Annotated in this window: 57 protein-coding genes, 2 tRNA genes and 1 pseudogene (1 of these 60 running past the window's edge); 8 read left to right on the forward strand and 52 right to left on the reverse strand. The window is 29.3% G+C overall.

What is annotated here, in order from left to right; genetic code table 11:
- Positions 1 to 318: 318 nt before the first annotated feature.
- The 3 genes from ARA56_RS07880 to ARA56_RS07890 all read left to right on the forward strand — a co-directional run bounded on the left by ARA56_RS07880 (position 319) and on the right by ARA56_RS07890 (position 2738).
- Positions 319 to 1122 carry a helix-turn-helix domain-containing protein gene (locus ARA56_RS07880; RefSeq protein ID WP_002334816.1) on the forward strand — a complete coding sequence of 268 codons (804 nt, stop codon included), beginning with the start codon at positions 319 to 321 and terminating at the stop codon, positions 1120 to 1122.
- A 28-nt stretch (positions 1123 to 1150) separates the two neighbouring features.
- A complete protein-coding gene (locus ARA56_RS07885; RefSeq protein WP_001071501.1) occupies positions 1151 to 1696 on the forward strand; it encodes a P-loop nucleotide/nucleoside kinase family protein in 546 nt (181 codons plus the stop codon).
- 175 nt (positions 1697 to 1871) lie between these two features.
- Complete coding sequence (locus ARA56_RS07890) at positions 1872 to 2738, forward strand: aminoglycoside 6-adenylyltransferase AadE (protein ID WP_001255868.1); 867 nt, start codon at positions 1872 to 1874, stop codon at positions 2736 to 2738.
- On the opposite strand, the gene ARA56_RS16440 is transcribed toward ARA56_RS07890, so the two are convergent.
- The 6 genes and pseudogenes from ARA56_RS16440 to ARA56_RS07915 form a co-directional block, all read right to left on the reverse strand.
- Positions 2687 to 3097 (reverse strand): hypothetical protein, encoded by a 411-nt coding sequence (locus ARA56_RS16440; protein ID WP_002334817.1) that lies wholly within the window; start codon positions 3095 to 3097, stop codon positions 2687 to 2689. The genes ARA56_RS07890 and ARA56_RS16440 overlap by 52 nt on opposite strands.
- Positions 3098 to 3351: 254 nt before the next feature.
- A pseudogene (locus ARA56_RS07895) lies at positions 3352 to 3465 on the reverse strand (helix-turn-helix transcriptional regulator); the annotation flags it as partial.
- A gap of 744 nt (positions 3466 to 4209) precedes the next feature.
- Complete coding sequence (rlmD, locus tag ARA56_RS07900; protein ID WP_055265481.1) at positions 4210 to 5568, reverse strand: 23S rRNA (uracil(1939)-C(5))-methyltransferase RlmD; 1359 nt, start codon at positions 5566 to 5568, stop codon at positions 4210 to 4212.
- 104 nt (positions 5569 to 5672) lie between these two features.
- Positions 5673 to 6029, reverse strand: a complete 357-nt coding sequence (locus ARA56_RS07905; RefSeq protein ID WP_055265483.1) for an RDD family protein — start codon at positions 6027 to 6029, stop codon at positions 5673 to 5675.
- Positions 6030 to 6071: 42 nt separating this feature from the next.
- Positions 6072 to 6734 (reverse strand): hypothetical protein, encoded by a 663-nt coding sequence (locus tag ARA56_RS07910; RefSeq protein ID WP_055265485.1) that lies wholly within the window; start codon positions 6732 to 6734, stop codon positions 6072 to 6074.
- 159 nt (positions 6735 to 6893) lie between these two features.
- Positions 6894 to 7532: a helix-hairpin-helix domain-containing protein gene (locus ARA56_RS07915; RefSeq protein WP_055265487.1), complete on the reverse strand. Its 639-nt coding sequence runs from the start codon at positions 7530 to 7532 to the stop codon at positions 6894 to 6896.
- Between the two features lie 156 nt (positions 7533 to 7688).
- Here ARA56_RS07915 and ARA56_RS07920 point away from each other — a divergent pair, with 156 nt between their 5' ends.
- A complete protein-coding gene (locus ARA56_RS07920) occupies positions 7689 to 8972 on the forward strand; it encodes a D-alanyl-D-alanine carboxypeptidase family protein (RefSeq protein WP_055265490.1) in 1284 nt (427 codons plus the stop codon).
- Between the two features lie 213 nt (positions 8973 to 9185).
- Here ARA56_RS07920 and ARA56_RS07925 read toward each other — a convergent pair whose 3' ends face one another.
- The 26 genes from ARA56_RS07925 to ARA56_RS08050 all read right to left on the reverse strand — a co-directional run bounded on the left by ARA56_RS07925 (position 9186) and on the right by ARA56_RS08050 (position 33930).
- A complete protein-coding gene (locus tag ARA56_RS07925) occupies positions 9186 to 10082 on the reverse strand; it encodes an RluA family pseudouridine synthase (protein ID WP_055265492.1) in 897 nt (298 codons plus the stop codon).
- Positions 10083 to 10100: 18 nt separating this feature from the next.
- Complete coding sequence (locus ARA56_RS07930; protein ID WP_055265493.1) at positions 10101 to 11435, reverse strand: LCP family protein; 1335 nt, start codon at positions 11433 to 11435, stop codon at positions 10101 to 10103.
- A gap of 23 nt (positions 11436 to 11458) precedes the next feature.
- Positions 11459 to 12034, reverse strand: a complete 576-nt coding sequence (gene yqeK / locus ARA56_RS07935; protein WP_055265495.1) for a bis(5'-nucleosyl)-tetraphosphatase (symmetrical) YqeK — start codon at positions 12032 to 12034, stop codon at positions 11459 to 11461.
- Between the two features lie 2 nt (positions 12035 to 12036).
- The gene (gene nadD / locus ARA56_RS07940; RefSeq protein ID WP_055265497.1) at positions 12037 to 12639 is read right to left on the reverse strand and encodes a nicotinate-nucleotide adenylyltransferase; all 603 of its coding nucleotides are present in this window, start codon (positions 12637 to 12639) and stop codon (positions 12037 to 12039) included.
- 2 nt (positions 12640 to 12641) lie between these two features.
- Positions 12642 to 12947: a ribosome assembly RNA-binding protein YhbY gene (gene yhbY / locus ARA56_RS07945; protein ID WP_055265499.1), complete on the reverse strand. Its 306-nt coding sequence runs from the start codon at positions 12945 to 12947 to the stop codon at positions 12642 to 12644.
- Between the two features lie 14 nt (positions 12948 to 12961).
- A complete protein-coding gene (gene obgE, locus ARA56_RS07950) occupies positions 12962 to 14248 on the reverse strand; it encodes a GTPase ObgE (RefSeq protein WP_055265501.1) in 1287 nt (428 codons plus the stop codon).
- Between the two features lie 250 nt (positions 14249 to 14498).
- Positions 14499 to 14798 carry a 50S ribosomal protein L27 gene (gene rpmA, locus ARA56_RS07955; protein WP_055265503.1) on the reverse strand — a complete coding sequence of 100 codons (300 nt, stop codon included), beginning with the start codon at positions 14796 to 14798 and terminating at the stop codon, positions 14499 to 14501.
- A 4-nt stretch (positions 14799 to 14802) separates the two neighbouring features.
- Positions 14803 to 15177 carry a ribosomal-processing cysteine protease Prp gene (locus ARA56_RS07960; protein ID WP_055265505.1) on the reverse strand — a complete coding sequence of 125 codons (375 nt, stop codon included), beginning with the start codon at positions 15175 to 15177 and terminating at the stop codon, positions 14803 to 14805.
- Between the two features lie 8 nt (positions 15178 to 15185).
- Positions 15186 to 15497, reverse strand: a complete 312-nt coding sequence (gene rplU / locus ARA56_RS07965; protein ID WP_055265507.1) for a 50S ribosomal protein L21 — start codon at positions 15495 to 15497, stop codon at positions 15186 to 15188.
- 141 nt (positions 15498 to 15638) lie between these two features.
- Complete coding sequence (locus tag ARA56_RS07970) at positions 15639 to 17072, reverse strand: Rne/Rng family ribonuclease (RefSeq protein ID WP_055265509.1); 1434 nt, start codon at positions 17070 to 17072, stop codon at positions 15639 to 15641.
- A gap of 11 nt (positions 17073 to 17083) precedes the next feature.
- A complete protein-coding gene (locus tag ARA56_RS07975; protein ID WP_055265511.1) occupies positions 17084 to 17785 on the reverse strand; it encodes a TIGR03936 family radical SAM-associated protein in 702 nt (233 codons plus the stop codon).
- Positions 17769 to 19622, reverse strand: a complete 1854-nt coding sequence (locus tag ARA56_RS07980; RefSeq protein WP_055265513.1) for a TIGR03960 family B12-binding radical SAM protein — start codon at positions 19620 to 19622, stop codon at positions 17769 to 17771. The genes ARA56_RS07975 and ARA56_RS07980 overlap by 17 nt, the downstream gene beginning before the upstream one ends.
- A 209-nt stretch (positions 19623 to 19831) precedes the next feature.
- The gene (locus tag ARA56_RS07985) at positions 19832 to 20698 is read right to left on the reverse strand and encodes a site-2 protease family protein (protein ID WP_055265515.1); all 867 of its coding nucleotides are present in this window, start codon (positions 20696 to 20698) and stop codon (positions 19832 to 19834) included.
- A gap of 45 nt (positions 20699 to 20743) precedes the next feature.
- Positions 20744 to 21160, reverse strand: a complete 417-nt coding sequence (locus ARA56_RS07990; RefSeq protein WP_055265517.1) for a hypothetical protein — start codon at positions 21158 to 21160, stop codon at positions 20744 to 20746.
- A gap of 114 nt (positions 21161 to 21274) precedes the next feature.
- Positions 21275 to 22414, reverse strand: coding sequence for a rod shape-determining protein RodA (gene rodA, locus ARA56_RS07995; RefSeq protein ID WP_055265519.1), 1140 nt, complete (start codon positions 22412 to 22414; stop codon positions 21275 to 21277).
- Positions 22415 to 22650: 236 nt separating this feature from the next.
- Positions 22651 to 22920, reverse strand: a complete 270-nt coding sequence (gene minE / locus ARA56_RS08000) for a cell division topological specificity factor MinE (protein ID WP_055265520.1) — start codon at positions 22918 to 22920, stop codon at positions 22651 to 22653.
- A 15-nt stretch (positions 22921 to 22935) separates the two neighbouring features.
- On the reverse strand, positions 22936 to 23733 hold the full coding sequence (gene minD / locus ARA56_RS08005) for a septum site-determining protein MinD (protein WP_055265522.1): 798 nt from the start codon (positions 23731 to 23733) through the stop codon (positions 22936 to 22938).
- A gap of 16 nt (positions 23734 to 23749) precedes the next feature.
- Positions 23750 to 24394, reverse strand: a complete 645-nt coding sequence (gene minC / locus ARA56_RS08010) for a septum site-determining protein MinC (RefSeq protein WP_055265524.1) — start codon at positions 24392 to 24394, stop codon at positions 23750 to 23752.
- A 192-nt stretch (positions 24395 to 24586) separates the two neighbouring features.
- Positions 24587 to 27538: a penicillin-binding transpeptidase domain-containing protein gene (locus tag ARA56_RS08015; protein ID WP_055265526.1), complete on the reverse strand. Its 2952-nt coding sequence runs from the start codon at positions 27536 to 27538 to the stop codon at positions 24587 to 24589.
- Positions 27535 to 28026, reverse strand: coding sequence for a rod shape-determining protein MreD (mreD, locus tag ARA56_RS08020; protein ID WP_055265528.1), 492 nt, complete (start codon positions 28024 to 28026; stop codon positions 27535 to 27537). The genes ARA56_RS08015 and mreD overlap by 4 nt, the downstream gene beginning before the upstream one ends.
- A gap of 10 nt (positions 28027 to 28036) precedes the next feature.
- Entirely contained in the window at positions 28037 to 28882 is an 846-nt protein-coding gene (gene mreC, locus ARA56_RS08025) for a rod shape-determining protein MreC (protein ID WP_055265530.1), read from the reverse strand.
- Entirely contained in the window at positions 28882 to 29901 is a 1020-nt protein-coding gene (locus tag ARA56_RS08030; protein WP_055265532.1) for a rod shape-determining protein, read from the reverse strand. The genes mreC and ARA56_RS08030 overlap by 1 nt, the downstream gene beginning before the upstream one ends.
- 18 nt (positions 29902 to 29919) lie before the next feature.
- The gene (radC, locus tag ARA56_RS08035; protein WP_055265534.1) at positions 29920 to 30609 is read right to left on the reverse strand and encodes a RadC family protein; all 690 of its coding nucleotides are present in this window, start codon (positions 30607 to 30609) and stop codon (positions 29920 to 29922) included.
- Positions 30610 to 30645: 36 nt separating this feature from the next.
- Complete coding sequence (locus tag ARA56_RS08040) at positions 30646 to 31212, reverse strand: Maf-like protein (protein WP_055265536.1); 567 nt, start codon at positions 31210 to 31212, stop codon at positions 30646 to 30648.
- Between the two features lie 223 nt (positions 31213 to 31435).
- Positions 31436 to 32176 carry an SPOR domain-containing protein gene (locus ARA56_RS08045; protein ID WP_055265538.1) on the reverse strand — a complete coding sequence of 247 codons (741 nt, stop codon included), beginning with the start codon at positions 32174 to 32176 and terminating at the stop codon, positions 31436 to 31438.
- Between the two features lie 302 nt (positions 32177 to 32478).
- A complete protein-coding gene (locus ARA56_RS08050) occupies positions 32479 to 33930 on the reverse strand; it encodes an aminoacyl-histidine dipeptidase (protein WP_055265540.1) in 1452 nt (483 codons plus the stop codon).
- A gap of 126 nt (positions 33931 to 34056) precedes the next feature.
- Between ARA56_RS08050 and pyk the strand changes: the two genes are divergently transcribed.
- Entirely contained in the window at positions 34057 to 35475 is a 1419-nt protein-coding gene (gene pyk / locus ARA56_RS08055; protein ID WP_055265542.1) for a pyruvate kinase, read from the forward strand.
- A 35-nt stretch (positions 35476 to 35510) separates the two neighbouring features.
- Here pyk and rpsA read toward each other — a convergent pair whose 3' ends face one another.
- The 9 genes from rpsA to ARA56_RS08095 all read right to left on the reverse strand — a co-directional run bounded on the left by rpsA (position 35511) and on the right by ARA56_RS08095 (position 45019).
- Positions 35511 to 36659, reverse strand: a complete 1149-nt coding sequence (gene rpsA / locus ARA56_RS08060; protein WP_055265544.1) for a 30S ribosomal protein S1 — start codon at positions 36657 to 36659, stop codon at positions 35511 to 35513.
- Positions 36660 to 36954: 295 nt separating this feature from the next.
- Complete coding sequence (locus ARA56_RS08065; RefSeq protein ID WP_055265546.1) at positions 36955 to 37374, reverse strand: CBS domain-containing protein; 420 nt, start codon at positions 37372 to 37374, stop codon at positions 36955 to 36957.
- A gap of 104 nt (positions 37375 to 37478) precedes the next feature.
- Positions 37479 to 38378, reverse strand: a complete 900-nt coding sequence (locus ARA56_RS08070; RefSeq protein ID WP_055265548.1) for a 3'-5' exonuclease — start codon at positions 38376 to 38378, stop codon at positions 37479 to 37481.
- 12 nt (positions 38379 to 38390) lie between these two features.
- Positions 38391 to 40187 (reverse strand): MutS family DNA mismatch repair protein, encoded by a 1797-nt coding sequence (locus ARA56_RS08075; RefSeq protein ID WP_055265550.1) that lies wholly within the window; start codon positions 40185 to 40187, stop codon positions 38391 to 38393.
- A 53-nt stretch (positions 40188 to 40240) separates the two neighbouring features.
- The gene (locus tag ARA56_RS16660; RefSeq protein ID WP_156334261.1) at positions 40241 to 40390 is read right to left on the reverse strand and encodes a hypothetical protein; all 150 of its coding nucleotides are present in this window, start codon (positions 40388 to 40390) and stop codon (positions 40241 to 40243) included.
- Positions 40391 to 40435: 45 nt separating this feature from the next.
- Positions 40436 to 43141, reverse strand: coding sequence for an AAA family ATPase (locus tag ARA56_RS08080; protein ID WP_055265552.1), 2706 nt, complete (start codon positions 43139 to 43141; stop codon positions 40436 to 40438).
- Positions 43131 to 44261 (reverse strand): metallophosphoesterase family protein, encoded by a 1131-nt coding sequence (locus tag ARA56_RS08085; RefSeq protein ID WP_055265554.1) that lies wholly within the window; start codon positions 44259 to 44261, stop codon positions 43131 to 43133. Before ARA56_RS08085 ends, ARA56_RS08080 begins: the two co-directional genes overlap by 11 nt.
- A gap of 191 nt (positions 44262 to 44452) precedes the next feature.
- Entirely contained in the window at positions 44453 to 44635 is a 183-nt protein-coding gene (locus ARA56_RS08090) for an alpha/beta-type small acid-soluble spore protein (protein ID WP_032117290.1), read from the reverse strand.
- A 138-nt stretch (positions 44636 to 44773) separates the two neighbouring features.
- Positions 44774 to 45019, reverse strand: coding sequence for a hypothetical protein (locus ARA56_RS08095; protein WP_055265556.1), 246 nt, complete (start codon positions 45017 to 45019; stop codon positions 44774 to 44776).
- 149 nt (positions 45020 to 45168) lie between these two features.
- Between ARA56_RS08095 and ARA56_RS08100 the strand changes: the two genes are divergently transcribed.
- The gene (locus ARA56_RS08100; RefSeq protein WP_055265558.1) at positions 45169 to 46077 is read left to right on the forward strand and encodes a phosphatase domain-containing putative toxin; all 909 of its coding nucleotides are present in this window, start codon (positions 45169 to 45171) and stop codon (positions 46075 to 46077) included.
- On the opposite strand, the gene licT is transcribed toward ARA56_RS08100, so the two are convergent.
- From licT to ARA56_RS08155, 11 genes are all read right to left on the reverse strand, one after another.
- A complete protein-coding gene (licT, locus tag ARA56_RS08105; protein WP_055265560.1) occupies positions 46061 to 46909 on the reverse strand; it encodes a BglG family transcription antiterminator LicT in 849 nt (282 codons plus the stop codon). The two genes, ARA56_RS08100 and licT, sit on opposite strands and share 17 nt — an antisense overlap.
- Before the next feature lie 246 nt (positions 46910 to 47155).
- Positions 47156 to 47230, reverse strand: a tRNA-Trp gene (locus ARA56_RS08110).
- 173 nt (positions 47231 to 47403) lie between these two features.
- Positions 47404 to 47718 carry a PTS sugar transporter subunit IIA gene (locus tag ARA56_RS08115; protein WP_032117287.1) on the reverse strand — a complete coding sequence of 105 codons (315 nt, stop codon included), beginning with the start codon at positions 47716 to 47718 and terminating at the stop codon, positions 47404 to 47406.
- 94 nt (positions 47719 to 47812) lie between these two features.
- Positions 47813 to 49144, reverse strand: a complete 1332-nt coding sequence (locus ARA56_RS08120; RefSeq protein WP_055265562.1) for a PTS sugar transporter subunit IIC — start codon at positions 49142 to 49144, stop codon at positions 47813 to 47815.
- 43 nt (positions 49145 to 49187) lie between these two features.
- A complete protein-coding gene (locus ARA56_RS08125; protein WP_055265564.1) occupies positions 49188 to 49493 on the reverse strand; it encodes a PTS sugar transporter subunit IIB in 306 nt (101 codons plus the stop codon).
- 68 nt (positions 49494 to 49561) lie between these two features.
- Positions 49562 to 50998, reverse strand: coding sequence for a glycoside hydrolase family 1 protein (locus ARA56_RS08130; protein WP_055265566.1), 1437 nt, complete (start codon positions 50996 to 50998; stop codon positions 49562 to 49564).
- A 265-nt stretch (positions 50999 to 51263) separates the two neighbouring features.
- Positions 51264 to 52004, reverse strand: a complete 741-nt coding sequence (locus ARA56_RS08135) for a MurR/RpiR family transcriptional regulator (RefSeq protein ID WP_055265569.1) — start codon at positions 52002 to 52004, stop codon at positions 51264 to 51266.
- Positions 52005 to 52204: 200 nt separating this feature from the next.
- Entirely contained in the window at positions 52205 to 53611 is a 1407-nt protein-coding gene (locus ARA56_RS08140; RefSeq protein ID WP_055265573.1) for a GH1 family beta-glucosidase, read from the reverse strand.
- A 91-nt stretch (positions 53612 to 53702) separates the two neighbouring features.
- A complete protein-coding gene (locus ARA56_RS08145) occupies positions 53703 to 53939 on the reverse strand; it encodes a hypothetical protein (RefSeq protein WP_055265575.1) in 237 nt (78 codons plus the stop codon).
- Between the two features lie 201 nt (positions 53940 to 54140).
- Positions 54141 to 56297 (reverse strand): DNA helicase RecQ, encoded by a 2157-nt coding sequence (gene recQ, locus ARA56_RS08150; RefSeq protein ID WP_055265577.1) that lies wholly within the window; start codon positions 56295 to 56297, stop codon positions 54141 to 54143.
- A gap of 196 nt (positions 56298 to 56493) precedes the next feature.
- Positions 56494 to 56568, reverse strand: a tRNA-Trp gene (locus tag ARA56_RS08155).
- Positions 56569 to 56768: 200 nt separating this feature from the next.
- On the opposite strand from ARA56_RS08155, the gene tsaE reads away from it, so the two are divergent.
- Together tsaE and tsaB are read left to right on the forward strand one after the other, a co-directional pair.
- The gene (tsaE, locus tag ARA56_RS08160; RefSeq protein ID WP_055265579.1) at positions 56769 to 57230 is read left to right on the forward strand and encodes a tRNA (adenosine(37)-N6)-threonylcarbamoyltransferase complex ATPase subunit type 1 TsaE; all 462 of its coding nucleotides are present in this window, start codon (positions 56769 to 56771) and stop codon (positions 57228 to 57230) included.
- A protein-coding gene (tsaB, locus tag ARA56_RS08165) for a tRNA (adenosine(37)-N6)-threonylcarbamoyltransferase complex dimerization subunit type 1 TsaB (protein ID WP_055265581.1) crosses the window boundary here: on the forward strand, positions 57227 to 57671 show its 5' portion. 272 nt of this gene lie beyond the right edge of the window; 445 of the gene's 717 nt are visible here — the first part of the coding sequence; its start codon is at positions 57227 to 57229; its stop codon lies beyond the right edge, outside the window. The genes tsaE and tsaB overlap by 4 nt, the downstream gene beginning before the upstream one ends.

A 57671-nucleotide genomic window follows, 5' to 3' on the forward strand; every position in this document is an offset into this window, starting at 1 on the left:
TTTTTAAATATATTGAAGGTTGGTATAACAGAAAAAGGCTACACTCTTCTATTAATTACATGACTCCAGATCAATGTGAATTATTAGCTAGAAGTGCAGCATAAAAAAGTTTGACTTTTTGTGTCCAAAATATTGACATAAGACCAGGTCATTCTGTTTTCAAGGTGCCGTCCATCGATGAACTACCCTAAGTCTACACGAAAAAAATGCAATTCCCGGAATATTGCGAGAATTGCATTTTGATGAAGTTTACACTTTGGAAATTGCATTTTTGCAATCATTCTGTATAATGGAAGTATGCGGAGGAGGTGCGTATCTATGGCTTTACCCGGAACGCCCGGACAGCGGATTTCCGATTTATGCAACGGGAACCACATCACACAAAAGGAACTTGCGGAGAAGATAGGCGTTTCCGCTTCCCAGTTGAGCCGCATTGTCAGCGGCGAAACAAGAACGGTCAGCAGTGATATTCTCATAGGTGTGGCAAAGGAATTTAAGGTATCGACAGACTACATACTGGGCTTGTCTACCGTGAGCGTTCGTAAAAGCTACGATATTTCTGAATTAGGCTTGTCCGAGGGAGCCGTGAGGGGGCTTGTGACGGGTGCTGTTGATGTGCAAATCCTCAACCGCCTGTTGGAACACAGGAATTTTCCTAAGCTGATAGATTTGATACGGATTTATTTTCAGGATACGGCGGCAAAGGGCATAACAGCAAGAAACCAGCTTATCGAGATGGCAACGGCTTCCCTGTCCGACCTGATGAAAGAACACCCGGAACACCGGGCAGAAGCGAAGCAGGATTTACAGCTTTTGAACGCCCAAAAGATAGGGGAACATGAAGCGGAGATTGAAAAAATCAAAAATGTGTTCCTGGCTATCCTGCGGGACATTAAGAAAGACATTGACAACGGGGAACAGCCGGGAGAAGCTGTGACCGCCGCTATGTTCCAAGCCATGCGGGACGCACTGGCGGAACAGAAACAAAAACCACTTTCCATTGACGATGTAACGGCGATGATAGCTGGACAGATCGGACAGCTTACACCGATGGATAAAGAAACTGTTGAAATGTTCCAGCAGTTTGCGAAGAAGATGATTGAGCAGGCAGGAACAAAGTGATAAATTTGAATTGTGAGGGAAAATACAGATGAATCAAGGAAGAATTATTGTGATTACAGGCTCACCGGGGACAGGAAAAACAACAACTGCGTCAATTGTCGCAAAGGAATCAGATATGGATAAATCAGTGCATATGCACACCGATGACTTTTTTCATTACTTAAGCAAAGGCGCAATACCACCACATTTGCCAGAATCCAACGAGCAAAATCTGGTTGTCATTGAAGCCTTTTTAGAAGCTGCAAAGCGATATGCTCGTGGCGGATATGATGTAATTGTAGATGGGATTGTCGGGCCATGGTTTTTGGAGCCATGGAAAGCTCTTGCCCAAGAAGATTACGAGGTACACTATATTGTATTAAGAGCGAGTAAAAAAGAAACTATGAAGCGAGCTGTGGAACGCTCAAAATTAGATAGAAAAACAAATATTGAATTAGTGGAAACAATGTGGGAGCAATTTTCCGGTTTGGGAGTATATGAATCAAATGTCATAGACACAACTACATTCACAATTAAAGATACGGTTTCCGCAATAAAAGAAAGAGTTGCATGTGGGACGTCTTTACTATCTTAGACATTCCCATTTGTCAGGAAGATAGCAAAGCCAGCCGAGCCAGTCAACGGTCAAGATGAACGGCGCATTTCATGCGCCGCCGTTGACAGTCCCGCCCGTCTTTGCTAAAGGGTAATCAAGGCGGGAAAGCCCTAAAATGGCTTCACACCTATTTCAATAATTGGAGGAGATAAAAATGAGATCAGAAAAGGAAGTTTATGATATTGTTTTGAATTTTGCAAAAACAGACAAACGCATTCGCATGGTTACTTTGGAAGGATCTAGAACAAATACAAATATTCCGCCTGATGATTTTCAGGATTTTGATATTACTTTTTTTGTTACGGATATGGACAGCTTCACAAGTGATGATAAATGGCTAGATATATTTGGTGAAAGGTTGATTCTGCAAAAGCCGGAAGATATGGAATTATTTCCAGCTGTAGAAAAGGGATTTTCATATTTAATGCTGTTTACTGATGATGTTAAGATAGATTTAACTTTGCTGCCGCTGGAACTGATAGACGAGTATTTTACATGGGATAAACTGGTAAAGTTACTGTTGGATAAAGACAACCGTATCGTAAAGCCGCCAATACCAACGGATATAGACTACCACTTGCAGAAGCCTACTCAAAGAATGTTTGACGATTGCTGTAATGAATTTTGGAATACTACAACATATGTAGTAAAGGGCTTATGCCGCAAAGAAATTCTTTTTGCTATTGACCATATGAATGATATAGTACGAAAAGAATTGCTTCGCATGATTTCCTGGCTGATTGGTATCAAACAGGGATTTCATTTCAGTTTGGGAAAAAACTATAAATTTATGAAGCAATATGTCCCAGAGGAATTGTGGGAACGACTTATGTCCACTTATAATATGGATTCCTATCCCCATATGTGGGAATCCTTTGAACAATGTATGGCATTGTTCCGGGAGGTTTCGTCAGAAGTGGCATGCCAGTTGGATTACCAGTATCCACTATATGATGAAAAAATCAGTAATTATGTGATTCGGCAAAAGAAAAAATATGGCATTGAAGATGATAACAAATAAAATTTTTTCAATCGAAAAAATTTATTTTGATTATTCAATTTTGAAAAACTGAATACCTCAAAATCAGAAAGAGAGCGGCCAAGCACTTTGAGGGATTGGCCGCCTTGTCCACCCATCCAGCGGGACAGCGGGCGGAGGTCAAGGCCGGGTGTAAACCCGTTCATTTCAGCCTTGACGGTTGCCCGTTGTCCTGCTACTTTTCCGGGAGTGTGGCCACAACTTCGGGACACTTTGTCCACAAGTTGGAGCGTAGGACGAGGAACTGGGGCTTTCATATACGCCCTGTCTGCTGATGAGTCCAGACCTGCGCTTGCGGCTCCACGCCACGCAAGCACAGCCCTGTTTTCCTGCCGCTTCAAATGCCCTTGCCCTCCCCAGCGGCAACGGCATTTTCACGGCAACGCCGGCAGAGCGTATAACACACTACACTTTGCTTCGCAAAGTCGTGTGCCAAATGGGGGCGTTGCCCCCTTTGGAAACCCCCACAAGAAAAGGCGGTACGCTACCCCTCCACGGGGCGCATACCGCCTTTTCTTGTTATCCAGCCCTCCGGCTGTATCGGTTGAGCAAAAGTCCGCGTGGGATTGATGTGGTATCTTTAACTTTGGGAAACTCCACTTTCCCATTTTGAAACTGCTGTTCTCGATACATATAATTGCTCTGCAAGTTGTTCCTGTGTTAAATTTCTCTGTTTTCTAAGCTGTTGTAGCTTTTCATTAAACTCCAAAAATAAATCTCCTTCCCTTGTAATAAGCTAATAAATCTTATTTAAAACTTTCCTAATTTTAATATAACATTTATTCTATAGTCTAAAAAAACGACATCTATTTTGTAGTCTAAACTATCAAGGTACCCTTGTTAGATATTTTTTCACAGGGTACCTTGATACATAATTTTTTAACCAAAATCATTAAAATACTAAAATTATTTAAAACAAAGCTTTTTCAGCACTCTATTTCTCCACTACGTTACGAAATGTAGACTTAACTTCTAAATTCAATCTTCACTATCGTTCGATTTCATTAAGAATTTAATGTCTCTTCGTAATCCTAACTACTGTCTCAGCAGTAGACTGTTTCCAATCAGTGTTCTTATTGTTAGTATGAACATCTTACTTCGTTACTCTCCACAAGATGGGCTTTCTCACTAAGTTCAGCTAACGCTTCACTAAGTGTTCAATGCCTCTTGGACAGTCCTTACATGGACGGTTGTAAAAGTCTTAATATTTTTATGGAACGTATTTCTCCGCTGCGTTACGAAATGCGGACTTAAATTCTAAACTCAATCTTCACTATCGTTCGATTTCATTAAGAATTTAATGTCTCTTTATAAGCCTAACAACCGTTTCAGCAGTAGACTGTTTCCAATCAGTGTTCTTATTATTAGATGGAACGTATTTCTCCACTACGTTACGAAATGCGGACTTAAATTCTAAACTCAATCTTCACTATCGTTCGATTTCATTAAGAATTTAATGTCTCTTCGTAAGCCTAACTACTGTCTCAGCGTGTGGTGTATTTGGGAACATATCTTTTACTGTACTCTTTTCTACAGTATAGCCATGTTCTAGTAATACATCTAAGTTCTCAACCATAGTCTTTGGATTACATGAAACGTAGATTATTTCTGGTGCGTTAAACTTAATTACGTAATCTAAAGCCTTTGGTGAAACCCCGCTTCTTGGTGGGTCTAATATTATTATGTCTGGTTTTACTTTAACCTTTTTAATTGTCTCCGCAACATCTCCTGCTATAAATTCACAGTTATCAAGTCCATTAAGCTTTGCATTTTCTTTTGCAGCTTCAACAGCTTCTTCTATCAGTTCAAGACCTATAACTTTTTTAGCATTTGGTGCAGCTATTTGACCTATAGTTCCTGTTCCACAATAAAGGTCAAATACAACTTTATTTTCTCCATCTCCCATAAATTCTCTTACTAAGCTATAAAGGCTTTCTGCTCCTTTAGAGTTAGTTTGGAAGAATGAGAATGGAGATATCTTAAACTTAAGTCCTAATAAGTTTTCTACTATATAATCTCTTCCAAATAGCACATTAACCTTTTCTGGTATAACTGCATCAGATAATGAATTATTCTCAGTATGTAATACAGAAACTAATTCACCCTTATATTCTAAAGACTTAAGTAATTCTGTATACTCTGTTAAATCAAAATCTATTTGAGTAGTTGTAACTAAGTTAACCATTAGCTCACCTGTATTAGTTGCTTTTCTAATTACAAGATGTCTTAAATACCCTTCTCTCTTCATTACTCTATAGTATGGTAGGTTTTGTTTTCTAAAATATTCTACTGTAGCTGTAAGCACTTTTCTGAAATCTTCATCAATTATCATACAGTGGTCTACTGTTAATACGCCGAAAGATTTACCTTTCATATGCATACCTAAAGTAAGCTCTCCACCCTTTTCCATATCTCCAAAGGTAAATTCCATCTTATTTCTATATTCCCAATGATTTTCGCTACCTTTTACTCCAAGATACATTCCCATTGGTAAATCCTTTGAATCAAAAAGCTCGCATATTTCATGGCTTAATAAATCTAATTGTTTATCATAAGTTAAATTTTGTGAGCTACACCCACCACAAACTCCAAAATGTGGACATGGTGCTGGTATTTCATATTCTGCTTTTTCTAAAACTTCTACAAGCTTTGCTTCAGCATAGTTTTCTCTATTTTTCTTTATAGTTCCCTTAATTACTTGACCAGGGAAAGCCCCTTTCACATAAATCTTTTTCCCCTCTAGTTCCCCAACTCCCATTGATGGAAATTCAATATTATCAATCTTTACTGTTACTTGGCTTCCTCTTCTCATAGTACACTCCTAAAAATTTATTTTTTGTTTAACAAAGGAAAAACCACCTAATAAATTTCGGTGGTGTAAGTTCTTCGTAATAAATCAAAGACTTATAAAATAACTTATCTCAATACTATTTTTTTCCCTACTGTTTTTCCTTGTAATATCTCTTGTGATATTGGATAGTATAATACATTACTAATTATAAATACTATAAGAAACACTTCATCTCTCATAGCTATTTTATAACCTAGTACTCCTAATATTAAATCAAATACAACGAAAAGAATCAACGCTATTCCTACTGCTAATATTTGGTCTAAACATCCTGCTAGAATAACTTTAAAGTAATGTGAAAACTTTCCTTCAACTGTTACTACCTCTTCATATACTTCTTCTTTTGCAACATTTTCAACTTCTTCTTCAGTTAGGATTTGCTCTAGTTCTTTTTCAACTAAATTTTCTTGATCTTTTTCCAAATCTTACTCCTCCAATATTAAGATAAGACAAAAATCATTCCCCTATTTAAACTGATACTCCTTAGTTTGTAAAGTATATAATAAGAAATCATCAGTTATTGATATTGTCTCTCTTACTCCATCTAAATTATTTTCTATTGTAGTTACATTATTATTTCCTGTTATCATGTCGTAGATTTGTTGATTTAGCTCACTATAATCTCTTCCAGTCACTCCTGTAAATGCTTCAGAGAACGTAGAAAAAGAAGTTGCTCCAAAATCAAATGTTCCTTCTTCTTCAATAGCTTTTTTATCTAATATTGATGAAATCTTCATTACAAGTTCACCAGATGCTAAATCTGTACCATATTGCTTAAATCCATAGTACATACTTTCTATTCTGTTTGGTTCTGGATCTTCAATATCTATATTTATATGATTATCATTTATAGATAATCCATTTGTATCTTCTTTTACTTCTTCTGTTATCTCATAATCTAATCCATAAAAAGTAGCTGTTTCTTCTACTCTTGATAATATTTCTTTATTTAATTCAGCAACTTCTTCTCTAGTAAGGTCTTGTGACCATTCTCCTGGAAGTGCCTCTCTAGCCTCAACTTTTATATTTGTAACATCATTATTAGCATTCTCTTTATTATTAGAACACCCTATCATTCCTAATACAAGTACTGTGCTTAATCCTATAGCCACTGTTCTTTTTATCACAATTAATACCCCCTACGATATTCTGTTTATATCAGCATTATTTTTTCCTAAATTTAATTAATTATATCATTTTATATGACTTATTGAAAGGTTTTCCCACGATTTTCATTGTAATTTCACTTTTATTTTGATATTTTTATATCAATTTTTTCAATATTTTTATAAAGTTATCTTTTCTTTTATCTTCTCGAATGTCTTTTCACCTATTCCATCTACATTTTTAATCTCATCAACAGATTTAAATCCACCATTCTTCTCTCTATATTCTATTATACTTTGAGCTTTTACCTCTCCGATACCCGTGATTTTCTTTAGCTCATTTATATCTGCCAGATTAATATTTATTAAACCATTTGATTCTAAAATAACTTCATTGAAAACCGTATTAGCATTTTCATCATTTATATTTGATATTATTACGAGTTCATGATTTTGAAGTTTCTTAGCTCTATTTATATTTGATATATTAGCCTCACCTGTTAATCCACCTGCTTTTTCTATTAAATCCTTAACTATACTTCCTTCTTGCAATTCATAAACATCTGGGCTTAATACCTCTCCTTTAATTTCAACAAATATCATTGGTACATCTAACTTTTCTTCATTAGTCACTAAAGTTTCCATATTATTTATTGAATTATTGCTTATTTGTTCCTCACTATCAACAAATATATTTTGCATATATTTATCTGTAAATACTTTGTTATTATTTTTACCATAAAGAATAATTGATGAAATAAATAAAATTGTTAATACTATTATTATTGCAATTACTCTTTTATCTTTAAATTTATCCATATACTAATTTCTCCTTATAAAGAAATAATATCTAATATTATTAACATATTTATCTAATTTAAACTTTTACATAGCAAAACATAATTTACTGTAGAATAAATTTTTCATTTTTGTTAAAATAATTCTGTAAAATAATTGATACGTGGGGAGAACTATATGAAAAAAACTTTAACAAAGTTCCTACTATTATTGTTTATTTGTACTCTATTTTTTACAAATATTACAATTGAAAATGTACATGCTGTGCCTCTTTTAGAAGCACAAGGTGTTGTTTTAATGGATGGGAAATCAGGGGAAATACTATACTCTCAAAATGCCGATGTTCAATATGAACCTGCATCAATCACTAAAGTTATGACTGCCATAGTAGTATTAGAAAATACTAATTTAGATGACAAAGTTACTATAGGTACAAATCCACCTCTAGTTGACGGATCTGCAATCGGTATAAGAGAAGGGGAAGTTTATACTATTGAAGAGTTATTAATAGCTATGTTATTAGAATCTGCTAATGACTGTGCTGAAGCTCTTGCTGAATTCGTTTCTGGCTCAAATGCTGAATTTGGTAAACTTATGACTGAAAGAGCAAAAGAATTAGGATGCACTAATTCTGTATTTAAAAATCCAAGTGGTTTGCATGAAGAAGGTCATCTTACAACTGCAAACGATATGGCTAAGATTATGAGATTTGCATTAAATTTTGATGATTTTAATAGAATATCAAGAATTATTTCATATCAATATGTTAATCACCCATATTCAGATGGTACTGAAAAATGGGCTACAAATAGAAATAACTGTTACGTAGACTGGTCTCAGTGGTATTACGAAAATTTATATTGTGGTAAAACTGGATGGACACCAGAAGCTAATCATACATATGTAGCTACAGCAGTTAAGGATGATGAGGTATTAGTAGCTTCATTCTTAAATGCTTATAATAAAGATACTCAATATACAAGCGTTGGAGAATTATTTAATTGGGGATTTGATAACTTTAACTCAGTTAAGCTATTTAATAAGGGAGATATTGTTGGTGAATACCAGATTAGTGATAATACTTCTATTCCGCTATTAACCAATAAAGATATATACTATACTCTATCAGCTAATGAAGAACAAAATATTACAACTGCTTTTAATTATGCAGATAAAGATTACTCTGAAAGTTCAATAAAAAAAGGTGATGTACTATTCGATGCAACACTTATTGTTAATGGAGAGAAATATACTACTTTAGAACTTTTAAGTGGTTTAGATAGAGAATATACAACTAAGATTAAAATAGAAAATACAATTAACAAATATGCTTCAAACAAAATAATAATATCTATAATTTTAATATTAATTCTTTCATTGTGTATCTATATATATATTCGTAAAAGAAAACTTAATAAACGAAGAGATTTTATAAGAAAGAAATATAACTTAGATATTTAAAATTATAAGTACTATTTAGATTTAATCTAATATAAATATTTAAATTATAAAAGATAAAAAAATATATTAATAAAAATGCCTTAGATAGATATTTGGTCTATCTAAGGCATTTTTTATGAGTAGTATATTAAATATTTAATTTATAATAATTATCTCGCTTTTGATTATAAAAACTTTTCATGTATTATAGAAACCTATACTATTTAAAAATTCTTATCTCAAAACTTTTAATAAATTATCAATATCATCAGGCAAGTTTGCTCTTAGTGAAAGTTCCTCTTTAGTTCTTGGTGATTTAAAATCTAAGCCATAAGCATGTAATGCCTGTCTTTTCATATATTTATCATCATCTTCATATCCGTATAATGTATCTCCGTATATAGGATGACCAAGTGCCTTTAAATGCACTCTTATCTGGTGAGTTCTTCCTGTTTCTAATAAACATTCAACAACGTCAGCATCTTTTAATCTTTCAACTACCTTATAATGAGTTATACTTCTTTGCCCTCTTTCATCTATAACTCTTCTTATAGCCCCTTCTTCTTCTGGTCTATAAATAGGTAAATCTATAGTACCTTCTTCTTTTTCAAGATGACCATGCACAACAGCTAAATATCTCTTTTCTACATTATTCTCTTGCATCTCTTTTGATAATTCCATATGTGCATATTGATTCTTAGCAACTATTATAAGCCCTGATGTATCCATATCAAGACGGCTTACAAGTCTTACAATACAATCTTGGCCTGTTTCCTTAAAATAATATAATAATCCATTAGCCAAGGTACCTGATTGATATCTTTTAGTAGGATGAACAACCATATTTGGTCTTTTATTTATAACTATTATATCTTTATCCTCATATACAATATCTAAATCTATCTTTTCAGGTTCAATATTTTGACTTTCCTTTTTAGCTAAATTTATAAGTATTTTATCGTTATCTTTTAGTACATAATTCATTTTTACAGGAACATCATTAACAAAGATTCTTTTATCTATAGATGCACCTCTTATAAGTCTTGAAGATAATCCCATGTGAAATTTAAGGAACTCTCTTATCTTCATTCCCTCAAATTCTTTATGCACAACTCTCTCTAAAGTACTCATTATTACCTCCAAATTTATTTAAAATGAATCAAAGTCTTCTCCTAGAATTATTACAGCATCATAGCTACTGTATTCTTCACTATTATTTTTTTGGAAGTTATCAATTCCAGTATCAATTTTTAATTGCTCTTTTAAAGTCTTATCATTACACATTATTATAGATTTAGATCTCTTTTCAGCATTTCCTACTTCAACAGCATAATAACCTATATATTGCATTTCAGTTTTAACACTTCCTGCTAATCCATTTATTCTAGTTCCATTAAGCACTAGTATGTTATAGTCAGCTCTGGATTTATCATCTTCTAAAACTTCACCTGACTTAATAGATGCTAAAAGCTCTCTATTCATACTTGGGTCAACAATTAAAAATGATTCATCATATATTATTTCATCATATCCTTGAAGTGTATTCATTGATATTCCTGAGTTTGTTAAGAACTTTAATCCATAAGATATCATCTTATCTCCTGGCATATTTGTATCTATATTTTCCTTAACAACATCTAAAATCTTAGGTAACTTAAATATAATAGTTGGACTTAAGCATTTTTTTAAAACTTCCTTCATAAATGCTTGTTGATTCCTTATTCTTCCTAAGTCTCCATCAATAAATCCTGTACCATCATTATTTTTTCTCCATCTAAAGAACTCTTCTGCCTTTTTCCCATCTAAATGAACAGTTTCTCCTGCATTAAAGTGAATATGCAAGTCTTGAGCATCATCATCATAATCCATCTGCTGCTCTATATACATATCTACTCCACCAATAGCATCTATAAAGCTTCTAAATGCATTATAATCTATTTCAACCATATAATTTATATTGGTTTCTAAAAGTGATTCAACATGCTTTATAACTTCTTCTTCTCCACCTAATACATAAGCATTGTTTATTTTCCAATAAGGCCTTAGGTTTCCATATTCATCATAAGCATCCACTTGTATTAAAGTATCTCTTGGAATAGATACTATATTTATCTTTTTAGTGTTTGGATTATAATTAAGAACCATCATCGTATCTGTTCTTCTTATAGCCTTATTTTCATCCTGCTCTGCATCTCCTATATCCATACCTAATATAAGAATATTTACAGGTTCATTTTTTCTAGGAGTTATTCCTTCTTGTAAATCATTTTTTCTTAAAGCCAGAATAAATGATATTACTGAAAAGAACATTGTTGTAATTAAAACTAATAATAGCAAAATAAGAACAACTATAGTCAACCTAACTCTAGCTCTTCTTTTTGCTTTTTTTCTTAATTCTTTTTTTCTTTCAAAGTCTTCTCTAGCACTCCTAGTTATAAGCCTCGGATCTTTATTAGGTCTATTTTTATCACCATTACCCGCCATAATAACCCCCTCGTAATATAAAATTATAATTTTACATTGTTATATAATAAGTAATTTCTAGCCTTAAAAGTATTTCCGTCTATTGCCACACCTCTATCAAGTAAAAATTTAATAGTATGAGTTAATGCTTTTATCATAGCTAAATCCAAGTCTTCTCTAGCTACCTTTCTTAATTCATCTAGCCCATTAAATTTTCTTGATGGTTCAATTAAATCTGCTAAATATATGATTTTATCTAAATTGCTCATATTTTCTTTCCCAGTTGTGTGCCATCTCATAGCGCTTAATATTTCATCATCTTCTATTTTGAATACTTTTTTTCCTAATATAGGAGCAACTATAGCATGCCATAACTCAATATTTCTTTCTTCGTCAATAGTTAAGCTTATACCTTCTTCATCAATTAACTTTTTTAAATCAGTTACTTTCATGTTTTTAGCTATATCATGAGATAATGCTGCTATTTCAGCTTTAAACTTATCTTCACCATGTATTTCTGCTAATTCTATAGCTGTATTTACTACTCCAACAGTATGATTATATCTATTTTCAATAAGATTTTCTTTAAGGTATTTATTCATCTCATAGATGCTAATCATTCTTATTCCCCCTCATATAACCTATTATCAACTATATATTTTAAAACTTTATCTGGAAGAAAGAAATCTACTCTCTTTCCTTCTTCCAGTCTTTCTCTTATCATTGAAGATGAAATATCAATATTAGCTACATTTAATAGGATAATATTTGCTTGATACTTTTCTTCTAATTTTCTCTTTTGATGTTCTAATTCTTCTACTGAAAATTGTCCCCTATTAAAAACAACAAAATTACAATTTTGTAGTACTTGGTCTGGATTCCTCCATTTCTCAATATCCATTAGAGAATCTCCACCAGCTATAAAATATAATTGTACATCATCACTCTTTAAGGCTTTTAGAGTTTCATAAGTAAAACTAAGCCCTTGCTTCTCAATTTCATAATCACTAACTATAAAATCTTTATAATCTTCTATGGCAAGCTTAACCATATCAAGCCTAAATGATGAATCTATAATAGAATTTTTCCTTTTATGTGGCGGATTACCTGCTGGCATAAATATTATAGTATCTAAATCTAGCTGTTCTTTAGCCTCATATGCAATATAAAGATGTGCTAAGTGAATAGGATTAAAAGTACCACCCATTATGCCATAGCGCTTCATAATTATTTTCTATTTCCTTGTGGTATTTCTATCTTAGGCTTCTTTTCTGACTTTTTGTATAATACTATCTTACTACCTATAGCTTGAATTCCTTCACAACCTATTCTTCTGCATATTTCATCAGAAGCTTCTCTAGCACCTAATCCACTATTTTCTAAAACTTTTATCTTTATAAGTTCTCTAGCTTCTAAAGCATCTTCTAATTGCTTTAAAAATGCTTCTTCTATACCATTTTTACCTATTTGGAATATAGGGTCCATAGTATTAGCTAACCCTCTTAAATAAGCTCTTTGTTTTCCTGTAATCATATAATAATATCCTCCTATAAGATGTATTCAAATTCAAAGTCGTTTAATCTTACCATATCTCCATCTTCAATTCCCATTTCTCTAAGCTTATCAAGAACACCTTTGTTTCTTAATACTTTATGGAAATATCTTAATGAGTCAGCATCATGAATATTAACTGCACTTAATAATCTATCAACGAATGATCCAGTAACAACATAAGTGTTGTATCCATCATTTTCTTCAATTTCAATTTCGTAAGTGAATCTCTTTTCTTCTTCTACGTATCTTTCTTCTTCTGGTATTTCTAAATCCATTATTGGAATTTCTGTTAACATCTTACCAGCTTCTTTTATAACTTCTTCAACTCCTGATTTAGTTGCTGCAGACATCTTAAACACTTTATCGAATCCTAATTCATTAACTTTTCTCTTAAAGTCTTCAAAAACTTCTTCATCATAAAGCATATCAGCCTTATTAGCTACAACTATTTGTGGTCTATCCCAAAGCTTTACAGAGTATTTCTTAAGTTCTTCATTTATCTTAACGAAGTCTTCAAAAGCATCTCTACCTTCAACTCCTGATATATCTACAACGTGAATTAGAAGTCTTGTTCTTTCTATATGTCTTAAGAAATCTAATCCTAATCCTACACCTTCAGCAGCCCCTTCTATAATTCCTGGGATATCTGCCATAACAAATGAATTTATTCCTTCTGCTTTAACAACTCCAAGATTTGGTTTTAGTGTAGTAAAGTGATAGTTTGCTATCTTTGGTTTTGCAGCAGTTACTGTTGAAAGTAAAGTAGACTTACCTACATTAGGGAATCCTACTAATCCAACGTCAGCAAGTAATTTTAATTCTAAAGTTAAAGTTCTTTCTTCTGCTGGCATACCTGGTTCAGCGAAGTGTGGTGCCTGTCTTGTTGGTGTACAGAACTTACAATTACCTTTACCACCTTTACCTCCTCTTGCAATAACAAATGTATCGTCTTTATGAGAAAGGTCACAAATTACCTTATTAGTTTCAAAATCTCTAACTATAGTTCCCATTGGAACTCTTATGTATAGATCTTCTCCATCTTTACCATAGCATTTTGAACCTTGACCATTACCACCAGATTCAGCAACGAATTTTTTCTTATATTTGAAATCTAAAAGAGTAGTTAATCCAGTATCAACAGTAAAGATAACACTTCCACCTTTACCACCGTCTCCACCATCTGGTCCTCCTAATGGAACATACTTTTCTCTTCTGAAAGTAACTGCTCCATTACCGCCTGCACCTGATTTAACTAATATCTTGGCTCTATCTATAAACATAGTCTATACCTCCTAAGTATCTATAAACATAATAACTCATCTTTTATTATGCCATAACTTACTAATTTTTATAATTAATAATTAATAAATAAGAATTAATAATTACTGATGAAACTTCTATTAAACTTATTAATTTAAATTTAAAAATCCTTAGGATTTTTCATCTTAAATTCTTAACTTTTAATTATTAATTGTTAATTATTTGCGTATATTAATAAAAGCACCCATTGGGTGCTTTTATTTATATAAATTATTCTGCTATTTCTTGAACTTCTACAGGATAAATAGAAACTTTTTTCTTGTCTCTACCCATTCTTTCAAATCTTACGATTCCGTCTTCTTTAGCAAATAGAGTGTCATCTCCACCCTTACCTACGTTAACACCTGGGTGAATCTTAGTTCCTCTTTGTCTAACTAGTATGTTTCCAGCTAAAACGAATTCTCCGTCAGCAGCTTTAACACCAAGTCTCTTAGCTTCAGAGTCTCTACCGTTCTTAGAGCTACCTACCCCTTTCTTGTGGGCAAATAATTGAAGGTTCATTATCATCATCTCGTTACACCTCCTCATTTTTTAAATTTATATATTTATTCCGTTTATTTTTACCAAAACTAGCTTCTAAGGACATCATTAAGCTTTCCATAGACTTTTCAAAAGTCTTAAGTAAAACCTGCCCTTTTTCTATCTCATCATCATTAAGCTCAGACAAATTCAAAGATAAATATCCATCATTTATTTCATACTTTACTGGAAGCTTTAAAACTTCCTCCATGCCTATTACAGCACTTTGAGATAAAACAGAAACTGAATTACATATTAAATCATATGCATCACCAATAGTGTTTTCAATTTCTTCTCTTGATAAAGCATGACCTGATATCTTAAATCCAAGAGATAAATTACCTTTTTGTAAAATAGTAACTTTAATCATAACTTAAATTAAGCTTCGATTTTTTCGATTACTAACTTAGTGTAAGGTTGTCTGTGACCATTCTTTCTTCTGTAGTCCTTCTTAGCCTTGTACTTGAAAACTGTTACTTTCTTAGCCTTACCTTGAGCAACTACTTTAGCCACAACTTTAGCACCTTCAACAACTGGTGTACCAACTTTTAAAGTTTCACCGTTTGATACTGCTAAAACGTCTGTTAATTCAACTGTTGAGTCAACTTCTACATTTAGCTTTTCAACGTATATTACGTCTCCTTCGCTAACTTTGTATTGTTTTCCTCCTGTAGTTAATACTGCGTACATTAAAAACACCTCCTCTATTTACGGATTCGCCAATGTAGGTACAAAGATTTAACTTTGTTTTATTTAAAACCTTACTATGTGCGGTTCACTATGACATTTTATCACAAAATTATTCATCTTGTAAAGAAATTTATATAACTTTTAAACTGTTTTTATTTTGTAACTTTGGTAATTTTCTTTTTGGCTTGAAAATATCAAAGGTTCAAGGTTATACCCCTCAAGATTATCTATAAAATTTAAATAAATTTCTTTATCTAATCCATCTATCCTAGCTAAAAAACCAACTAAATCTTCTTTTACACTTTCTTCGTAGCTTTCATCAAGTTCGATGTAAAAATCACTTATTGAATTTTCTCTATATGCTCTTAAAATCTCATTTTTAATTAAATTCTCTAAGTAGGATAGTTTTAATATATATCCATTAGATTTACACTTTTTACACCCTTCTTCTAAATACTCATATATAGATTTCCCTTTTCTTCTTCTAGAAATCTGTATTAAATCTAATTCAGTAAAAGGATATATTTTTGTATTTCCTTTATCTGATTCTAGAGATTTTTTTAGAGTTTTCATAACGATAGGTCTTTGTTTATCATCTCTCATATCAATGAAATCTACTACTATTATTCCACTTAAATTTCTTAGCTTAATCTGTCTACCAATTTCTTTAGCAGCTTCCATATTAGTTTCAAATATTGTTTTGTTAAAATCTCTAGCTTTTGTATGCTTACCACTATTTACATCTATAACATACATAGCTTCAGTTTTATCTATAACTATATATCCACCACTCGGTAAATTTACTTTCTTATGTCTAAGCTTTAGTATTTCCTTTTCGATTCCATAATAATCAAAAAGACTTATATCTTCTTCATAATATTTTATAGATATATTATCTTTATTCTTTATAAAACCTTCTATAATTTCAATTTGCTCTTTATCATCACAAATTATATTAGTTTTTATATTATCTAATTCCGAAAAAAACCTTACAATTAAATTATTACTATCTATTTTTCCTAAGTGAGTTGAATAGTTTAATTTTCTTTCTAACTCTTCCTTTTTCTTAAAAAGAATCTCTAAATCTTTTAAAATTTCTTCACTTTCTGCCTCTTCTGAGTCAGTTCTAAAAAGAACTTCAACATCTCTTGGTGGCTTTATAAGAGTAGTTAATTTTTGTCTAGCTTCTAATGATGTAATTCTTTTAGAAAGCTTTATACCTTCACTACCTAAAGTTAATACTGCATACTTTCCTGCTATGCTTGGTTTATGAGTTACCTTAGCACCTTTATTACCTATAGGTTCTTTTAAAATTTCAACTAATATATCTTGACCTTTTTTCACGCCAACTCTTTTTAATTCATCACTATAATACATATAGGCTTCTTTTTCTAATCCTATATCAATAAATATTGAATTAATAGAAGGTAGAATATTTTTTATTCTACCTTTATATATTTCACCAATTTGAGGGTCAGTAGAGTGTTCCTCAACTATACACTCTACTAATTCTCCATTTTCTTTTACTGCAATTTTTAAAAAGTCTTCTTCATTAAGAACAAATACTTCTTTCATCTTCCCACTTCCTAAATGCCTTTATATAGTGGAACATACTTATTCTTCTTTAATAAGTACATTTCTTCTCTTCTTATATTAACAAAGGCATCTTTGTTTATTCCATCAACCTTACTCTTAATATAAGTTACTAAAAGATCTGCTGAAAGATTTTCTCTACTACCTGTAGCTATAAGAGTATTTATTATAAGTTCATTATCCTTAACCCAATATTTAAGCTCTTTAATAAGAGGTTTAATATCAGTTTCTTTTTCACCTTTTTTAGTCTTTTTAACTATATTAAATTCTTTTTCATTAAGCATAGAATCCATAGCTTCTGCTATACCTTCTTCACTATTTAACTTAAGTTTTATAGTGTATCTAGCACCATCTAAAAGTGCCATTGTTTGAGGTAATCTCTTTACATTTTCTATTATTTCTATACCTTTAGCACAAATGAATTTAATTGTTGGAGGCGCAAATTCATTTAATGTATTTACTACTTCCTCTTCTTTTAACTCTTTAGTTAAAACTAAATCTAAATATTCTCCATCAGAGTAAACTCCAACTGAAAGTGGTTGTGCTATTGATAACGCCATATGTGGATTAAATCCTTTTGAATATTCTATAGGAAGACCTGATCTTCTTATTATTCTTTGTATAGTTCTCATTAAATCTAAGTGACCTATAAACTTTATATCTTCACCTTTAGTAAACTTAATTACATAACGCACCTTCGAAACACTTCCCTTCCTTAAAGTTTACGTTGATTCCACAACCTGTACATCCTTCTCTACAGTTCTTAGTTAATTCTGCATTCTTAGCTTTTTCATTTTCTCTCTCAAGATACTTTCTATTTACACCGATATCGATGAAGTCCCATGGAAGTACTTCATCATAGCTTTTCTCTCTGTAAACATAGAAATCAGGATCTAAGTTGCAATCAGCCATAGCTTCATCCCAAATCTTCTTGCTAAAGAATTCTGACCATCCATCAAATTTAGCACCTTTTTCAAATGCTTTAATTAACACATCACAAGTTCTTCTATCTCCTCTTGCAAATACTGCTTCCATAAATGAGGTTTCTTGCTCATGGTAATTATAATTAATGCTTCTTGAATTTATAGAATCCTTAACAGCCTTAATTCTTTCAGCAACTATTTCTGGCTTTTCCATTGGAGCCCATTGGAATGGAGTGAATGGCTTTGGAACTAAGATAGATGTACTTACTGTAATCTTTAATCCCTTACTTCTTTTTTCCTTTGGAGTTGCAAAGTAAACATCAGCTATCTTCTCAGCAAGCTCACCAATTCCTCTAGCATCTTCAGTAGTTTCGTATGGAAGTCCTACCATAAAGTATAACTTCATAGTGCTCCATCCTGATTCAAAGGCATTTTTAGCAGCTGCTAAAATTCTATCTTCAGTTAACCCCTTATTTATTATGTCTCTCATTCTTTGAGACCCAGCTTCTGGAGCAAAAGTTAATCCTGTTTTTCTAACCTTTTGGATTTCTTTTATTAAATCAACGTCAAAGGCATCTACTCTTATTGATGGAAGAGCCACACCAACTTTATTATCTTCATGTTCTGCTACAAGTTGAGTTATTAATCTTTGTATATCTGAATAATCACAAGTACTTAATGAAGCTAATGATATCTCTTGATATCCTGTAGCTTTAACAGCTTTTCTAGCTTGCTCTAATAAAGTATTTGTAGTCTTTTCTCTAACTGGTCTATAAATCATACCTGCTTGACAGAATCTACATCCATTAGTACATCCTCTAAATGTTTCTAAAACTATTCTATCGTGAACTATTTCAGTATAAGGAACAATCATTTCCTCTGGGAATGATACAGCATCAAAGTTATTAACTACTCTCTTTTGAACCTTAGCTGGTACATCATCATACTTTGGTTTAAATTCTTTTATAGTTCCATCTTCATTGTATGTAACATCATAAAGTGAAGGAACATAAATACCTCTTATCTTAGATATTTCTCTTAAGAATTCTTTCTTTTGTCCTTTTCCCTTGTACTTCTTGTATACATCAAGTACGTCATTCATCATTTCTTCACCTTCACCAATTTCGAAGAAATCAACGATGTCGTATAATGGTTCTGGATTATATGCACAAGGTCCACCAGCCATAATAATTGGCTCATCTTCGCCTCTTTCAGAAGCTCTTATAGTTATTCCGCTCATATCTAACATGTTTAATATATTTGTATAACTCATTTCATATTGAAGAGTGAACCCTAATATATCAAATTTATCTAATGAATCTTTAGTTTCTAAAGTATAAAGAGGAATATTATTTTCTCTCATTAGAGCTTCCATGTCTGGCCATGGAGCAAAAGTTCTTTCACAATATGTATCTGGTCTTTCATTTATTGTATGATAAAGAATTCTAGTTCCTAAATGGGACATTCCTACTTCATATACATCTGGGAAACAAAAAGCAAATCTTATGTCAACTTCATTTGGATTTTTTATAACTTGGTTTAATTCTCCCCCAACGTATCTAGCAGGCTTTTCAACTTTACATAAAATATCATCGCTTATTTTATTCATAAATACCTCCATTAGCTTAATGGCAAATTATCAATGGCAAATGGCAAATTATAAATTAGTATAGAATCTACACAATAAAATTCTTACTATTTATAAAAAACATAAAGAAACTGTATAAACAGTTTCATATTTTTATTTGCCATTCTCCATTTACCACTTGTCATTTATCAACTGTTAACATTCTAGCATATCCTCTATCTAAAAGTAAACTAACTACTATCGTTCTTATTCTTAACATAATCTTCTAAGGATATGTTTCCATATATTTTCAAAGCTTCAACAAGTTCATCTTCATTTAATACATATATTAATTTCATATCATCATCTAATACATAAAAGCTATTAAATCTATTTTTATCAATATAAGTTAGCAATTTTACTAGGCCTTGTTTGTAATATACTGATATAGTTCTATTCTCAATAAATCCATTTCTTATTATATTACTTCTTTTCTTAAATACATTTCCCATTAAAATATACATGGTTGCTTCTTCTTCTGTACTAGTTATATCAATCATTATTATACCTATAAGAAATAATGATATATTAAATTTCTTTAAAAAAATAGCTGCTGATACTGATATCAAAATAAAAAAAGCAGCTATTGTGTAGCTTATTATAGATATTATTTTCTGTGCCCTCTTATAAGTAATTTTTCTTGAAAGTATTATTTCCATTATCCTAGCTCCATCCAACGGATATGCTGGTAATAAGTTGAAAAAAGCTAAACCAAAATTCAGCTTAAATAAAATCTCAAAAATTTCTTTATTGGTATATTTAAACAATATCGCTGATACTATCATAATAATAATATTAGACATAGCACCTGACATATATATAATTAATTTATCTTTATTTGTAAGTTCTTCTAAATCCATAAGTTCGACTTTTGCTCCATAAATATGGAACTGCAAATTATTAAACTTACTTCCCTTCATTTTTGCAACTAAAATATGACTAAATTCATGAATTAGTATACATATACACGATAAAAGAAATGTTTTATCGATATTAATCAATACCGCTACAAGCAAAAATTCTGAAAGTAATATCTGCTTCCATCTTTTAAATTTCACACTATCAAATCCTTACTATTACTGTCCCTCCTATAATGATTTTACTTAATACGTAAAATCATCATTTATTAATTTTTCTTTAATCCAATCAATAGACTCTAAAAATTTATTTTTTATGGATTCTATCTTTATTTCTTTCGAATTAACATTAGCATTTGCATATGTATACTCTTGTTCTATACCATACTTAAACTTGGTATAGTACTGTCTAATATCATCATTCGTTGAATATTTTCCTCCAAAAGCAAATAAAAATAACATCATTGTTCCTACAAGCTGCATCATTAAGAGATTTGAAATAAAACTTTCATTTTTATTTCTTCTATTTTTTGAATAAACAGTACTACCTCTATATATAGGAATATCTTCATCATAACTAATTTTACTCTTGGAATTGCTTATATTATGCTTTTTCTTGAGTCCTTCATAATATTCTTTATATTGAAAGCTATAATTACTCATCTCTCCTCCTAAAAAAATTGCTTATTTAATTATATTTTTTTTCAACTAAAAATATAACTTATATCATTATTCTATAAATAAAAATAGAACTACTAAAAAGTAGTTCTATTAAATCTAAAAATATAATTTCTTTTTTCTCATACCAATATTTAAAACTAATCCTAATGATAAAATTGTAGTAAGAAGTGAGCTTCCTCCATAACTAACTAAAGGAAGAGTTATTCCGGTAATAGGCATTAAACCTATAGTCATCCCTATATTTTGCCATATAGCAAATAGTAAATATGAAGTCATTCCTATAGCTACTATATTTCCAAACATATCTTTTGAATCTCTTGCTATAGCTATCATCCTACAAATCAATATCCCATAAAGAGCTAGTAAAAATGCTGCTCCTAACAAGCCCCATTGCTCACCAATTTGAGCAAATATAAAATCAGTTTCAACTTCTGGAACATACTGTGATGCATAGCCACCAGCACTATCTTTAGACAATGAATTATGTGTCCCTAAAAAACCTCCAGAACCTATTCCAATTAATGATTGTCTTAAGTGATATCCTTCTTCTGAACTATTAGCCTCTGGATTTTGGAATGATATAATTCTCATCTTTTGATATGGCTGAATTAATCCTGAGTTCCACACAAGAACAATTGCCACTACTAATCCAGTAAGACCACCGATGATTATTCTCTTATCTAATCCACCTGCAAAAAATACTCCTACAACCATAAAGAATAAAACCATCGTCATTCCCATATCTGGTTGAATTACTATTAAAGCTGCCGGTATTATAGCGTAAACAGCTAATATACAGAAGTTTTTAAAATTATTTATATTGCCATCCATATCTTCTAGCTTTTTACCCATCATCATTATTGTTGCTACTTTAGCAAGCTCTGCAGGCTGAAATGATACTATACCTAAATTAATCCATCCTTGTGCACCATTTACCGCCTTACCAATTATTAATACAAGCACTAGTAGCACAATTGATGCCCAATAAAACAATGGTGTAAATCCTTTAATTATACTATAATCTAACGCCATTATTAAATATAATGCAACTAAAGATACCCCGAAAAATAATGACTGTTTAATTACATATGTAGTATTATAAGCATAAGGTTTTGTAGCTAAATATATATTAAGTATCCCAAATAATACAATTGTTACAATTGAAAAAAGCATCCATTTATCAATCTCTTTAAATTTCTTTTTATCCATTTTAAATTGAGATAATGGTATTATCATTTAATTGACCTCCACATTCTCTAGTATTTTTTTATTATATCCTATTTCTACTTTTTTCTCCATAAATATTTATTCTATATTATTCTTTTTAATAAAAATTTAATAAAGATATTCAAATAAGTATATAAAATCATAAAACAATAAAATACATTACTCTAACTTAAATAATAAATATATATTAAAAAAGAAGCCAGGATAACACTGACTTCTAAATTATTATCTATTAATTATTAAACTTATCTACTTTTTAAGTTCCTTATTGGAATATTAGCAACAAGTGCTGGCCCACTATTCCCTTCTTCATCCTCGGCTCTGTTAAAGGATATATCAACATCCTCACCATCTATTTCTATATACTTAGAAATAACCTCTAGTATTTCTTCTCTTATTTTATCTAACATCTCTGGAGCTAATGATCCCCTATCATGTATAAGTATCAATCTTAATCTATCTTTTGCAACTTCTTTTGGTGTAACTTTGTTTGAAAATACCTTTAAAAAATTCATAACCCCTCACTCCTCCTAGCTTCTCTTAAATAACTTCTTAAAAGCTGAGAAGAATCCACTTGATTCAGTACTTAAATCTAATAATTGAACTTCTTCACCCATAATTCTCTTAGAAATATTTCTAAAGGCTTGTCCTGATTTAGACTCTTGGTCTAATACTATTGGCTCACCTTTATTAGTTGATACTGTAATTCCTCTATCGTCAGGCACAACCCCTAAAAGCTTAACCGATAAAGTTTCAATTATATCTGGGACATCAAGCATATCGCCTTTTTTAGTCATTTCATAATTCAATCTATTTACTATTACAGCGTGGTCTTCTAAGCCTTTAGCATCTAACTTTCCAATAACTCTGTCAGCATCTCTAACTGAAGTAATTTCTGGATTAACTACTACTATTGCCTTATCAGCTCCAACAACTGAATTTTCAAATCCTTGCTCAATACCTGCTGGAGAATCTATTAAAACATAATCAAATTCTTCTTTTAAGTTATTTACTATATTTAACATATCATGAGTACTGATATCATCTTTATCTTTAGTTTGAGCTGTAGGTAAAAGACATAGGTTTGGATATCTCTTATCTTTTATTAAAGCTTGTTTTAATCTACATCTATTTTCAATAACATCCATTATCGTATAAACTATTCTATTTTCTAACCCCATAAGTACATCAAGGTTTCTAAGACCGGTATCTCCATCAACCACTACTACTTTTTTACCTAAAGCAGCTAATGCTGTACCTAGGTTTGCTGTAGTTGTAGTCTTTCCTACTCCACCTTTACCTGATGTAATAACTATAGAAACTCCCATTTTTATCCCTCCACATTTAATATATATATTTATTTGGTAAATATGGCTCCACCACTATGGCTCCATCTTTAATTTTTGCAACTTCTGGATAAGAAGGTTTAATCCCATCCTCAGGTGATATAGTTACTATATTACTTATCTGTAGCAATTCAGGTTGCAGAGAAAATGCAGCGACAATTGACTTCTCATTTCCACTAAATCCAGCCCTAACTTGTCCTTTTATGCTTCCTAATACTATTATATTTCCTCCTGCAACGACTTCAGCTCCGCTATTTATGTCGCCTATTATCACAATATTTCCCGGGTAATTAATTAATTGTCCACCTCTTACAGTTTTCTTTATAAATTTTGTTTTCCCTTCATAAATTCCATTAAAAACCTTATTATCTTCCCCTTTTTTTATACTTATGTCTTCAAAAACGCAATCTCTTATACATATTTTATCAAAAAGTTCATCCTTAAGCTTAGCTATTTCTGACTCGGTAACATGTTTAAAATTAGCTGTAAGCTTTACTATGGAATTTCTATAAAATCCTTTTCCTATAGATAAAGTATTTACTAAAGCTTCAATAACTTCATCAAAGGTAGCAAACTTTTCTATATCAATTATCGCGTTTATACCTTCTTTATTACCTCTAACTTGTATTCTGCTATCTTTCATTGGTTACCCTCCACCAATTTAATACAAACTTTTTAAATAAATTATCTTTTAAATTATAGCATATATTTACAATTAATAATATAATGTCTATTAACTATTTTTTACTTTTTTCATAAAAAATCACTTATTTTGTAGTATAATCATACAAAATAAGTGATTTGTAATAAATTTATTATTATATTTTTTTATTTTTTATTCCGCAGTAGCATTTCCCTCTGCTTCACTAGTATTGTCTTTTGGTGCATTTTGCACATACTTAACAAAGCTTTCAGAGTTAGATGCGTATGAAGGATTTAGTTTTAACAACTCATCTTTGAAATATGCTTCATAAATAGCCTTATGAATTGGAGCTCCATCACTACCTTTATTTCCATCATATAATGTACTAAATATAGCAATCTGAGGATCATCCATAGGTGCAAAACTTATATAGTTACCATATGGTTTTCTTCCTTGCTCATCATATTGCTCTTGTGTTCCAAAGTCAGCTGTACCTGTCTTACCACAAACAGCTATTGGGAAGTTTCCTTCACCAAAACATTGATATGCCATACCATTTTCTGAACTAGTATTAACTCTACGCATACCTTCTTTAACCGCTTGTAAATATTCACTCGGTATTTCTAAGTTATCAACAACTTCAGGTTTAAATTCTTGAATAATTTCACCTGTTGGAGAAGTTATCTTATCAACTAACATAACTTTATGTCTTTCTCCTCCATTAGCTAATGTTGCTACATAATTAGCTAATTGCAGTGGAGTAAGGTTATTCATCCCTTGACCAATAGCATCCATTACTATTTGAGCAAAAGAAGTTATTTGCGTTGTTTGTTCACTTATAATATACTCTGCTATAGCATTTGATACTGAATCTACTTGTTCATCTGAATCTACTTTTTTACCTGTTTTCGCTTCATAATCTGTAACTGATTGCTTATATTTATCAGATACTTTCATAAATGTTTTTATCTCTGGAGCCATCAAGTTAGCAACTTCAGTATAATCATTCATCTGTTCATCAGTACCAACTTTTTGAAGAATCTCTTTTATCTTATTTTTTATTGCTTCTTTTGCATTTTTAAGTTCTTCAGAATCATCTTCATTTTTAGATATATCTAACGGAATAAATATATATTGTCCTGAACTTGAAACTCCTTTTTGTAGGGATTCTACTAATGAGTACATAGGTGTATCAATTATTTTATTTTTCCAAGATGTAAAGTTATATGTTTGCCCAAAGCCTTCTTCTATCTCTATTCCAGTGCTAGGGTTAGACGCTTGTGGTGAATTAGGATCAACACCTAATCCAAATTTCCAAACATACTTTGCTAAAGAATCTAATGCTTCAACATCTCTTCCATTTTTATCCCACAATCTGTAACCAGTCTCATAATAGAAGTAGTTTGAAGACTTTTGTAAAGCTAATCTAAGGTCAGTAGGCCCATTAACTTTATGTTGGAAGTTTTCAGCTCCAAATCCATCTCTCTCCCACCAACCTGAAGTATCATTCATACTTTCTGTAGTAGTAATTACTCCCTCCATAAGTCCTGCAATAGATGTTAATGGCTTAAATACTGATCCTGGAGGTATTTTTCCCAAAGTAGCGTAATTAAACATAGGTCTAGGATAAATATCATAAAAATCTTCTCTTAAACCATCTTCATTTAAAGGAAATAACTCATCTAAAGATTTTGTTGCATTTGTTTTCTTGATATGTTCAGTTCCAAACTTAGTCAAATCCGGACTGAAGTACTGCTCATATTTTTCATCACTAAGCTCTCCAGCTATCGCAAAATCATTTGGATCATAATCTGGATAACTAGCCATAGCTAAAACTCTTCCTGTTTTTACTTCAATTGCTATTACAGCACCTCTTGTAGCACTTGGCTGTGTTTGTCTTATTCTTTCTAAAGTATCTTTTAATGCTTCTTGTGCTGCGTATTGTACATCCTTATCTATAGTTAGATGAACATTATTACCTGGATAAGATTCTAGTTGAAATAATGTTTCTGTTTCTCTTCCCTGTGAATTTACTTTTACAGTTGTTCCACCTTTATTACCTTTTAATTGATCTTCAAAAGCAGCCTCTATTCCTGAAGCTCCAACTAAGTCAGTAGATGAATCATATCCCATAAGTTCATATACTGTTTCCTCTGACCCTGTAATAGATGAAACATATCCTAATATATGCGAAGCTAAATTTCCAAAAGGATAGTATCTTACCGGCTCTAAGCTAACATCTACTCCTGGTAAATCACTAAGCTTTTGATATATTATAAATGCAGTATCACGTTTAATATTATTAGCTATAGTAACAGCCTTATATCCTTCATAACTCTGCATTTTAATAGCATCTTTAACAACCATGTAGTTTCTTATTTCTTCTAAAGAATACTCCTTTAATAGTTCTTCAGTTACTCTTTTACCATACTCAACAGATTCTTTCACATAATCTCTATTTTTAGATGTTTGATCTATTGTAGTATCTACAAAACTATTTGCTAAAGCTTTTTTTTCAGCACTTGTATATCCTTCTGGTAGAAGCATTTCATATAGATTATAATTATCGACTAAATAATAAAATGTATCATCTATTGAAATACTTAAAAGAGCATCATTTATAGCATTTAACTGTTCATCTGTAAAATCTCCTTTATGATCTTTATACAAAGTATTTTGTACTAAATCATTAAGACCTCTATCCTTTTTAAATCTTAATTCAACTAATTTTTGTGCTTCAGTATCAGAAGTTTTAAAATTATAATAGAACTTTCCACTAGAATTTATTTTTAATAATAAATCATCTAAAAACTTTTCATTATTTTCTTTTAATATATTAAATATCTTGCTCATTGAAGAATAAAAAGCCTTATCCGCTTCGTCTGTTTGCATATATGTTAATACATAATTTTGCTTGTTGGTAGCTAGTACATTACCATCGCTATCATAAATAATACCTCTTGGAGCCTTTTCCGAAATAAATCTAGTGGACCCGGTATCAGCTTTTTCCTTATAATCTTGATGTTTATATACTTGAAGATATAAAAGCTTGCCAATTATAACACTAAAAATAACGGCCATAATTACATAAAATACAGTATATGTTGACCCTTTTTTCTTCTTATTCGGTTTATTTACTATCATCTAAACCTCCACTCATCTTTCTTCCAAAACTTTTTAGAAGTAGTTAAAACAAATTTATACCCAATTAACATTACTATAGTATTTAATACTGCACTTACTATGGCCATATTAAAATCTACCTTTTTATCGAAAGCTATAAATAATATAGCTATCATTATGATTTTTAATATTGATATAATGAAACACGATATAACAGGAATTAATCTATTGTTTTTTAATATTCCTTCTCCAATCTTTGCCGCTAAAAGACATAAAAGAAAGTTAACCAACAAATTTATCCCAAATCCATTAATAAAAAATAAGTCTTGTAATACCCCACTAACTATTCCAATAAACATGGCATCTTTTTTTCCATTTATTATAGAAAAAGCTATGGCAAATACAAATAATATACTTGGATATCCTTGCATTATACTATAACTTGGAAGTATTGTATTTTCTAATATTAACAAAAATAATGCTATAGCTACTATAACTATTCTTTTCATAAGCTACCTCTTAATCATATTTAACATTTACTTTATCTTTCGGAACTACTATAAATAATTCCTCTAACTTATTAAAATCAACATAAGGTTTAACTAAAGCATTTTTCATGACCATTACATTATCTGTTTCTACAGAAACAACTTCACCAATCCTTATTTCTTTTGGATATATCATACCCAATCCTGATGTTAAAATAACATCACCTTCTTTAATTTCTGAATCTATAGGCAAATTATAAACCTTAACAAGGTCTTCATTTTTATTTTCCTTATATCCTCTTAAAATCCCTGTAGTTTCACGTGTACTATCTACCATTACTGAAACTGCCATATTTTCGTTTAATATAGTCTCAACTATAGAGTAATTACTTTCCGCTTTCGTAACCTTCCCTACAAGTCCTTGATAATTTATTATTATCATATCCTTTTCAACGCCATCGTTAGTTCCTTTATCAATTATATACCCATTAGATACAGTTCCCCCACTATATCCAATTATATTAACACCTATATAATCATAATTATTCTTATTTTCTTTAAAATTTAATACTTCTCTTAATCTTTCATTTTCATCTTTTAAAGCTTTATATTCAATCATTTGATTTTCTAATTCAGAGTTTTTTATCTTAAGTTCTTCATTTTCTTGTTTAACTTTAGAAAAATTCACAAAAAACTCTACAGAACTTTTTAATTTATCATTTGCTTTATAAACAATTTTTTGTAAAGGGCTAACCACTGCTCCTATGCCACTAGATATACTATCAGATCCGTTTTTAACAGAAAAAATAATTATGCCTAAAAATGTAACTGACAGTACTATAATAGTTACTGCCAGTTTGTTCTTAAAAGGTTTCATTATTGACCTCTTTGTGTTTTGCTTAATTCATCGAAGTTATCTAGTGCTTTTCCTGCTCCTAAAACAACACAATCAAGTGGTGATTCAGCAATGTGTACAGGCATATTTGTTTCGTGGTTTATTAATTCATCTAAGCCTTTTAAAAGAGCTCCTCCACCAGCTAGCATAATTCCTTTTTCCATTATATCTGCTGCTAATTCAGGTGGTGTTTTTTCTAACGTAGTTTTTATAGACTCAATTATTGAGTATACAGGTTCTTTTAAAGCTTCTCTTACTTGATCCTCAGAAATTGTTACAATCTTAGGTAGTCCTGTTATCATATCTCTACCCTTAATGTCCATTGTAGCATTTTCTTCATCAATCTTATATGCTGAACCTAATTCCATCTTTATTTGTTCTGCTGTTCTTTCACCTATCATTAAGTTAAATTCTTTTTTAACGTATGCTATTATAGATTGGTCTAATTCATCTCCAGCAACTCTTAAAGATTTGCTTACAACAATTCCTCCTAAAGATATAATAGCTACTTCAGTAGTTCCTCCACCGATATCAACTATCATACTTCCTGTAGGTTCTCCAACTGGAAGACCTGCTCCAATAGCTGCTGCCATTGGTTCTTCCATAAGAACAACATCTCTTGCTCCAGCAAACTTAGCTGCTTCTTCGATAGCTCTTCTTTCAACTTCTGTTACTCCTGATGGATAACATACTATTATTCTTGGGCTTGTAAATGCACTTTTACTTGAAACTTTTTCTATAAGTTTCTTAAGCATTGTTTGAGCAACCTCAAAATCAGCTATAACCCCATCTTTTAAAGGTCTAATCGCTACTATATTTCCTGGTGTTCTACCTATCATTAACTTCGCTTCAGCACCTACTGCTAAAGGTCTTTTTGTATCGCTATTTATTGCAACAACTGAAGGTTCGCTTAATACTACACCTTTTCCTTTTACGAAAACTAAAGTATTAGCTGTTCCTAAGTCTATACCCATGTCTTTATTACTAGTGAAAAATCCCATGTGAATTCCCCTTTCAATCTATATAATTCCTTTTTCTTTTAAGCTTATATAATTATTATTTCCAATAATAATGTGATCTAACAGTTTAATTCCCATTAAATCACCACACTGCTTTATTCTTAATGTAACATTTATGTCTTCTTTACTTGGAGTAGGGTCGCCTGAAGGATGATTGTGACAAATAATAATATTTGCACTCCCTCTTTGAACCGCTTCTCGAAATATCTCTCTTGGATGTACTATTGATGAATTTAAGCTTCCTTTAAATACATCTTTAACTCCAATAACAGTATTTTTTGTGTTTAGAAGTATAAGTTTTAATACTTCTTGATTTAAGTTGTTCATCTCATTTATCAATAGCATGGAAATATCTTTTGGAGAAGATATCTTAAAATCATCATTTTGAGACCTTAAAGTTCTAAACCGTCTAAATAGTTCCATCATAGCTATTATTTGACAAGCTTTGACCTCTTTTATACCCTTTATCTTTTTTATCTCTTCTAGATTAATATGTAGTAGACCATCTAAGCCCCCAACGTCAGACAATAACCGTGTACTAAGAGAAATTATATTCTCACCTTTTGTTCCACTTCTTAATAACACTGCTAATAATTCAGCATTAGCTAAATCATCGGCACCATATTTTAAAAGTTTTTCCATAGGTCTTTCGTTTTTAGGTATATCACTTATCTTGATATTATTTTGCATAATATTCTCCTTTAATGATTAATACCCCTACCCCTATTATATAACTTCTTTTATTATTTTATTAAGACGATTTAACGGTAATCCAACTACATTGTAATAACAACCATTAATCTTCTCAACAAAAAGAGCTCCTAATCCTTGTATTCCATAAGCTCCAGCCTTGTCTAAAGGCTCTTTTGAATTTATGTAATTAATTATTTCTTCATGAGTTAACTCACTAAATTTTACTTCTGTGAATACAGCCTCACTTTTCATAATATTATTAGTAGTATTTATTACAGCTATTCCCGAATAAACTCTATGAATTTTATTACTAAGTAGTTTTAGCATATTATAAGCATCATCTGCATTTTTTGGTTTCCCTAAAATCTTACCATCTATTACAACAACAGTATCTGCTGCAATTATAATTGAATCTTTTTTAGCTTGTGAAGCTACATCTTTTCCTTTACCTTCTGCTAAAGTTTTAACGTAATCTTCTACATCCCCATTAAACTTTACACTATCTTCATCAAAATTACTTACAATAACATCAAAGTTATCTACTATCTTAGTAAGCAACTCCTGCCTTCTTGGTGAGGCTGATGCTAAGATATAATGCATATTATCACATCCTACAGAGTTTATTTTTATTCTTCCCAATTTTAGGCTTGTCTTACTCATTATTTTAAAAAACTTCTATTTTTTAAAATGAAAAGAGAAAAATGCTATATACAACCCTATTTTTCTAATATAGTTTATCACTTAATAGGAGTTCTAACAAGCATTTTCCTCGTTTTATACAAATTTTTATAATTTTTTAATTATTTTTCCTCATGCAATTTATTTACTTAAAACTTAATAATACTTCATATAAATAATCAATTTCAGATGATACATTTTCCTTAGTTAATTCTTCAGGTAATCCTTTAATATAATCTTTTAAACTTTGTAAAACTTCAATATTTTCTCCCGAAGATATATTATCTAATGTATCTATCCAACTCTTAAACTCCTCTGTATTAACATGATCTACCCCATCATCAAAAGTAGTTGTTAATATTTTTAAATATCCATCACAAATCGCAGATACTTGAGCTTCTATAGGATCATTTTCATTTAAACTAAAAGTAATCTTTACGCTTTCAACTCCTTTTGATCCTAGCTCTTGAATTGCTGAATCAACATTTTCACTAGTATAGATACCAGTAAGTACCCTATACTTATCTGATTCTTCAGCTATAAAAGCTCTTCCTTCTGATGCTATTTTTGCATAAGTCTGATCTGCATTATCTTTCTTAGAAAAATATCCACATTGTAAGAAATAATATTCACTAGTATTCTCACCTTCTGAAACAATCGTTTCACCTTCTTGTTGTTGTCCATTTCCTTCTGTTGATACTTCTATTCCATCAGTTATTTCAGCTCCAACCTGTGCAGAATCATTAATAGGGAGCACCTTCCACACTATCCATGCTACTCCTAATCCAATCATACACGATGCAATAATCCCAACTAACAATGATGCAATAAACTTCCAAACACCATTGTTTCTTCTTCTTTTATAATTATATTTTGTATACTTCATTCTCCTCCTTTTAACCCTCCTTACTGAAACTAGCCATATTTTTTTCTTAAGTAATCTATATTAATATATATTCTCTCATTCCAGTTAATATACATTATGTAATAAAAAATTACTTTCTAAAATAAAAAAGTACCTAAAGACATTTATTGTTTTGCTTTATCTTTAGGTTACTTCTTATTTATCATTATTAAATTTTCTATCTACTACAATATTAATATACCTTTTATCTCACCTGACTTTTCTCTTTGAAAAAACCTATATTTCATATCATAGTAGTAACCTTTAATATCAAAAATACCAAACTACTTTATTTCTTCTAATATCTTTAATAAGTAATCCCATGTATTTTTAACTGAAGTTATGCTCATATGTTCCTGTGGAGTATGAACATCATAAAGATTTGGTCCAAAACTTATCATATCTAAGTTTCCAAGCTTTTCATTAAATAATCCACATTCAACACCAGCATGTATAGCAACTATTTTTGCTTCTTTTCCTGTCATATCTTTATATACCTTTTGGCATATCTCTCTCATCTTTGAATTTGGATCATACTCCCAACCTGGATAGTCAGATTTACTACTAAATTCTGCTCCAATAATTTCTGTTATAGTTTTTATTCTTAATTCTATCTCTTTCTTTAATGATGGAACTGAACTTCTAACAGCAGAATCAAATTCAACATAGTCCTCATTCGTACTTAATACACCTAAATTAGTTGAACTCTCTACTAATCCATCAATTTCAGTGCTTCTTGTATTTACTCCATTTGGATATAAGTATAATAAATTAATAACTTTATCTGTTGTATCTTTATTAAATTCTTTTGACTCATCTACAGAAACCTTATTAACTACTACTTTTAAACCTGGATCTTGTGCTTTAAGCTCATTAGCAAATACGTCTGCAAGTTCATTAACTATTGAAGTAACTTTATCTACATTAGAATTATCTAAAGATATTATAACTTCTGCTTCCCTTGGTATAGCATTATTCTTAGATCCACCATTTATTTTAACTATGTTAAATTCTAATTCATCTTTTAAAGCTTTAAGTATTCTACCTAAAATCTTATTAGAGTTACCTCTTTCCTTAATTATGTCCATTCCTGAGTGTCCGCCTTTAAGTCCACTTATGTTAATTGACATAGTAGCTTTGTCTGCTCTGTCTTGCCATTCTATTTTGATAGCTGAGTTAGTTCTTACTCCACCTGCACAACTTACTAATAATTCACCTTCTTCTTCGTTATCAAGGTTTATTAATAATTTTCCATCAAGGTTATCTTTAGAAACAGCCATAGCTCCAGACATTCCTGTTTCTTCATCAGTAGTTATTAAGACTTCTAAAGCTGGATGTGGTATAGAATTATCTGCAAGTAAAGCCATTCCATATGCAACAGCTATTCCATTATCAGCTCCTAATGTTGTATCTGTAGCATATATATAATCATCAACTATTCTTAACTTTAAAGGGTCTTTTTCAAAATCATGGTCTGTTCCATTATTCTTTTCACATACCATATCCATGTGACCTTGAATAATTACTGTTGGTGCATTTTCATATCCTTTTGATGCTGGTTTTTTTATTATTATATTTAATGCTTCATCTTGAATTGTTTCAAGTCCAAGCTCTTTTCCAAAATTCAATAAGTAATCACTTATAGCTTTCTCATTCCCTGATCCTCTTGGTATGTCAGATATTTTTTCAAAAAAATCAAAAACTAATTTTGGTTCTAAATTTTGTAAAACTTTCATATTTATTACTCCTTTTATCCTAAATTATGTTAGAATTATTGTATAAGAAAAAGTATATCATACTATATATAATACTTAAAATATTTATACTTTATTTTCTTATTTTACTAAATGTGAGGTGTTTTTATGCAAAGGACTAAGATGATATTCACTATCGGACCTGCAAGTGACAACGAGGAAATTCTAAGAAAATTTATTCAAATTGGAATGAGTGTAGCTAGACTTAATTTTTCACACGGGACTCATGAAACACACAAACAAAAGATTGATCTAATAAAAAAAATTAGAAAAGAACAAAACTCTCCAACTGCTATTATGTTGGATATAAAAGGACCAAAGATTAGAACACATAACTTTATAAATGATGGAGTTGAACTTATTGATGGACAAGCATTTACTTTTATATGTGATGATGAAATATTAGGTGACAATGAAAAATGTTCTATATCTTATGCTGCTCTTTACAAAGATGTGTCTATCGGAGGAAGTATTTTAGTAGATGATGGTCTATTAAAATTTAGAATCGATGAGATTAAAGGAACACATATTATATGTACTGTTATTGTTGGTGGAGTAATAAAAAATCATAAAGGTGTTAACGTTCCTAATGTAGACATTAATCTGCCTTCTATAACTGATAAAGATAAAGAAGATCTTATTTTTGGTTGTAAAATGGGTGTTGACTTTGTTGCAGCCTCTTTTGTAAGAAAAGCTTCTGACATTGTTGAAGTTCGTAATATATTAAATGAACATGGTGGAGAGCATATTCAAATCATAGGTAAAATAGAAAGCCAAGAAGGTGTAAATAATATCAATGAAATTTTAAAACAAGCTGATGGTATTATGGTTGCTAGAGGAGATATGGGAGTTGAAATTCCTATTGAACGAGTACCTATAATTCAAAAAAATATAATAAGAAAATGTAATGAAGCTGGTAAAATAGTAATTACAGCTACTCAAATGCTTGATTCTATGATTAGAAATTCTCTTCCTACAAGAGCTGAAGCTTGTGATATATGTAATGCTATTTTTGACGGAACAGATGCAATAATGCTTAGTGGTGAAAGTGCTAGTGGAGCATTTCCAATAGAAGCTGCAACAACAATGGCAACTATAGCTCAAGAAACCGAAAAACACATAGATTATGTATACCTAAACCAACGATTAAGAGAACCAGCTATGGGTGATTTTGCTGAAGCGATAAGTTATTCTGCTTGTAGAACATCAAATGTATTAAATGCCAAAGCTATAGTAGCTGCAACAACTTCTGGTTCAACAGCTAAACTTATATCTAAATACAGACCAAAATGCCCTATAATAGCTATTACCCCTAATGAGTATGTATTAAGAAGATTAAATTTAACTTTTGGGATAATACCTTTATTATGTCAACAATTTGAAACTACTGATGAAATAATCGCTGAATCTAAAAAAGTTGCTAAAAAACTTTCATGTGCAAATGATGGTGATAATATATTAATAGCTGCTGGATTCCCAACAACTCACACTGGTGGTACTAATATGCTTAAAATAGAAAAAATATAAAAAAACTGCCATAAGGCAGTTTTTTATCTATAAAATTAATTATTGAAAAGACCTTTAAATAAATCTCCTAAAGTTACTTCTTCATCTGAATCATTATATTGTAAATATTCATTTGATCTTTCAATAGCATCTTTTATGCTTAATGAAATTTTTCTATCATTTTTATTTACATCAAGAACCTTAACTTTAACTTTTTGTCCTACAGTTAATACATCTGAAGCCTTAGCAATATTTTCATCTGTAATCTCATTAATATGAACTAATCCTTCAATACCACTATATATTTCTACAAAAGCACCAAAGCTAACTAATTTAGCAACAGTTCCTTCTATAACTTCACCTACTTTTATATTATCTCCATAAACTTTCCATGGTTCTTGGTTAACATCCTTTAATATTAAAGAAACTCTTTCATTTTCAGCATCTATATTTCCAACAAATACAGTTACCTTATCTCCAACATTAACTATATCTTCAACTCTTTTAACTCTTTCCCATGATAAATCATTTATATGAACTAATCCTGTTATTCCTCCAATATCAACGATAGCTCCTACCTTTAATATCTTTTTAACAGTACCTTCTCTTTTTTCACCTTCTTTAAGATTGTTCCAAAGAGCTTTCTTTTCAACTTGATATTGCTCTTCTTCAATTACTCTTCTAGAAGCAACAACTTTTCTATTTCTCATGTCTAATTCTATTAATTTAACTTCAAGTTCTTTTCCGATGAAGTTTTTAAAATCAACTCTTTCTCTTGAAAGTTGTGAACCTGGAATAAATACTCTTATTGATCCATAATAAGCTACAACTCCGCCTTTTACTTCTTCTTTAACTCTAACCTTTATAGTTTCTCCACTTTCAAAGGCTTTCTTTATCTCTTCTTTCTCAGTTATTTGAAGTGCTCTTACTCTTGATAATTGAACATATCCTTCACCATCATTTGGAGAAATAACATATACATCAATATTATCTCCCTTTTGAACTACTTCTAGAGGTGATTTATCATCATTAGTTAATTCTTCCCTTGAAATAACTCCATCAAAAGCATAGTTTATGTTAACCGCTACTTCCTTATCGTTTACATCTATAACCTGACCTTTTAATATATCCCCTGATTTAATTCTTTTAACGTCAAATTCTTTTAATAAATCCTTCATTGAATCTTCTCTTAATTCTTCTGACATCTTCTACACTCCTTTAAATTACATTATAATAATTATTTTAAGCTAATATGGTATTTTATACAATACTTACTTATAGTGAGGCCCTAAATTTCAATTTAGTTAATCTAACTTAATTGAAAATCTAAATCTTAAATTTAGTAATTTGAAATTATGCTGTAAGTGTACACCTATGAATGTATATGAGTAGTGTATTTCCTTTCTTTATAAATAGATTTACAATTTAATTTATTCAAATAAAAAAAGTGCCTATTGGCACTTTTAAACTTTAATTCTTAAGTTTTATTTATTAGTTCTTTTAAACTACGCTTTTTTCCTTACGTATAATATTATAGCAATAGTTAATTATATCACTACGCTTAATTATCCCAATAAATATTCCATTATCATCAATTACTGGAACAAAATTTTGTGTTGTTGCTAAATTTATTATACTTTCAACATCAGCATTTATTGATACTGATTTATGTTTCTTTCTTCTTGGTATTTCATTTATTTTAATTGTTCCTGTGTTTTTAAAATTTAAGTCTGGTGTACTTTTTAATTTTCTAAGTAAATCACCTTCTGTTAAAGTTCCAACATATTTTCCGTTTCTATCTATCAAAGGTATTGCAGTATATCCATGATGGTCCATACGCTCCATAACTTGTCTCATTGTCGCATCTAAATATTCATATATTACTTCATTCTTCGGTGTTAAAAGAAATGCAATATTCATATATAATCTTCCATCCCCTTAAAGGTTAAATTTTATTACACTTTCATTTTATCACATATCTTATCCTATTTGTTACTCTTTATATATATTTAATAAATTATTAATTAATGCTTGTCTTTTAATCTATTTTCATATCTAGAATATTCTATTTCATCAATAAATGATAAAATCTCTTGATATATTATTTTTCCACCTAGACTACGTTTAACTATTAATTCACTTAATAGTTTATTATTACATCTATTACATATACCAATGCTTACAAATCTCCATCCCATTAATTTAAAGGGATATTCACAATCTATTTTTTTATTACATCTTGGACATAATTGCTTTACCTTATCATAATCAATTTCATGATCACTTAAAGTCTCAACATCTAAAGCTGGCATTTCATATATATTATTAACTATATATTTTTCTATAGCTCTAGTATTATATAAATGTTTAAATACATTAAATTCGTAAACAGCATCATTTAAAGCATCATGTAGTTTTTCTCCATCAAACTTTATTTTTAAATGCTTTAATGCATTACTTAAACTTAATGATTTTTTAAATCCTAAAATGTTCGTAGTATACTCCTGCAAATCTAAATATTTGTTTATCCATGATATATCTCTATAATTGTAGTGATTTGCATTTCTTATTATTTCTACTATATCATCTTTTGCCCAAGAGCATACTATATCCCCTTCATCTACTATTTCCTTTAATTTTTCAATACCTTCTATAAAAGAAACCCCATCCTTTAAATTTTCTTCTTTTATTCCTGTAATATCTAAAATATTAGGATTTAATACTGGTATAACTGATGGTTTTATATATACTTTCAAACTATCCATAGGCTTCATATATTTATCAACTTTTATAGCCCCAATTTCTATAATTTCATTAACTAAATCCAATTTCTTTAGATTTGGAATTTCATTGTATATATTAGGAAAACATTTATGTATTCCACTTAAATTATTAAATTCCAAATCTATTATGATAAAAGCCAAATCTTCCTCCCCCTAACTTATCTCAATACCCGCTAACTTCATCAAATGTTTTGCATTATGAGTCTTACTAATACCACTTCTCAATTTATAATCGAACTTTATTTTATTATCTTCATAATACTCTTGGAAATTAAAATTTATTAACCATTTCCTTGTATTTTCTAACTCACACAGTTCTAAATCATGAGTAGAAACTAATCCAATAGCTCCACTCTTAACTAATTGATCTATTAATATCTTAGCTCCATCATGCCTATCACTAGAATTAGTTCCTTTAAATATTTCATCTAATAAGAAAAATACATCTTCTCCTCTTTTTCCTGCATCTATTAATAATTTAACTCTTAATATTTCAGCATAAAATGATGATATACTCTCCTCTAAATTATCTTCTGTTCTCATACAAGTATATATATTATAAATTCCACACTTAAAAGAATCACTAAATGTAGGTAATCCTAAATATGCTAGAATCATATTAAATCCGATAGTTCTTAAAAATGTACTTTTACCAGACATATTAGACCCTGTTATTAATGCTACTCTTTTCTCATTATTTAAAGTAAAATCATTTACCACAGCCTTATTACCTAGCATCGGATGCCCTACTGATTTTGCTACTATTATCTTATCAGCTGATATTGCAGGATATGACCAATTTGGATTTTCAAAAGCTAAGTTAGATAAACTAACTAAGGCTTCTACCTCTCCCATTATATTCAGCCATTCTTCAAGATACTTACCGTTTTTCTCTTTCCATTCTTCTAAATTATTTAATATAAAAATATCTGAAAGAAATAAAACGTTTATTATTAAATAATATGCGTTACTAACACTATCGCCCATCCAACTTATAATATTTTTAAGTTTTTTCATCTCTTTCTTACAGTCTAAATCATTACTTGCCAATTGTCTCTTTAGTTCTCTAAGCCTATAGCTTTTAAATTGTTCATCTTGTATAAGAGATAATAAATTACTATATTGATTTACTTTAGACTTATTACTTATAAACAAGTTAATTACATGGCTTAAATTTCTTGTTAGTAATTTTACCACTAAATAATTTATTGCAAACACTAAAAGTAAATACGTACCCGGCATCTTATTAGTTAGTGCTAAAATTATAAATATAGTAGTACTTGCTATAAAAAAGTAAGGTATATACTTTATTGTTAATCTACTTGATTTTTCTTCCTTTGCCCACTTTAATAGTTCATCAATATTACTATTTTTGTTTCTTTTTAATTCATAAGAATCTACAAATAAATTAGTTGCAAACTCTCTTTTTTCACTTAACTCTTGTATTGCTTTTTGTTCATTTTCTATAGTAAGTCTATTTAAACTATAATTCATATTAAGTTTTTTAGCTAAAGCTTTTCTACCAAATAAAGTGTTTGTAGTATTTATCCACTGAAACAAAGAATTCTTTCCAAATATATCTAAGTCTTTTGAGAATCTATGCTCTTTATTGATATATTCTTCTCCTATATCCTCAAAGTTCTTCCATTCTCCATTTATTCTCTTTAATCCATTTTTATTGTATTCTAAAAGAATATTTAATTTCTTTTTTTCATTTAATTTATTATTATGCATAAATGCTACAATTAAAAATACAACAAATGATACTAAAAACGTAAGCAACATTCCCATAATATTATTACTTTTATATAGAAGATATAATAACCCTATACAGATAATAACTATAGCTAATCTAATAGATGAATATACTATTAATGTTTTTTCTAGTTTATTTAAAATATTTTTATTTTCTTCAATTTTTGCTTTATAAAATTCATATGGTTTTGACATTCTTACTACCTCTCCTAATTCTCTATATTATAAGTTTAGACTAAATTTCCTTTTTAATCCACAAAAAAATAAAGTGGAATCCACTTTATTTTTTCTACTCTAAACAAATTGCTTTTATCCTTAAAATTATTATCATCTTGAAAATTAATAATTGTAATAAATAATAATATAGCTACTATAATAATTAACAATATCTTTTTCATAAAATCCCTTCCATTTTTACTATATTATCTATATAATTTCCAAACTTATAATAAAATATAATTATGGTTTATACCTTTTTCCTTAAAGTAAGATTCTTCTCTATTTTGACAAGTAAATATTAATATCTGAATAAAACTCTCAGAAGCTAAATAGCTTAATATAGTTTTAATTCTGTTATCATCATATTGAGTAAAAGCATCATCTAAATATAAGGTTACATCTTTACTATTAAATATCATCTCTATAAATGCAACTCTCAATGCTAAATACAATTGATCATTAGCTCCATTACTTAAAAGTTGTGATGATAAAACTTCATCATTATATACTAACTTCATTTCGTATTTATCAGAAACTAAAACGTTACTATATTTGTTATCACTAAACTCTTTAAATAACGAGTTTACTTTTTTATTTAATATTGGTCCAAAGTCATTTCTTAATCCATCATAAGATTGATTTAATACTTCTTTTGCTAATTCTACAGCTTTTAAATTTTTTTCTTCTTCATTTATATTATATTCTATATTAGTAATCTCATCTTCAATTTCAGCTATGTTACGTCTGCCTTTAAATAAATTCTCTATTTTGTTTTCTAAATCCTTTATATCTTTTTCAATTTGAATTAATTCATTGGATTTTCTTTTTATTTCTGAATCAATTTCCTCTTCATTTTTAAAACTAAACTTAAAATCCACATCAATTATTTCTTTTATCTCATTCTTAATTTTTTCAATATCTTTATCTTTTATTAAGGCTAAATAAGTTTCTTCTACCGATAATAAGCTTCTATGAATTTCTCTTTTTTGATTTATTTTACGTTTTAATTCATCTAACTTTTCTCCTACTTCGATAATATCAATACCTTCTAATCCTACCTCTTTTAATTTTTCAAAAATGATATCTTTTTTTGCTTCTAATTGTTTCTCAAAATCACATAATACTTCTTCATCACTTTTTGCATCATGCTTTAAAGAATTACAATTTTTATTAATTTCCTCAAACTTATATATATCATCTATTAAAACATCTATATTGTCTGCTTTAGATATTTTTAAATAACTATCGATTTTTTCTTTGTTAGCATTGAATTTATCATTAGCATCATCTAAGTTTAACAGCTCTTTTTGATTGTATTTTTCACTAATTTTTACTTCTATATTTTCTTTAATACCTAAATACTCATTATATAATTTTAAATATCTTATAAGTTGTCCAAAATCTATAACTCCAACTATTTTATTATACTGTTCTAGGTTTAACTCTATTTTCTCTACATCTTTCTTTAAGGAACTTACATAAGATTTTCCTTTTAACTCTATTATTCTGTTGCCTAAAAATAATAATAAAATACTCAATGCACACATTGTAAATAAACTTATTCTGATACCAATACTGTTCGATACTAATCCTAAAACAAAAAATATTACTGCTAATAATCCTATAGATACCTTTATATACTTATTATTTAAAATACTATTATTTTTTTTATTTTCCATAGCAAACTTTAAACTCTTCAACTTTTCTTCATATATTTCAAGTTCACTCTCTACATCTTTTCTAATATCTTCTATCTTATAAGCATCTCCAATATGCTCTTTAGCTAATATTGCTTTATTTTTAAGTAAAGTAATTTCTTTATCTATTTTTCTATTAATCTCTATTTTTTCTCTTAAAGAATCCTGTTCAATTTTTAATTTTATCAACTCTTTAGAAATATCTTCACCTAATTCTTCTATATATTTATATTCTTTTAGAGGTTCTTCCGACCTCTTTAATTCATCTAATCTAGAATCTAATTTAACCTTAGCCTTTTCTCTTAAATCTAATAGTCTTAAATACATAGAGTATTCTTCTTTTAATAAATCAACTGTCTCTAATAATACTTCATCATTATTATTAATTAGAAACTTACTAATATTTTTTTCTTTTTTTTGAAGCTCCTCTTTTTTTCTTAAATACTTTATAATATCCTCATATTCTTCTTGCAATTTAATCTTTTTTAAATATTTTTTATAACAGTCTAAATTTGAAAGTTCACTCTTTGTATTTTCTCTTTCTTCTTTTAAATTTAGTAGCTCTTTTTCATTATCTAAATTCTCTTCTGCTAAATTATATCTTTCATGTCTTTCAGCTAATAATAAACTATACCTTTCTCTTAGCTTATCTAAATATCCACTCTTTCTAATATTACTTAAATACTTCTTATAATTGCCTAACATTATAAAAGCCTTATCTACCGTTACATCTCCTTCTGAAACTCCTACAGAATTTAATATCTTATCTAAAATCTCTTCATCTTTATCTTTATTTACTTCACTTCCTAATTGTCTTATAAAAAGCGTTTTTATAAATGTAGATCTATTAATATTTAAAAAATACTTTCCTGGTTCTTCTGAATTTATATCCTTAACTTCATCTCCTGTTAAAGCATTTATTATTAATGAAGTATCTTCTTTCTTGGTTTTGCCAAAAGTCCTTTTTATAATATAAGTTTTATCTTTAAATTCGACCCAAAGCTCTCCCTTAATTACCTCTCCAGATAACGGCATATACCTTAATCTTTCATTTACCCTTAAATCTTTACCTCTATTACTACTAAATCCATATAACCATATCTTTATAAAAGATTGAATAGTGCTCTTTCCAGTTTCATTTTCGCCATAAATTATATTAATTCCATTATCAAACTCTACAACTTTGTTTTTTAACCCTCCAAAGGCAATAATATTAACTTTTTTAATTATCATTTAATTTCACCTCTTCCTCTGAAAGGCTCTGCAATCCAATTTTTAATGCTCTATTTATTATTTCCTTTTCATCTTCATTTGCTTCTTTAAGCTTTTCTAACATTCTCTTTATAAACTTACCTCTTATAGAATAATCATTAGCTAACTCATCTAAATTCATTTCTACAGTTGTTTTATTTAAAACTTTTATAAAGTAATAATCATTTTTTAATTTTTCTACTAACGTTTTAATATCTAAATATAAGTGACTTTTTATATTACCAGTAAGTGTGATCTTAAATAGATTGTTTAACCTATCTTTTTCATCTAGAATACTAAGTAATTTTTCTTTAATATCTTCATATGTATCACATTCCGATATATCAATATCTTTAACTATATATTCTCTTTTATTAATAGGAATAAATTTTAAATCTACGCCTCCCTTATATACCTCACCTAAAATAACTCCTTTTTTCCCTACTTCATCAAATCCACGACCTTGAGGGCAGCCACTATAAGCATAATAAGAATTTTCTTCTTTTAATATTCCTGAAAATTTATGAATGTGTCCTAATGCTATATAATCCATATAAGAATTCCTTATATCTTTTAAAGAAATTGGATTATAGTCATTTTTAGCATCCTTAGTAGATATATCTCCATGCAATACCATCATATTTATTTTTGAAGTATCTAACTCTTCAATATTAATTAAAGTTTCTCTCTCATACTTTTTTGTAAATCCAGCTCCATACACTACTAATCCTAATTCATTTATTTCTTTTTTACTCATCTTCCCTGTAAAAATATGAACATTGCTTGGCCAATTAATCATATTATAAAAAGATTTTTCATAATAAGGATCATGGTTTCCTGGAGCTATAAATATATATTTATCTTTTATTCTTTTTAATTGATTAATAATAAAAATTAACGTTGTTTTATTTACTGTAAAATTATCAAATAAATCTCCTGCAATAAATAATACTTGTACATTTTCTTCTATAGTTAAATCTATTATTCTTTTAAATGTCTCTAATAATTCTTCTCTACAATTGTTTGCAATTTCTTTACTCAACTCTTTAAAAGGAGTATCAAAATGTATATCTGAACAATGTAAAATTTTAACCTTTCTCATATTATCCCCCTTAACGAACCTTTGTTCTTATTTTACCATATTTTGTGTAAAAGAAAAAGAGATGCAAACTCTGCATCTCTTTCCCTTTAGCGAATAATAGATTTTCAATACTTTTCTGGCGGTAAATTCTCCATAAGATATCACCCTCTCAAGATATTGACCATCTTTTAGTGTGTTTCCTTAGTGGTGCTTTACTTTAATCCACTTTCGTATTGTTCTACCATTCTTTTAACCATTTCACCACCAACGGAACCACATTGTCTAGATGTTAAGTTACCATTATAATCTGTAAATGGTACTCCTAACTCATTCGCTACTTCGTTCTTAAATGCGCTTAACCCATTTTTTGCTTCTGGAACTAATGCTTTTGACATGTCTGATTCCTCCCTTGGTTTCATGAATTATAAACAGTAACTAATAGAATATTGTTATATTTTATTTTGTTTCCTGTCTACACTATTATATTGCCCTGAGATGACTTTTATATTACAAGAAAATACTGGAATATATAATTAATTATTTACCTTCTTTTTAAATTGCTTTGCAACTAAATCTCTTATTATAGCTATAATTATTGCTATTTGGAATGATAACCCTAATGTTATAAGTTGCAGATAACTAAAACTATCTACTTTAAATATTATATAAGTTTCAACTGCCCATACTAAAAAGGATATTAATGCACCCTTCTTACCAGCTATGACAGCACTTAATATTATAGTTAAAAAAATTACTAATTGAATATACATAAAATCCATAAAAACACCTACCCTTTTTTCTAAAATACTGTCCACTTTTTCTAAATTTTAAACATATTTCATTGCTTTAATAAAGCTATAAAATATTGCTTGAATAATAAAAGTTTAAATAACAAAAAATATTATAAATTCTATAAATGGAGGTATATATGAACAGTAAATTTTTAAAGAAATTATCCATACTATCTACAATCCTTATATCATCTTCGGCTTTAATAGGTGCTTTTCCTAAAGCAGACAGTAATTCGTATATTTTTAAGAAAAATAAGGATGTTATTATATTAGATAGCGACTTAAAAACACCTTTGCCTAATAGATTTAGAGATGTCACACTTCTTAATATTTCAGGAAGTGCTCAATTTACTAAGGATCAAGTAGAACCATTGAAAAAGGCTATAAATAAAGAAAATATATGCATTGTAGATTTGAGGCAAGAATCTCATGGACTATTAAATGATTTAGCTATAAGCTATCATAACTTCTATAAACTAATTAATAATGGTTTTGATTCAGTAGAAACTATAGAAAAAGAAAATTCAGAACTTAATAAAATAAAAACTAATTCTCAAGTTAATATATTTCACGAAAATGGTAAATTATATAAATGCTTAGAAGCAGAATCTGTTTGCACTGAAGAAAAGGCTATAACAGATTGTGGTATGCAATATAAACGTTTTGCAGTTAGAGATGGAGGAGTTCCTACACCTGATACTGTTGATGAATTCGTAGATTTCATAAAAAATAAGCCAGATGATCTCCACTTACATTTTCATTGTCATGCAGGTGAAGGACGAACTACCACTTTTATGGTACTCTACCAAATAATGAATAATCAAAATAACCTAACATTAGATCAAATTCTTTCTTATCAGTATAATATTGGAGGAGTTGTATTAACAAATGATGGTTATAGGTTAGGTTTTCTTGATTCATTTTATGAATATATACAAGAAAATAAAGATTCTAATTACGCCACTCCATACTCTCAATGGATAGTCAAAGATATGATAATTAAAAAAGAGACGGAAAACCGTCTCTTTTTTAATTATCATATCTAGACACTGATACAATTCTTTGAATATGTAGTGTTAGATATACTATTTCATTACTATTAACGTCATACTTATAGTTATTTACTATATATTCTTTTATCTTCAGTGTACAATTATAAGCTTCAGGATAGCTTTTAATTACCATATTAATAAATTCGTCTTCCGAAGCATTATCCTGATTATTTTCAATTATTCTTTTGGAAAAATATTTTAAATGCGTAAGCAATCTATCATAATTTAAATCATCTTCTTTAAATTCTAATGAAAAATAATATCTTATTATATTTAATATATCTTTAACTATTTTAGTAGATTCTATAGAGTTAATTGTTGATTGGTTTAAGCTTGCATTAATAAAATGTAATGCTATAAATCCAGCTTCATCCTCTGGCAATTCAATTTTTAATTTCCTATTTAAAAATTCTAATGCCCATAATGCTACTTTATATTCTTTCTTATGAACTCTTCTAATTTCATTTAGTAATTCATTTTTTATCATCATATTCTTCTTATATCTTTTTATTGCAAACGCTATATGATCTGATAAAGATATATATATTTGCTTATCAAATTTTGCATTTAATTCTTTACTAGCATGAGATATTATTTCATGAGATAACTGAAAAACTCCATCTGGTATTTGATTTATTAACTTTTTAAATTTATTTCCTAATGTTTTATCATCTAAAACAAATGTTTTTTCAATTTTACTTTCATCCACTTCTTGACCTATTTTTTTATTAAAAGCAATTCCACTTCCTAAAAGGATTATTTCTTTTTTTGTTTTAGGATCTATTGATACAACAACATTATTATTTAATACTTTTTCTATTATCATAAATAATACTCCTATTAATTCCCCTTTTTAAGACTTTAAAATCTCAGTATAAATCACTAAAAATTTTACACCATATTATTACTAATATCCTATATATCTATAACCTTATATTTAAATATACCATATAATTCATTTATTTTTTATTCTTAAAATAAAATTTTTTCTTATTTCTCTTCTATAATATTATAAACAATTAAATGTAAATTCATAAGAAAAACAAAAAAAGACTTAGATAAACTAAGTCTTTGGCAGGGGCAGTAGGATTTGAACCCACAACCAATGGTTTTGGAGACCACTACTCTACCGTTGAGCCATACCCCTTTAACATAAATTATTTTATCAAAAATATATTTCTTTGTCAACTTATAAATAATTAATTAAATGATATTAATAAATATAATAGATACTTATATAGTGTAAAAACGTTTTTATTGCTTGTACAATAAAGAACTTACATCTTTACACTATATGTATCTTTAATTTCTAATTAAATATTAAGCTCTATTTAAGCTCTTGTGCATTTCGATCATTTCAAATGCTAAATCTTTTATAGTTTCTGCGCTTATTAATTGGTCTTCAGCATGCATTATTATTAAAGAGAATTCTAGCTTTTCGCCTGCTGCTTCTTTTTGAATTAATCCAGCATGAGCGTGGTGTCCTTGTAATAAGAATTGTTTAGCTTCTTCTAATTTTTGTTCTGCTAATTCATAATTACCTTGTCTACCTTCTCTTATTGCTTCCATAGCTAAAGATTTACCCATTCCTACATTGCTTATGATTTCAAATGCTACTAATTCTAATTCGTTCATAGTTCTTCTCCTTTAATATACACTAATTCTAGTTACTTAATGTAACTAGAATTAGTATACTATATTCTTACTTATTATTCTATATTTTTATATACTAAACTATTTCTGCATAGTCGTTTGTTTCATTCATTTTCTCTGCTGCTTTGTTAGAAGCAATTACGAATGGTGCATAAAGTAATACGCTCACACCTAAACAAACAAATCCAATTACTAGAGCCATGAAATTACCACCTGTACCTAAGAAAGGTATTAATGGTCCTGGTGTTGTCCAAGGTACTGAATATGCTACTGGAGGTATTAACTCAAATTTAATTGCAAAATATCCTATGAATACATTTGCTACTGGTACTAATACGAATGGTATTAAGAACATTGGGTTTAATACTATTGGTAAACCAAATATTACTGATTCATTGATATTGAATAAACCTGGAGCTAGTGATAATTTTGCGATATCCTTTTGATCTCTTTGTCTACTAAAGATAAATATTGCTATAATTAATCCTAAAGTCATTCCTGATCCACCGTAGTTACCAAATGCATCATATAAAGCCCAAGTGTTTGGATAAGGAGCTCCCCAAGCTGTTCCCATTTCAGAAACGAACTTTAAGTTTGCTGCATTAGCTTCTGCAAATACTACGTCTCTAACTGCTTGTACTGTATTAGGTCCATGAATACCCATAACCCATAGTATATTTGATATAATACCAAATGCAACTACTGACCATATACTATCACCTAATTTAGTTAACGGTGCTTGTAATACGTTATATACTAATGTATGGATTCCACCACCATCTGTAACTTGTAATATAATGTAATTTAATACTGAGAATCCAATTGTAACTATAATAATTGGAAGTAATACTTTAAATGTTCTTGCAACTGCTGGAGGCACTTGCTCTGGCATTTTAATTTCTAACTTTGAAGTCTTTGTAAGTCTTGTTAATATTTCACCTACTAATAATCCTACTATAATTGCAACGAATAAACCTTGTGGTCCCATATAAGTTGTTTGTAAACCACCATCTACTGCTGATGGATAAATTATAAAGAATACTGAAAGTGCAGTTAATCCTGTTAATAAATCATCTCCACCAAGTGACTTTGCAAGGTTTCTAGCTATTAAGAAAACAACTAAAACTGCTAAAATATCAGTTGAACCTTTTAATACTGGTGAGAATATTGCTTGATAATCAGCTAAGTTAGGTATTAATTCACCTAAATTTAATAGATTAGCTATGAATCCATCTGGTGATAATAAAACGAAGTTTAATAAAATCATTAACGAACCAGCCATCGTTAATGGGAATGTTAATATAAATGCGTCTCTTACTGCACATATATGTCTTTGTGCATTTAGTTTTGCCGCTACAGGCACTAGTGCTCTTTCAATAACACTATTAAATTTGTCCATAAAATTCATCTTTAAGTCCCCCTTAATTTTTAATTATAATAAATATTATTTATTATTCTCCAATTTTTGCTATAACTTGTTCTAATATAGCTTTTCCGTTCATTGTTCCGTATAATCTCATATCAATTACATCTACTGGGATTCTTCCGTTTACTAAAGCATCTACTTGTGGTTTTTGGAATCTAACTTGTGGTCCTAATAATACTATGTCTACCTTGTCTATTACTGATGAGCATTCAGATACTGGTAAAGCATTTATTTCTATTTCTAATCCCCTGTCTTTTGCTGCTGCCTTCATTTTGTTTACTAAAAGGCTTGTTGACATTCCAGCTGCACATACTAATAAAATATTTTTCATGATAATTCCTCCTTAAATTTAAACATTTTTTTATTTTTAATTTGATATATTAATTTTTAATTATAAACTCATAAAACTTGACCATTTGTTTCTATCACCTTTTTGTACCAATAGAAACTTTTCTTTTTAAATCGCCTTAAATCCTTTACATTCGACTCGTCTCTATCTACATATACAAATCCATAACGTTTTTGGTAACCATTTAACCAACTTAATAAATCTGTAAAAGACCAAGTACAGTATCCTAATAGTTCAGCTCCATCTGTAATAGCTTCTTGACAAGCTTTTATATGATTTCTTATGTAATCTATTCTATAATCATCATTAACTTGTCCATCTTCTAATCTATCAAACTCTCCCAAACCGTTTTCAGTGATAAGTATAGGTAGCCTATATCTGCTATTTATTCTTCTAATACCTATTCTTAATCCTGTAGGATCTATCTCCCAATCCCAATTTGTTGAATCTAGATGAGGATTTTTTACTGTTTTGAAAACACCAGGAACTCCATAATTTTTTGATGTTCCCTTCTTACCTGAAGTATTTATTTCCTCAAAATTACTTATTCCATCTATTTCATTTGCTTCAACAGTTTCACTTCTATAATAGTTGATTCCTATAAAATCAGGTTTTCCTCTTTCTAAAAGTTCAATGTCACCATCTTCGATTTCTGGTGCTACACCTTGTCTCTCATATCTGCTTAAAGTAAATGTTGGATATGTTCCCCAACAATATATATCTAACCACCAGTGACAATTCATATCTTCAGCATTCTCTCTTGCTAGAACATCATCTGTTTTGCAAGTATATGCATAATTAGGTGTAAAAGCAAAGCTTGGCCCAATCATTCCATTAGGTACATATTTTCTAAACGATTCAATCGCTTTTGCATTTGCTAAACTTGCAATGTGATTTGCATTTAGCATTCTCTTATCATCCTTTACCATTGGTGGATGAAGTGCTAATTTATATCCTAATAATATAAATACATTTTGTTCATTTAATGTTATCCAATACTTTACTCTGTCTCCATATCTCTTATAAAGAGTTATGCAATAATTATTGAAGTCATCAATAATCTCTCTTGATTCCCAACCACCATATAAGTCTTGAAGTTTTTGTGGCAAATCCCAATGATATATTGTAATTATTGGTTTAATATCATTTTTTATTAACTCATTTATTAAGTTATCATAAAACTTTAAACCATCTTCATTAACTTGTCCTCTTCCATCTGGAAAGATACGACTCCATGATATTGAAAATCTGTATGCTTTTAATCCCATTTCTTTCATTAAAGCAACATCTTCTTTATATATGTTATAATGATCAACTGCAATATCACCATTTGTTGATTTATATGTTGTTCCATCTAGCTTACTAAATGTATCCCATATGCTTAAGCCTTTTCCATCCTTGTTAAAGGCACCTTCAACTTGATATGCTGCCGAGGCACTCCCCCATAGAAATCCATCTTTAAATTTATCTAATTCTGAATGAATCACTATCGCTTCACCTCTTTTCCTTCCCTGTGACTATAGTATACTACATAAATTTAAAATTTGTAATCATTTTCAAGTCGTAAAAAACAAGTACAGTTACTTTAAAATTTGTTACTTTTTTGTAACACTTTGTTTTTTTGACATTTTTGCATTAACCTCACTGGAACGTTTTATTTAAAGCTCTTTCAATAATTGTATATACATTTAAAAAATTGTATATAAAAAAAGAAAATACACATTGTTTTGTGTATTTTCTAAAAAATCATATTTATTTATTAGGATATCGTAAATAGTAATTATATAATCTTTTTCCTATTAATTCAATTATATACAAAACCGGAACTTGAGTACTTATATCATAGTCTTCAACTTTTGCTCGTTGAATATAATAACTTAAATTTATATCTGACATCTTAGCCAAAGTACAATTTTCATTATTAGTTATACTAACAATTGAACTTTTTTCTTTTTTCAACTTATTAACATGATCTATAACTGTTGGTGTTTCACCTGATACAGAAAATACAATTGCTACACTATTTTTATAATGTTTACACTTTGTCGGATAAAAAGGATCATCTAAATAAATAGCAAATTTACCTACTGATGATAAATATCTTGCTGCGTACTTAGCTAATATTCCTGAACCCCCTATTCCAACAAATACTACGCTCTCAGCCCCACTAACAATTTCACAAATTTGTTTTATTTTATTCTTGAAATCTTCTGTCTCTGTTTTCTTTAAAAAGTCAATTAGCATAGCTGTATTATCAGTTAATTGATTACTTTTTCCGTTTTCTATGTATAGCTTTAGCTTAACCTTAAATTCTGAAAATCCATCGCAATTTAACTTTTTACAAAATCTTAAAATTGTAGTAGTAGAAACATGGGCTTCATTTGCTAATTCTCTAATTCTCATATAAATAACTTTTTCACTATTTTTTATTATATAGCTATATAGAGATAATTCTAATTCATTTAAACTTTGAATCTTATCGTGACTAAACATACTTCTACTTCCCCTTTTTTCTTTAGCGTACTTTTTATATTATTGTAATATAATTTTGTTTTTTTGGAAAATACTTATAATAAAAAATCTTATTTATATATTACCCAATATTTATGTGTATATTAATATTATAATTTTTAAGAAAAAATGACAAGTACTAGGAAATTCTTCCTAATTACTTGTCATATCTTTTTTATATTTTATAGTTCTTCGCCTCTAGTCTCAATTATTTCCTTATACCAGTGGAAAGATGCTTTTTTCTTTCTTTCAAGGTTATTTTTATGGTCTACATATATAAATCCATATTGTTTCTTATATCCATTTAACCAGCTTAATAAATCTATAACTGACCAAGCATAATATCCCTTCATATTTATTCCTTCTTGAATAGCCATCTTAACAGCTCTTAAATGCTCTTCAATATATTTTATTCTTGGAATATCTACTATTTCATCTTCAATTATTGGATCTTCATCCCCTAATCCATTTTCAGTGATGTACATCTTAACATCACCGTATCTTTCTTTAAGAAGTCTTAATCCATCTAAGAAACCTTCTGGTGATATTTCCCATCCCCATTTAGTATACTTTTTATCTTCCATCATAACAGTTTTATAAACGCCATCAAATGAAGGATTTCCTGGAGCTCCTGTTGAATTTTCTCTTGTTCTCTCTACATCTTCTTCTACATCATTTTTCATAATTCTTTGAGGTTGATAGTAGTTTAATCCTATAAAATCGTTCTTATCAGCAGAGCTCTTAATTACTGCTAATTCTTCTTCTGTCCAATCTGGAGTAAAGCCTAACTTTTCAATATACTTTACAACATACTCAGGATATTCACCCTTTAATATTGGATCATAGTACCAGTGCATGTCTACTTCTCTAGCATGCATAGTAGCTTTTATATTTTCTGGGTTTTCATCAATACTAAATGCTGGTGAGAATACATGAGTTATACCTATTTCTCCATATTGTTTTAAGCTCTTATATAATTCAATTGATCTAGCATGAGCTGTAAATACATTATGTGTAGCTTGGAAATATTTCTTGACATCTCCAACTATTGCTGGTGGATGAGCTCCTGCTAAGTATCCTAATCCACAGAATACTACAGTTTCATTAAATGTAATCCAATGTTTAACTCTATCTCCAAAAGCCTTGAAACATACTTCTGCATATTTAACAAATGCATCTACTGTTTCTTTATTTGTCCATCCACCTTTTTCTTCTAAAACTTGTGGTAAATCCCAATGATATAATGTTACAAAAGGAACTATTCCATATTTTAAACATTCATTAATTACATTATTATAGAATTCTAATCCTTTTTCATTTACTTCTCCAACTCCATTTGGAATTATTCTTGGCCAAGAAATTGAAAATCTATAAGATTCTAATCCCATTTCTGCCATAAGTTTTATATCTTCTTTATATCTATGATAGTGATCTACTGCTACATCACCATTTGTTCCTTCAAAAGTTTTTCCTGGTATCTTAGAGAAAACATCCCAGTTAGAAAGGCCTTTTCCGTCTTCATTCCATGCTCCTTCAACCTGATATGATGCTGATGCTGCTCCAAATAAAAAGTCCTTTGGAAATTTCATTTTACTCTCTCCCTTGTTTCTTATTTTTTTACTACTTCATTTTATTGCTTTAATTCTTACTATATATACTTGTCCTAAATTAGGATATTAACTATTTTACATGTATTGTGTAATAAAGTGCACTTGCATATTTTGATTTAGTCTTAAATGATGTCTTTAAATGACCTTCAAGTTCTGATTTTTCTAAATCTGACTCTGCAGTATAAACAACCTTTATTCTATTAGAACCGTCTTTTAAAGTTAATTTAACTTTATCATCTTCATAGTTATCAAAAAACTCTCTTATGAACTTCATTTGAGCTCCATTCATTTCTATTGTATACGTCATAAATAATCACACCTTTTTTCTATTTTATTTCTTTTATTTGATTACATTGTACAACTAAACGCATAAAATTGTAATAGTTTTCAAAGATAATAAAACAAATACCTACTTTTTAAAATTTGTTTCTTATTTGTAACATATTGTTTCATACATCTCTAGTAAATAAAAAAAATAAGCTAATATGTATCAGCTTATTTTTCTAAGTTATATATTGTTATTCATAATGAATTTCTTTAAAATTACGGCCTTTATTGCATTATAAGTTATGTTTTCAGGGACTCTTTCTTTTATTGGCTTTAAAGTATTTGCCCCTACTTCTTCTATAGCTTTATCAATAATAGCTTCTTCTTCATCTGTAAAAAAATCACTAAAGTTTATATCAAACCCCAAGTCATTATTATCAGCTAAGTATTGTTCTATATGATTAAATATAGTTTGAATAGTAATACCTCTTTCCTTAGCTACATCCTCAAAACTTATATTTTTTCTTAACATATTAACAGTTGTAACATAAGATTTTTCTTTTATATCACCTTTACTCTTTGTCTCTCTTACTTCTTTAGTTGTAGTATTAAATACAAAGTTTACGTTAATATTATTTTCATTTATATATTTTCTTATAGCTTCCATAAATATTTCGCCATACTTTTCAAGCTTAGCTTTACCAACTCCACTAATATCTAAGAATTGTTCTTCTGTTATTGGCATTCTTGTACTAAACTCTTTTAATGTATTATCACCAAATATAATATATGGAGGTATTTTCTCTTCTGACGCTATCTCCATTCTTATAATTCTCAATATATTAAACAATTCATTATTTTTAGATACTGTTTTCTTAACATTAATTTGTCTTACAAATACTTGTCTTTGACCTTTAACTATTTCTACAGACTTATTGTTTAAAGTAACTACAGGGTACTCTCCCCTATAATTAAGATATCCATGAGATATTAATATATTTATAAATTCAGATAATTTATCTTTAGTGTAATTTTTCATTATATTATAAGTAGATAATTTATCTAACCCTAATTCAATAACCTTCTTATTTGTAGAACCTCTAAGAACATCCACAATCATACCTATTCCATATTTTTGTCCCATTCTATAAGCACATGAAATAACTTTTTGAGCATCTTCTGTTTTATCAACTAACTCACCTTGAGCTTCACAATTGCTGCAATTATTACAATCTTCCTCAACTTCTTCTCCAAAATATTTTAAGATAAATTTTCTATAACATTCTTGGCTATATACAAAATTAATCATCGTTTGTAATTTTGAAAGCTCATTCTCTTTTCTTACAGGATCCACAGTTCCAGCATCTATAATATATCTTTGAGTCTGAACATCTGATGGAGAAAATAACATTATACACTCACTGTTTTCTCCGTCTCTTCCAGCTCTACCTATCTCTTGATAATAGCCTTCAATATTTTTAGGCATATTATAGTGAATTACATATCTTATATTAGGTTTATCTATTCCCATTCCGAAGGCATTAGTAGCTATTATAATCTTTGATTTATCATATATAAAATCTTCTTGTGCTCTTTTTCTTTCTTCATCTCCTAATCCAGCATGATACTTTTCAACATCTATACCCTTTTGAATTAGGAAGCTATGAAGGTTATCAACCTCTTTTCTAGTCGCACAATATATAATACCTGATTCATCTTTATTTTTTTCTATATAATCTAATAAATAATTTTTTCTAATTACACCCTTTTCAACTACTATCTTTAAATTTTCTCTATCAAAGCCTGATATAAAAATCTTTGGATTTTTAAGAGTTAATTTTTCTATTATATCTCTTCTTACTTCTTCTGTAGCAGTAGCTGTAAATGCTGTTACTATAGGCCTTTTAGTTAGTAATGAAATAAATCTACTAATTCTCCTATAGCTAACTCTAAAATCATGTCCCCATTGTGATACGCAATGAGCTTCATCTATTGCAATTTGAGATATTTCTATCTGCGTTATCAAAGTTAAAAATTCATTAGACTCTAATCTTTCTGGTGCTACATATAATATCTTTATTTCTCCATTTTTAACTTTTCCTAATATATCATTTATTTCTAAATTACTTAATGATGAATTTATATACGCAGACTGTATCCCTATGTTATTTATACTATCTACTTGGTCTTTCATTAATGAAATAAGAGGTGATATTACTAATGTTATACCATCTAAAAGCATAGCTGGTACCTGATAGCATATAGATTTACCTCCACCAGTTGGCATTATTGTCAATACATCATTACCTTTTAGTATTTCACTAATAATTTCTTCTTGCTTTCCTCTAAAGGAGTTATATCCATAATACTTTTTTAATATCTCTAAAGCTTTCTCCATAGCTATCTCCAATCTATAATCTTTACCTCTTAATTCTATACATAATTTTTATTTTAAAACACTTATATTATATTTTTATAGTGTAATTTACAATAACAAAATTAACATTTTTATTGTCAGTCACATTCATCTAGCTAAATTTAAATTTAGAGCTTTACGCAAAAAAACTAGCAAGCTTCGCTTACTAGTTTCTATTTGGCAGGGGCAGTAGGATTTGAACCCACAACCAATGGTTTTGGAGACCACTACTCTACCGTTGAGCCATACCCCTAAGACATAAGTTATTATATAATATATTTTTATTAAAATCAACATTTTTTATAGTATTTTTTTATAATTCTTTTCTTTTTTCACCTTTTTGGATAAAATAAAAGATAGTTAATAATTAAGAGTTAAAAGTTAAGAGTTAAAAATTTATTATAGTTAAGTTTATTGCTCTCTTACTATTAACTATATACTGGAGGATTTTTTATGATTTTTTCTGTTAATAGCGTTGATCAAACTACTGCTATTGGATTAGAGTTAGGTAAGATTTTAAAATCAGGTGATATAGTATGTTTAACCGGTGATTTAGGAACTGGTAAAACTCACATAACTAAAGGTATAGCTAAAGGTTTAGGAATTGATGACCATATTACTAGTCCTACATTTACTATAGTAAATGAATATGATTCTGGAAGATTAAAATTTTATCACTTTGACGTTTATAGAGTATCTGATCCTGACGAGATATATGCTATAGGTTTTGATGATTATATATTTTCAGATGGTGTTTCAGTAATCGAATGGGCTAATTATATAGAAGATATTTTACCTAATGAATATCTACATATTCATATAGAAAAAGACTTAGATAAAGGTGAAAACTTTAGAAATATTACATTAAAGCCATATGGCGAAAGATATGATTACATAAAGGAGTTAAAAATATGATAGTTTTAAGTATGGATTCTTCATCCTTGGTAACAACTGTTGCTCTTCTTAGAGATGAACATGTACTAGGTGAATTTACTATTAATTTTAAAAGAGAACATTCTGTTATTTTAATGGAAAAAGTAGAAGAACTTCTTAAGGATTGCGAAGTTGATATAAATGATGTTGATGGGTTTGTAGTATCAAAAGGTCCTGGTTCATTTACAGGATTAAGAATTGGCATGGCTACTGTAAAAGGGTTAAGCATGGGAAGTAATAAACCTTATGTTAGCATTTCTAGTTTAGATGCTTTAGCATATTCTCTTATAAACTTCGATGGACTTATATGTCCAATCATGGATGCATTGAGAGATAGTGTATTTACTTGCATTTACAAAAATGTCGATGGCAAATTAACTAAAGTTATAGATTATTCTGCTCTTTCTTTAGAAGAGTTAGCTA

Origin of the sequence: Clostridium disporicum (assembly GCF_001405015.1) — a bacterium.
Taxonomy (GTDB): Bacteria; Bacillota; Clostridia; order Clostridiales; family Clostridiaceae; genus Clostridium; species Clostridium disporicum_B.

Coding starts and splice junctions, on each gene's coding strand:
- ARA56_RS08090 (WP_032117290.1), bottom strand. CDS start 44,635: ATGTCAAAAGCATTAGTTCCAGAAGCAAAAAATGGGTTAAGCGCATTT.
- ARA56_RS08125 (WP_055265564.1), bottom strand. CDS start 49,493: ATGAAAAATATTTTATTAGTATGTGCAGCTGGAATGTCAACAAGCCTT.
- minD (WP_055265522.1), bottom strand. CDS start 23,733: ATGGGAGTTTCTATAGTTATTACATCAGGTAAAGGTGGAGTAGGAAAG.
- ARA56_RS08115 (WP_032117287.1), bottom strand. CDS start 47,718: ATGAACGAATTAGAATTAGTAGCATTTGAAATCATAAGCAATGTAGGA.
- ARA56_RS16660 (WP_156334261.1), bottom strand. CDS start 40,390: ATGAAAAAGATATTGTTAATTATTATAGTAGCTATATTATTATTTATT.
- rodA (WP_055265519.1), bottom strand. CDS start 22,414: ATGATAATACCATTATCTCAATTTAAAATGGATAAAAAGAAATTTAAA.
- tsaE (WP_055265579.1), top strand. CDS start 56,769: ATGATTTTTTCTGTTAATAGCGTTGATCAAACTACTGCTATTGGATTA.
- ARA56_RS08120 (WP_055265562.1), bottom strand. CDS start 49,144: ATGAATTTTATGGACAAATTTAATAGTGTTATTGAAAGAGCACTAGTG.
- ARA56_RS08075 (WP_055265550.1), bottom strand. CDS start 40,187: ATGTCAAAACCATATGAATTTTATAAAGCAAAAATTGAAGAAAATAAA.
- ARA56_RS08140 (WP_055265573.1), bottom strand. CDS start 53,611: ATGAAATTTCCAAAGGACTTTTTATTTGGAGCAGCATCAGCATCATAT.
- pyk (WP_055265542.1), top strand. CDS start 34,057: ATGCAAAGGACTAAGATGATATTCACTATCGGACCTGCAAGTGACAAC.
- ARA56_RS07890 (WP_001255868.1), top strand. CDS start 1,872: ATGAGATCAGAAAAGGAAGTTTATGATATTGTTTTGAATTTTGCAAAA.
- ARA56_RS07970 (WP_055265509.1), bottom strand. CDS start 17,072: ATGAAAGAAGTATTTGTTCTTAATGAAGAAGACTTTTTAAAAATTGCA.
- licT (WP_055265560.1), bottom strand. CDS start 46,909: ATGATAATAGAAAAAGTATTAAATAATAATGTTGTTGTATCAATAGAT.
- ARA56_RS08015 (WP_055265526.1), bottom strand. CDS start 27,538: ATGATAGTAAATAAACCGAATAAGAAGAAAAAAGGGTCAACATATACT.
- nadD (WP_055265497.1), bottom strand. CDS start 12,639: ATGAAGCGCTATGGCATAATGGGTGGTACTTTTAATCCTATTCACTTA.
- ARA56_RS07960 (WP_055265505.1), bottom strand. CDS start 15,177: ATGATTAAAGTTACTATTTTACAAAAAGGTAATTTATCTCTTGGATTT.
- ARA56_RS08080 (WP_055265552.1), bottom strand. CDS start 43,141: ATGATAATTAAAAAAGTTAATATTATTGCCTTTGGAGGGTTAAAAAAC.
- ARA56_RS08050 (WP_055265540.1), bottom strand. CDS start 33,930: ATGAAAGTTTTACAAAATTTAGAACCAAAATTAGTTTTTGATTTTTTT.
- rlmD (WP_055265481.1), bottom strand. CDS start 5,568: ATGAGAAGAGGAAGCCAAGTAACAGTAAAGATTGATAATATTGAATTT.
- ARA56_RS07925 (WP_055265492.1), bottom strand. CDS start 10,082: ATGAGTACTTTAGAGAGAGTTGTGCATAAAGAATTTGAGGGAATGAAG.
- rpmA (WP_055265503.1), bottom strand. CDS start 14,798: ATGATGATAATGAACCTTCAATTATTTGCCCACAAGAAAGGGGTAGGT.
- ARA56_RS08100 (WP_055265558.1), top strand. CDS start 45,169: ATGAACAGTAAATTTTTAAAGAAATTATCCATACTATCTACAATCCTT.
- ARA56_RS08145 (WP_055265575.1), bottom strand. CDS start 53,939: ATGACGTATACAATAGAAATGAATGGAGCTCAAATGAAGTTCATAAGA.
- ARA56_RS08135 (WP_055265569.1), bottom strand. CDS start 52,004: ATGTTTAGTCACGATAAGATTCAAAGTTTAAATGAATTAGAATTATCT.
- ARA56_RS07885 (WP_001071501.1), top strand. CDS start 1,151: ATGAATCAAGGAAGAATTATTGTGATTACAGGCTCACCGGGGACAGGA.
- radC (WP_055265534.1), bottom strand. CDS start 30,609: ATGCAAAATAATATCAAGATAAGTGATATACCTAAAAACGAAAGACCT.
- rplU (WP_055265507.1), bottom strand. CDS start 15,497: ATGTACGCAGTATTAACTACAGGAGGAAAACAATACAAAGTTAGCGAA.
- rpsA (WP_055265544.1), bottom strand. CDS start 36,659: ATGTCAGAAGAATTAAGAGAAGATTCAATGAAGGATTTATTAAAAGAA.
- mreD (WP_055265528.1), bottom strand. CDS start 28,026: ATGAAAAGAATAGTTATAGTAGCTATAGCATTATTTTTGTTAATATTA.
- ARA56_RS08030 (WP_055265532.1), bottom strand. CDS start 29,901: ATGGGATTTTTCACTAGTAATAAAGACATGGGTATAGACTTAGGAACA.
- ARA56_RS07915 (WP_055265487.1), bottom strand. CDS start 7,532: ATGGATAAATTTAAAGATAAAAGAGTAATTGCAATAATAATAGTATTA.
- recQ (WP_055265577.1), bottom strand. CDS start 56,297: ATGGAGAAAGCTTTAGAGATATTAAAAAAGTATTATGGATATAACTCC.
- ARA56_RS07930 (WP_055265493.1), bottom strand. CDS start 11,435: ATGGCGGGTAATGGTGATAAAAATAGACCTAATAAAGATCCGAGGCTT.
- yhbY (WP_055265499.1), bottom strand. CDS start 12,947: ATGATTACAGGAAAACAAAGAGCTTATTTAAGAGGGTTAGCTAATACT.
- ARA56_RS08065 (WP_055265546.1), bottom strand. CDS start 37,374: ATGAATATTGCATTTCTTTTAACACCGAAGAATGAAGTAATATATGAA.
- ARA56_RS07980 (WP_055265513.1), bottom strand. CDS start 19,622: ATGAATAAAATAAGCGATGATATTTTATGTAAAGTTGAAAAGCCTGCT.
- ARA56_RS07880 (WP_002334816.1), top strand. CDS start 319: ATGGCTTTACCCGGAACGCCCGGACAGCGGATTTCCGATTTATGCAAC.
- minC (WP_055265524.1), bottom strand. CDS start 24,394: ATGAAAGATAGCAGAATACAAGTTAGAGGTAATAAAGAAGGTATAAAC.
- ARA56_RS08085 (WP_055265554.1), bottom strand. CDS start 44,261: ATGAGAAAGGTTAAAATTTTACATTGTTCAGATATACATTTTGATACT.
- mreC (WP_055265530.1), bottom strand. CDS start 28,882: ATGAAACCTTTTAAGAACAAACTGGCAGTAACTATTATAGTACTGTCA.
- ARA56_RS07990 (WP_055265517.1), bottom strand. CDS start 21,160: ATGAGTAATTATAGCTTTCAATATAAAGAATATTATGAAGGACTCAAG.
- yqeK (WP_055265495.1), bottom strand. CDS start 12,034: ATGATTAGCATCTATGAGATGAATAAATACCTTAAAGAAAATCTTATT.
- ARA56_RS08040 (WP_055265536.1), bottom strand. CDS start 31,212: ATGCATTATATCTTAGCATCAGCCTCACCAAGAAGGCAGGAGTTGCTT.
- minE (WP_055265520.1), bottom strand. CDS start 22,920: ATGAATTTTTTAAAGGTATTTTCAAACAAAGTTACACCAAAAGAAGTT.
- ARA56_RS07920 (WP_055265490.1), top strand. CDS start 7,689: ATGAAAAAAACTTTAACAAAGTTCCTACTATTATTGTTTATTTGTACT.
- obgE (WP_055265501.1), bottom strand. CDS start 14,248: ATGTTTATAGATAGAGCCAAGATATTAGTTAAATCAGGTGCAGGCGGT.
- ARA56_RS08045 (WP_055265538.1), bottom strand. CDS start 32,176: ATGAAGTATACAAAATATAATTATAAAAGAAGAAGAAACAATGGTGTT.
- ARA56_RS08095 (WP_055265556.1), bottom strand. CDS start 45,019: ATGGATTTTATGTATATTCAATTAGTAATTTTTTTAACTATAATATTA.